Origin of the sequence: Phaeodactylibacter sp. (assembly GCF_022763345.1) — a bacterium.
GTDB lineage: Bacteria > Bacteroidota > Bacteroidia > Chitinophagales > Saprospiraceae > Phaeodactylibacter.
In genome coordinates, this window is the sequence record NZ_JALEGS010000004.1 from 1 (window position 1) to 57,671 (window position 57,671).

Genomic DNA, 57,671 nt, shown 5'->3' on the forward strand with positions numbered 1-57,671 from the left:
TCAGTCACTTAGCTTAGGCTATGCTCCTTCATCGTGCCTCGTTCAGAATAAAATTTGACTAAATTCGCTCCAAAAGCGAATTCCCAACATAGTCTTAGTTTTAAATGGATGCTACAGCGGGCGAACCTGGTGTGTCCAATATGGTTAAGGGTTTCACAATAAGACATAATCAAAGACAAAATACAAAATCTACCTGCCAAATTGTCATTCAGCCGGTGAATTTGTTTTATCTTTGCCGACTACTTTGAAAAAGGGACGATGATGTACGATGATAATCCAACCTTGGTCGGCTTGACCAAGACGATAGACGAGAAAAGACAAGGTGAGGCTTTCTTCCAGGACCAACCCGATAGGAGCAACCCGGAAGTAGCCCGGCATTTTTATATTGAGAGCTACGGCTGTCAGATGAATTTCAGCGACAGCGAGATTGTTGCTTCTATTCTTGGGCAGGCGGGGTATCAGGCTACCCGCAATATGGAGATCGCCGATCTTATCCTGATCAATACCTGCTCTATCCGTGAAAAAGCGGAAGACACGGTGCGCAAGCGCCTTCGGATCTTCGACAAGGTAAAGAAAAACCGTCCCGGCACCCTGGTCGGTGTACTGGGCTGCATGGCCGAGCGCCTGAAAACCAAGCTGCTGGAGGAAGAAAAGCTGGTGGACCTGGTCATCGGCCCGGATGCCTACCGCGACTTGCCTAAGCTTATCGCTACAGCGGAAGATGGCGACAAAGGTATTAACGTCTTCCTCTCCCGCGAGGAGACCTATGCTGATATTAATCCAATGCGCCTCGACTCCAATGGCGTATCGGCATTCATCTCTATCATGCGGGGTTGTGACAACATGTGCTCTTTCTGCGTGGTGCCTTTCACACGGGGGCGGGAACGAAGCCGCAACGCCTTCAGCATTGTAGCGGAAGCCACTGACCTGTACGAGAGGGGCTACCGGGAGGTTACCCTTCTGGGCCAAAACGTAGATTCCTATAAGTGGGAAAACCCGGAGACCGAAGCGACCGTTACCTTTGCCAGGCTGCTTGAAATGGTGGCTCTGGTGCACCCCGACCTGCGTATCCGGTTCAGCACTTCTCACCCCAAAGACATTACGGATGAGGTGCTGCACACCATGAAAAAATACGACAATATCTGCAAGTACATTCACCTGCCTGTGCAGTCTGGCAACAGCCGTGTCCTTGACCTGATGAACCGGACCTACGATCGGGAGTGGTACATGGACAAGGTGCGCCGCATCTACGAAATCATGCCCGACTGCGCGATTTCCTCCGATATTATCGCCGGCTTCTGCAGCGAAACGGAAGAAGAGCATCAGGAGACCCTGAGCATGATCGAGTTTGCAAATTACAGCATGTCGTATATGTTTTATTACTCGGAGCGCCCCGGCACAATGGCTGCCCGGAAGTACGAGGACGACATCCCACTTGAGGTAAAAAAACGCCGCCTACAGGAAATCATCCGTTTGCAAACGCAGGTATCCTTTGCCCACAACAAGCAAGACATTGGCAAGACCTTCAAGGTCTTGATTGAAGGCGATTCCAGGAAGTCCGATCAGCAGTTCAAGGGGCGAAATTCCCAAAACAAAATGCTGGTCTTCGACAAAGAGCCTGGTTACAAGCCCGGCGACTACTGCTACGTCAAAGTAAATGATGCCACAAGCGCCACCCTGATTGGCGAGATGGTACAGGCATAAGCCAGATTTTTATACCGAAAACCAACTACCCCAAATGGACGCCAACCTCCAATCCATCAAACAACGCTTTGGCATCATCGGGCGGTCTCCCCTACTCGACCGCGCGCTGAGCACTGCCGTCCGCGTATCGGGTACGGACTTGTCTGTGCTGATTACGGGCGAAAGCGGTGTGGGTAAGGAGGTGTTTTCCAAAATCATTCATGCGCTGAGTGCGCGCAAGCACAACAACTTCATTGCCATCAACTGCGGGGCCATTCCGGAAGGCACCATCAACTCAGAGCTGTTTGGGCATGAGAAAGGGGCCTTCACCGGAGCGACAAGCGAGCGCAAAGGGTACTTTGAGACCTACGATGGCGGTACGATTTTCCTGGATGAGATCGGCGAGATGCCCATGGATACGCAGTCCTTTCTGCTGCGTGTACTGGAAACCGGAGAATTCATCCGGGTGGGTGCCTCCAAGGTACATAAAACGGATGTGCGCATCATTGCAGCTACCAATGTCTCTCTCCTGGAAGCGGTAAAGAAAGGTAAGTTTCGGGAAGACCTTTACTACCGCCTGAATACCGTGCCCATTAGCGTGCCACCGCTTCGGGAACGGCGGGAAGACATATATATGCTTTTCCGCAAGTTTGCCACCGACTTTGCCGAAAAGTACCGTACGGGCTCCATTCAACTGGATGACAAGGCCCGACTAATGCTGGAAAATTACAGTTGGCCGGGTAACATCCGGGAACTGAAAAACGTGGCGGAGCAGGCGTCCGTAATGGCAGAGGAAAAACTCCTGGATGCCGAGCACTTGCTACAGTACGCCCCACAGCTCAGCCGCCGCAACCTGCCCATGATTGCCGAACGGAAAGGAGGCGACGGGGATGGAGTCAGCATGCAGGAGCGGGAAATCTTCTACAAGCTCATGCTTGACATGAAGAACGACCTGAATGACCTGAAGACGCTCGTTTTTGAGCTCATCCGCAATAACGACCTCCGCGTACCTGATGCCAGCGATATCCGCAGCCTACAGGCGCCTTCTTCCGACTATCCGGGTACGAATGCTGCCGACAAACGCGACGTTACCGACTTTCTCCACGACTACCACGATGAGGACTTTCCTGCGCAGGATTTGCCTGATAGCGTTAAGCCCATCATTCTCAACCACGATGACCCGGAACAACAGCAGCATTATGCTCAAACGGAAGAGCTGGAAGAGAACCTCTCCCTGGAAGACAACGAGAAGGAGCTAATCTACAAGGCCCTGCGCAAACACAATGGCCGGCGAAAGGAAGCAGCTTCAGATTTAGGTATCTCTGAGCGGACCCTCTACCGCAAAATCAAACAGTACGGGTTGTAAGCTGGCAACAACACCCGAGTTTAATTTTATGTAAAGTTTTGCGAAAAAAGCCGTTCATTTCCCTCAGACCTGCTATCTTTTCCATCTAAATTGGTATAGCCATGGACCTCAAGAAAGAACTGCTGCCTGCAATGGAACGCCGGCTACTCGGTTTCCTCAACCATATTAACGATGCCACTGCACTATCAGATGCCATCCGTGACCGCCACCAAAATGGAGGGACGGGCATTGGCGAAAAGGTAGCCGAACGCCTGCTCAAAGCACGAACCGAACTGCCCGGGCGCCGTTTTGAGGACCTCCACCAAGTGGAAGCAGTACCCGGAGTAGGCGAAGATAAAATACTAGACCTCATGCATGCTTTCAAACAGCCCGCAGCACAGGCTTTCCGCAGCAATATGTACAACGGCGTGATTCTCAGCAACTGGGAGCTGGAATACTTCACTTCCATTTTTGAAGATGACACGTCCTTTCAGGAGGTGATCGACTCCAAGTCCAGCCTCGCAGAATTCGTGGGCGAACAGGTGGAGCAGATTTCTCTGGAACGCTACAGCAACAGCAAAGCGGCGGAGCTGGCGGGTGAACTCGTGGAACGCTGCTACGATGAGTACTTTCCCGATTCGCACTTTGGTGCCTACGCCCTGGCGCTTTGGTTCTATCAGTTTGATGCCGACAACTGGTTTTCTTTTGAACGCGTCCTGAAAGAAACCGAGAAGTACCTGAACTTCTACCCGGAATGGGAGGACCGTTTAGAGCTTCATTTGTACAAAGGCTTCGATAATACGGGTGTGCTGGTTGATCCGGTCACGCAGGTGGATTTGCCGGTGGTCATTAACCGGGGCGAGCGGGCGGTGACGATTTGGACTTGTCAGTTGAATGATTAAGCGTAGCTTTGGTAAGTTACACTGATCTGCCCAACGAGACCCGCCCCGCTGGAAGGCCCTCCCGGATATCAGTGTAAATCTGCGCAATCAGTCCAATCTGTGTTCCCAACCCAATAAACTAAGGCCTGCTAACCACCACCCCAAGCTCCCGGTCCAGCACCTTCACCGCCCCTCCAGCGGTAGTCACCACCAGCTGCTGACCGTCAGGGCTCCAGTCCAAGCCCCAGAGGTATTGATCATTGAGGGCATGACCGAGCAATCTCCCTTCAACAGACCAAAGGCGGACCCCATCACTCGCAGTAGCCAGTGTCTTCCCATCAGATGACCAGCTCAGGTTCCGGTATTCTGCCCGGCTTTTTTTGATAGATTTTATCAACGCCCCGTTGGGTTTGCGAAACTGAAGCAATGGGGGCAGCTTTTGTTCATAGTCGCCGTAGTCACCTAATGCCAGAAAATCGCCGGAAGGGTGCCAGGCTACAGACAGCATTAATACCGGCATGTCACGGTGGTGAATCGTTCGTACCGCTTCTGTTTCCAGATTGTAAAAGCCCAGCTTAGAACCAACGGTAGCAATCTGCAACCCCTCCGGATGCCAGCTCAACCCGATAATGGCTTTAGGGTCTACCTTGACCTGACGTTCCAGTGCTCCCCCAGGTGCATAGAGGCTCAGGTAGCCTTCGTTATCTCCTATTGCCAACAACTTTCCGTCCGGGCTCCAGGCAGCAGCTCTTGCCCCCTCAGGTGACAATCCCGGCAGCGCTGTCTTTTTCTTGTTTTCCATATCAATGATTACGCTGGTTTCAGAAGTAAGGTGCAGGGTAACGGCAAGTTTGGGCTGGGTGGGATGCCAGGCGGTATTCGTGATGGTCTTCGGAAAGGAATGCTGTTCAGTGACTTGCCAGGTATCAGCAGACCAGATCGTAAGGGCTTCCGAATTCCCGCCCGAGGCTACATATCGACCGTCCGGGCTCCAGGCAGCGGCCCAGATGATGGTTTCAAAGTTGTACTCCTGCAAGGGCGTTTTGCAAGTAAAAAGGCTGGCGGATAAGATAGCCAGGGTAAGGCAGTTTTTCATGTCGGGTGGTTTAAGGTAAAAATAGCCTACTGCCCTCTATCAGGCGGATAAAAAATTACGATTACCATATCATTAACACTGCCGCGAAGCGCGCTTTTCCGTATACTAGTGGTTTCCAAAATCGGCTTTTCAAAACATGATCGACCGCAAAGACTTCCACCGCCACGCACCTGATATTACCAAATGGATACAGCAGTACTTCGACCAATTGGAACAATTGCCCGTAAAGTCGCAGGTAGCACCGGGTGATATCTATCAGCAAATCCCGGAACAGATGCCCGAATCCGGAGAACCGCTGGAAGCCATCCTTCAGGATATGGACCGCATCATCCTGCCCGGAATGACCCACTGGCAGCACCCCAATTTCCACGCCTACTTCCCCGCCAACAGCTCTGTAGAGTCGGTCTACGCCGAAATGATGACCGCTGCCATGGGCGCACAGTGTATGATTTGGGAAACCTCCCCGGCTGCCGCGGAACTGGAAGAGCGTATGATGGAATGGCTGCAGCGAGCGATGGGCATTCCAAAAGATTGGGAAGGGGTTATTCAGGATACGGCTTCTTCCGCGACCCTGGTGGCTATTCTGACCGCACGAGAGAAGGTGACCAACTTCGAAGCCAATGAAAATGGTGTGCCGCCCAACCTGCGCGTTTATTGCTCCTCACAAACCCACTCCTCCATTGAGAAAGCCGTAAAAATCGCCGGTATCGGCCGCAAAAACCTGATCAAAATCTCCGTGGACGAGCAAATGCGGATGCGGGCGGATGCGCTTGAGGCACAGATTCAGCAAGATATGGAATCGGGCTACCTTCCCTGTTGTGTGGTCACTGCTGTGGGCACTACCGGCACCGTTGCGGTAGACCCCATCCCGGAGATCGGCGCTATCTGCGCCCGGCATAACGTATGGCACCACATTGATGCGGCCTATGCTGGTTCTGCCCTCATTTTGCCAGAGTACCAATGGATGATTGAGGGGATGGAACAGGCCGACAGTTTTGTCTTCAATCCGCACAAATGGTTATTTACCAATTTCGACTGCACGGCTTACTATGTAAAAGATGCTGATATACTGGTACGTACTTTTGATATACTGCCGGAGTACCTCAAGACCCGCACCCGAGGGCAGGTCAACGACTACCGGGACTGGGGTATTCCACTTGGGCGGCGCTTCCGGGCACTCAAGCTATGGTTTGTCATGCGCAGTTTTGGGCTGAGGGGCATGCAGGAGCGCCTACGAAAACACATTGCACTCAACGCTCAGTTTGCAGAATGGGTCGAACAGTCAGAGAACTTTGAGCTGCTGCTTCCTCCGTTTCTCAACTTCACCTGCTTCCGCTACCGGCCGGATGACCGATCAGAAGAAGCCCTCAACGCCCTCAACCAGGCATTGGTGGAAAAGGTAAATCAGCGGGGCAAACTATTCCTCACGCACACCAAAATTGAGGACCGGTACGTTTTGCGCATGGTCATCGGGCAGACCTACGTTGAAGGCCGGCATGTGGAAGCAGCCTGGGCGGAATTACGCACCGTTGCAGCTGAATTAAACCTCCACGCTCAATAGTTCTCCCAAAGCCATGAAAGCCGCTTCCCACTCCTCATCCTGAAAAGTACGCCCTCCCGATTGATATTCCTGCAACAGGGAGAAGTACAGGTTTTGGCTTTGCCAGTACTCCATGGAGATATCCAGCTGACTGATGGTTTGCAAAACAGCCACTAGAGTCTGCAATTGATCCAAACCGGATTCTCCACTTTGCAGCTGCTGCAGCTCCCGGAAAACCCGTTCTTCCACCACTAGCTTAAAGGCCTGCTCATTGGCGAGCGGCACATTCCAGCGGCGGAACTCTGCATGAATGCGGCGCAGCTCCCGACGATTAAGATTGCCATTCTCAAATACCTCCAGAAGGTCATGGTTCAGTACAAAGGCGACCGCGCTACGGTAGTATTCCGGTACCGGGATATCGCTCACGGCCATCCCCATCATCAGTTGGTAGTTGTCTTCGTAGATGTCGCGCAGGGCTTTTTCCACCTGTTCCTGACTATCCTCGGTGATTTGACGGAGGATCTTCCGCTTTTCATCGGTGAAGAGCTCCCAAATGGAAAACTTCTCCTGCCCAAAGTAGGTCTGCATCTGACCGATCACCTCGCCGAGGTTGGTACTGCGAAAAGCTTGCCTGGCCACCTCCGCCATCTGATCAAAGTCCTCAAGGCTCATATCCAGCGAGATATTGCCAATGATGTTCTGCTGCCCCAGGTACAGTACGGCAAAACTGAAGTGCTTGCGGGACAGTGTGGTTTTGGACTGCACCATGGTCCGGCCTACCGCCAGCCGGTATTTTCCTGCAGAAAGCCGGTAAAAGCTTTCGCTATCCGCAATGTAGTTGAAGAATTCCAGGTGTTCCGGGTACTCTTCAAAAATGGAGGAAGCAGCGTAGTGCATGCCCACCCGCATAAGGTCGACCCGGGCAGGAGCAACGTACTTTTGGTAGCTTTCTGCTGCATTTTCATAAACATTGCTGGGTATTTGCTCCAGTCTCGACACAAATTCATCATGCAAATCGACCTCTGCCACCTGTATGGCGTAGTGGATGGCGCGATTGGCGTACTGCAGGATTTGATTGGTTTCAATGCCCGATACCTCATCGAAGAACCAACCGCAGCTGGTAAACATGAGCATGGCGTGGCGTTGCAGTTCCATCAGCCGGAGTAATTGCGTTAACGCTTCCTCATCCAGCCCCTTTTTAGCGTGCGCCTTTACAAAAGCATCCACGGAGTTGGCATTGCGGTCCAGAAGCACCTGAATGTAGTCATTACGTGCCGCCCAGGGGTCTTTCAGCAATTTTCCGGCTTTTGTTTCGTAGATGGGGATCAACTGGTCGCGCAGCCAGTTGAGGGTTTCCCGAAGGGGTGCCCGCCAGTCTTGTGTCCAGGTAGGCCGTCCGCCGGTATTGCAGCCACAATTAGACCGCCAGCGCTCCACCCCGTGCACACAACTCCAGGAACTGTTCTCATGAATCTGCACCTCATAAGTGGGCGGGTGGAGCTCCATGTACTGACCGTAATTGGTCACAGTCGCAATGCCCTGTTCCTCGATAGAACGCAGGCAGGCGGCAAGGGCCATCTCTCCATGCCGGTGGTGGTGGCCATAACTTTCGCCATCGGTGGCAATATGGGCCAGCAGTGGCTCCTCCGTATCTGTAAAGGCCTCCTGAAAGCGGTTCGCAAAGGCGGTACCGTTATTCAATAGCCCCTCAAATGCTACACCCTGCGCTATGCCGCCGTGATAGAAAAACAAGGTAATCGTTTTGCCGGAGGGCAGCTGACAAAGGTAAGGGCGGCGGGTATCCACCGCTGCATGCCCCTGTTCTTCCCACTCAGATGCCCCGATTTTACGGATGGCCTTTGCCTGCCGGGGCGCCAGTACAGTGAATTGAATCCCTTGTTCTGCCAAAACCTCCAAGGTCTCTGCATCAACGGCTGTTTCTGCCAGCCACATCCCCTCTGGCATCCGCTGAAAGCGGTGCTTAAAGTCTGCAATGCCCCAGGCGATTTGCGTCTCCTTATCTCGGCGATTGCACAACGGTAAGATGAGATGGCTGTGCGCCTGCGCCATGGCCGAACCGTGACCGCCGAAGAGGGCCTGGCTTTCGCGGTCCGCCATCAGGATACGGGCGTAGGTCTTGGGGTCGGCTTTTTCCATCCATGACAACAAGGTGGGTCCGAAGTTGAAGCTGATGCGGGCGTAGTTGTTGACAATATCAATGATGCGCTGCGCTCCATTAAGAACACGGGCCGCCGCATTGGGTGCATAGCACTCAAAATTGATGCGTTCGTTCCAGTCGTGAAAGGGGGCAGCCGAATCCTGTACTTCCACCGTTTCCAGCCAGGGGTTTTCACGGGGTGGCTGGTAAAAGTGGCCGTGAATACAAACGTATCTTTTGGATGTGGTCATCTTGATAACTTGAGTTGATCCAAACGAAGGTAAGAACTTAGTGTAATATCTACAATAAAGAAAGCGTTACACGATTGAAGACCAATTTCCTATCTTAGCTCAAAAATTACCTATGCGCTTTTTGATTGCTTGTCTGACCTTATTGATCTTGGGTGCCTGCTCAGGAGAAAAGCCTCCAAAAGAGGATGAGGTGACCCGGTTTTCATCGGATTGGGATAGCACGACCGCCCTGGTAACTGATCAGGTTACAGGGATTCTTAAAGCTCAGGAGAGCGCTCAGGAATTACTTATGGCACTTGATTCGCTGCCGGAGGCTCCCGCGACGAATATTAAAACGCGGCTTGAACAGGAATTACAAACACTTGGCGAAGCATCTGAAGCTTCATTTGCTTTTGTTAACCGGTGGCAGGAAGGCGCTGCCCGCCTAAATGCCATCAAAGAAAGCGGAAACAGAAACCTCTCCTCGTCCGACCTGCAGGAACTCCAGCAACTCAAACAGGAGGGGCAACAACAGGCTAAGGCCTGGGCTACCCAACTGGACTCAGCACGGGTCCTTTTTGAAGAGGCCAGGATGATCCTGGAATAATTCATGGCATCCCTGATCGCGTTGCCTACCTCATTTCTCATTGCCATAGATCGGCGCACAGCCAATATGGCGACAGCCGGTTTTCTGGGCGGTCAGTACCGCTTCGTACACCTCTCCGGGCTTAGATTTTCAGGTGCCTAGTCCAATGTTTGGCATTTTGTCCTTGTGGGAAAAGTTTAGTGTCTTCAAACTATCGCCAACTGCAAATGCCCGGGGTGTTTTGCCAAACACTTCCCGGGCATTTGATTTTATTGCCACACCTGACCGGCTTTAGTAGTCCGTCTTAATGGTTTTATCAAAAGGCACTCTGAACTGATAGCCCACATTCTCATCCAAATCATCGCTGAGCACGTCCACACCGTAGCGTACCTTGCGGGGGTCATCGTATACGAAGGTGCCAAACATGCGGTCCCAAAGCGAGAAAATATTGCCGTAGTTGGAGTCGGTCCAGGGCCGCTCAAAGTGATGATGGAACTTGTGCATATTCGGCGTAATGAACAGCAGGCTCAACGGCTTGTCCAACCAGGCCGGCACAGTAATATTGGCATGCGTAAGGTAGGTGAAGAGGATGGTAGCGATGCGGTAGAACAGGTAGAATGCCAATGGGATGCCAAAGACCACCACGCCAAACAGCGCAAAGACCTCCCGGATCACGTAATCGCCCGGATGATGACGGGTGCCGGTGGTGGCGTCCACTTTTGTATCGCTGTGGTGGACCAGGTGGAATTTCCACATCCACTTCACTTTGTGCAACAGATAGTGGGCCACGTACTGCGCGACCAGGTCCAGCAACATCACCGCCAGGATGAGCTCCGCCCAGACCGGTAAATCTATCCAGTACAACAGCCCGAATTCGTACTGTGCACCCCAGATAAACACCCCGGCGGTGGCAATGGTAAACAACAAATTGATCACCAGGGAAGTACTGAGGAAGATAAGGTTGACCCCGGCGTGTTTCCACTTTTTATAATTGAGGGTAACCAGCGGCACGGCACCTTCAAGTACCCAGCTGACAGACAAACAGGCGAAAACCCAGGCCAGCTTTTGCCAGGCGGGCATGGTTTCAAAAAATGCTAGAAAATTTTCCATAGTTTACCGGTGTTCATTTTGTACAAAATTAAGAAAACCGATAATTATATGGGCAATAAAAATGTCAAAGGCCCGGCACAAAAGGATTGTACCGGGCCATAGCTAATTCACAATAAAACAATCTTAAAAGCTTGCCTTACAGTTCTGTGATTTGCTCTTCAAATTCCGTCATTGGCAGATTGGTTTCCACCAGTGCCTTGTAGCCGCCCTTGATGTTGACTACGTCGTTGTAGCCACGAGACTTCAAGATGGAAGCTGTAATCATAGAGCGGTAGCCCCCTGCGCAGTGCAGGAAATAGCGCTTATCGCGGCTTACCTCGCTCATGTTGCTGTTGATGAAGTCGAGCGGGAAGTTTTGTGCACCGATGACATGCTGAGCGTTGTATTCACTGGCTTTGCGCACGTCCAGTACGTTCATACCTTCTTGCTCAAAGCGGTCAGCCAGGTCTGTCGCGGTAACTTCTTCTACAGTATCTACTTCTTCACCGGCCTCTGCCCAGGCTTCGAAGCCGCCTTCCAGATAACCGATTGGATTATCGTAACCTACACGGGCCAAACGGGTCACCACCTCTTTCTGACGGCCTTCATCAGCAACAATCAGAATAGGGATCTGCAAGTCCGTAATCAGCGCACCTACCCACATCGCGAAGTTGTCATCAATACCGATGAAGATAGAACCCGGGATAAAGCCATTGGCAAAGTCATCCTGATGACGGGTATCAATCACCAGTGCTTCTTCCTCTGCCCATGCGGCTTTAAAGGCGCGCACGCTAAGCGGGTTAAGGCCCTTGGCCAGGATGTCGTCGATGGAATCATAGCCCATTTTGTTCATCACCGCGTTCTTGGGGAAGTACTGTGGAGGCGCCACCAGGCCATCGGTCACTTCCTTCACGAATTCCTCACGGGTCATAGGTTGCAGGGCGTAGTTGGTTTTCTTCTGATCGCCCAGGTAGCCCCAGGTCTCGGAACTCATCTTTTTGCCGCAGGCAGAACCGGCACCGTGCCCAGGATACACAATCACCTCGTCAGAGAGTGGCATTATCTTATTGCGGAGGCTGTCAAACAGGTGCCCGGCGAGGTCCTCACGGGACAAGTCGGTTTTAACCGCCAAATCAGGTCGGCCTACATCACCCAGGAAGAGGGTGTCACCGGTGAAGATCGCATGCTCTTTGCCATTCTCATCAAACAACAAGAAGGTGGAAGACTCCATCGTATGCCCAGGTGTATGTAGCACCTTGATGGTTACATTACCCACTTTCAGTTCTTCGCCATCGGTAGCGATGTGCGCTTCGAAGTTTGGCTTGGCAGTAGGGCCAAACACAATAGTAGCGCCGGTTTTATTGGCCAGGTCCAGGTGGCCGGAAACAAAATCCGCATGGAAGTGCGTCTCCAAAACGTACTTGATGCGTGCACCATCAGCTTCTGCGCGCTCGATGTAAGGATCCGTTTCGCGCAAAGGGTCGATAATGACAGCTTCGCCATTGCTTTCAATGTAGTAAGCCGCTTCGGCCAGACATCCGGTATATATTTGTTCTACTTTCATTGGTTAAAAAAATTTACAAGGTTTGGACTGAAGTAAGAGATTATTGTCTTAAAATATGATCATTCATTCATGATTTAGGGCAAAAAAATGCCCGGGCTTTCTGCTCAGGGGCAACGGTTGTGGTGCTTACAAATCATTACTAAAGGTTGTTTTCTGATTACAAAGACAAAGTAAAGGGGTTTGGGAGGCGGGGTTTGTGATCTAGATCAAATAACAAGGTGACTTTCGTCAGGCAGGCGGTGACATTTGTCACCGTCTTCCCCGCAGGGCAAAAAAATCGCCGGGCAGCGGAGGTAAGGTGACAATAGAATGCTGCTGCCCGGCGTAGTAGGCAAAGGCGGGATTAACTGAGAAGCTCCGTGAACGGAACCGATGTACATAAAAGCCTCTGCCAAAGCGCTATTTCCAAAAGATGAAGGGGAATAGCGATCTGTAAACATTAGTAGTCTGTGCTCCCCGTTTTAGATCAATGATGGTTCGTAACTTGCTCTTTGTATTTCAACAGTTGCCGCTTCACTTTATCAGCAGCACCAGCTACAGCCTTTTCGAAAGCATCGCTGTGGTCCTCGGCAAAAAAAGTATGGCCGGGCACCGTCAGGCGCAGTTCCACAATCTGATCTTCCGGCTGGCGGTGGCGCTTTTCCCCAATCTTGAGGTAAACCTCCGCTTCCGTAATCCGATCTGAATAATTGGCTAATTTGCTGACTTTCTCTTCAATAACACCATTTAGGTATTCGTTTACCTCGAAGGTGGAATTCACTTGTACTTTCATAAGTTCAATTTTCTAGTTCGGTTAGGCTGGTTGATTTTGGCAGCGGTTAGGGCTGCGGTCTCGTCCTTTTTAAGTTTCTGGTGGATTCCGTTTTAGTGATTTAATACTTCCAAGGTATGCCCTCACAGCTGGGGGCGCATTGATAAAGATCAGTTGCAGTAGTTGATCCTTATCACTACCTTTATAGCGGTCTGATAATCAGGCTCCGCAGAATGGGAAAACTATGAGATGGCAATTGATAATCGGTTGGCTCCTGGCCTCGGGGGCACTTTTTGCACAAAATCTGGGCGGTCAATGGGAAGGATACCTTTCTCAGGATGGCAAAACCGACACCTTCGTTTACCGCATCCAATTACAGCAGTCCGGCACCTCTCTAAACGGCGAAGCCTTCTCTGCCACTGCTGACGGGCAGCACACCGCCCGGTTCCTCCTCACCGGTTTCTGGGATGGGCAAAAGCTGATCCTGCAGGAGGTGGAACAGCTAGAGCCCGCATCCCCTCAGTGGTGCCTCAAATACGCCACCCTCCGGGCGGGCGAAAAAAATGGGATCCCTACGCTTTCCGGCCCCTGGCGCGCCGATGGCTGCACACCAGGGCAACTTTTCCTCCAGCGACCGGTCAAAACCTTACAGGATACTGTCGTACAGGAAATAAAACCTACGATTGCCGGCAAGTGGACGGGCACGCTTTCTCAGTCCGACCGCGACTATGGTTTCTACTTCGAAGTCGACCTGGGCCCACGCGGGCTGGGCGGTTCCTATATCGTCTCCGAAGGCAACGGCGGCAGCGCTCATATGGATCTCGAGTATACCTACGACGTCAGCAGCAACGAACTGCACTTTCAGGAAGGCTCCGTTATTAAAAAGGAAGACCCGGCCTGGCCTTGGTGCATCAAGTCCGGCGACCTGGCCTATCGCCGGGAGGGCAGCCGCCTCGTCCTGGAGGGGACCTGGAAGGGGCATATCGAAGGTTATGATATGGAATCCGGCCCCTGCGCCAGCGGTGCCTTATACCTCGAAAAGCCTGTACTGACCAGGGAAATTGTACAAACCCGGCAGGCCATTGCCGAACCTTACCAACTGGAAAACCAGCGGCAGATCAAAGTGCAACGAGTACTCGAAGTGAGCAGCCCAAATATCCGGATTAAAATTTGGGACAATGGAACCGTGGACGGCGATGTCGCCACCCTCTTCCTCAACGGAGAGCGCATCCTCAATCAGCACCGCGTGTCTAAACGGCGCATTGGCATTCCCGTTACGCTTTCGCAAACCGACAACTTCCTCGTCCTCCACGCAGACGACCTTGGCGATATCCGGCCGAATACCGTAGCCGTCTCCGTGGATGACGGGGAGCGCGAACAAGTGATCATTGTAAGCTCCAACCTGGAAGAGAGCGGAGCCGTGATGATCAAACAGTTCCGGGTGGATTAATCCTTGGCCTGCTTATCCCCGCTAAACTGCCCGTTAGGCTGAATGAGGGTGACTTTATAAACTGCTCCTTCTGCATTTTGCTGGAATAGCGCGGTGTAGCCATCAAGCCCCCTGAGCGCAAACCGGTGGTCCTGCTCATGCACCAGCGTGTAGGTCGGCTGACCGGGCACCTCCATCTTCAGGGTCTCCCCATCTAATTTTACGGTTACCGGCTGTACGCCCATGATCAGGTAGGTACCGGTATAGGCCTTTAGTTCTTCAGCGGTGAACGCTTTAGGCTCCGGCTTCCGGTCGAGGGTCATCGCGGGCAGCGAAGGCTCCAGTTGCACTTTAAGCTGATCAACATTTCCTTCGAAATTGGTCAGGAACTGCACTTTCGTTTCGCCCCAATCGGGATCGTCATTGTAAAAGACATCGTAATGGTAATGCCCCAACGGCAGTGGCTCCGGCGCGGCGACCAATTTCGCGAACAAGCTATCCCCTTTGTGGGTTATGACAATCTCATCGTAGCCGGGGTGCGTAAAGGTGCCCGTGTAGGCTTCCAGATCATGCGAAGGCGTTGTGCCCTCCTGACGGACCACATCTTCTGTTTCAGCCAAGGCAGCTTCTTCCTGCTTTTCCCGCATTTTTAGTGCTTCCCCGTTCCAGTCCCGGATTTCGCTGCCGGTCAGCAGGTCCAGGACGTAATTGCGCAGAATATCCGGTACCGGGTTGCCATTCAGGTTGGTGAGCACGACGATGCCGATAGAATCGCCTGGCAGCAGCGCCACCTCAGCCGAAAAGCCGTCGATATTGCCACCGTGGGTGACGAGTTTCCGCCCTTTGTGGTTGCTGATAAACCAGCCTAGACCATAGGAAACCGGCGCGCCACCGTTATCATAGCGCAGGGCATTGCTCCATCCGCCCGGCACGGTCATCACGGGGGTCATGGCTTCCAGCACCGAGCCATTGGAGAAGACCTGCTCGCCCATGTAGCTGCCGCCATTGAGCAGAGCGATTAGCCATGCCGTCATCTCTTTGGGTGAGGCATTTATAGAACCTGCAGGCCCGATAGCATTGATATTCCGGTAGGGCATCTTAAGGATTTCGCCGGTTGCTGTCTTTTGGTAAGGCAAGGCGGCGTCTTCCGCTTTTTCCATTTGGCCAATATCAAAATTTGCCTGTTCCATACCCAATGGCTTAAAGAGGCGCTGCTGTACTTCCTGCTCCCAGGTAGAATTGGCCACCTGTCCAACCAGATAGCCCGCGGTCATAAACATCAGGTTTTGGTATTGGAAGGTTTCGCGGAAACCCGCACTGGGCTCCAGGTATTGCAGCCGCTCCAGCAGTTCTGCCCGGCTCGCTGCTGACCCGTACCAAGATAAATCATGCCGGGGCAGCCCGGAGCGGTGGCAAAGCAGGTCCCGGACCGAGAGGTGCTGCGTCACATAATCATCGTACATCCGGAATTTCGGTAGATAGTCAAGTACCGGTGCATCGAGGTCAATCACGCCTTCTTCGGCCTGCTGCAAAACTGAAATCGCTGTGAATGCTTTTGAGGAAGAGCCAATGGCAAAGAGGGTGTTTGGCGTCACCGGAGCCTTGCTTTCCAGGTTTCGCTGCCCGTAGCCCTTCACGTAGGCCACTTTGTTGTTGTGGACAATGCCGAGCCCAATGCCCGGCACCTTCCAGTCTTCGAGCAGCTGATTGGCAAAGGCATCGATCTGTTGAGCCTGCTGTTCAGGCAGCTGCCCCCACACACGGTGCCCGGCGATAAAGGCAAGGAGAAGTATAAATGCTTGTTTGATACGCATGGTTTTAGCTTTGATTCAGGGCACCAAAGTAATAGTAAACCATGCAGGAAAGGCTATTTAATAGAAGAGCACCCGCCAAATTTCGATAAAGCACCACTCATGGGCAGGCACAAAAAATCCGGTCAGCTTACCACCAAGGGGAAACTGACCGGATAGTATGCTATCAGCGAATTGCTGAATATTTTTACTTTACACGTGCACGCTCCTTGATGCGAGCCTTCTTGCCCACGAGGTCCCGCAGGTAGTACAGCTTGGCACGGCGTACTTTACCACGCTTCAGCACCTTAATGTCAACAATATTTGGTGAAACGATCGGGAAGATCCGTTCTACACCGATACCGCTGGAGGTCTTCCGAACGGTGAACATCAGGTTGCTGCCATGGCCTTTGATCTTAATTACATCGCCACGGAAGTCCTGGATACGTTCTTTATCGCCCTCTACAATTTTGTAGCTTACTACAATATTGTCACCGGGGCGGAAAGTTGGAAAGTTTTTCTTTGCCAACAGCTGATCTTCTACAAACTTAATAGCGTCCATCGTACTGATATTTGAAAATTGTCAGGGTCCTTCAATTAGACGTGCAAAGGTAAACCAATAATTTTTAAAAACCTAAACCAAAACTAAAAAATCAACAAAAACAGAACGGGGCCGGAGCCATGACCAAAACACAACCTTTAGGAATTAATACGCCCGGCAGTTGCCAACCCCGCCGGATGCACTATATTTGCGCTGCGAAAACAGCTACAAAGATTATGGACGTAAAAATAACCGTTGTTGACCGGCAGGGCGAAGCCCACGAACTCGAGGCGCCTACGGATATGAATATGAACCTCATGGAGGTCTGCAAGGCGTATGAACTGCCGGTGAAAGGCACCTGCGGCGGTATGGCGCTCTGCTCCACATGCCACGTTTATGTGGAAAGCGGCCACGAGCTGCCCGAAATGGGCGAAGACGAAGAGGACATGCTCGATCAGGCTTTCTTTGTGGAAGACAACTCCCGCCTGGGGTGTCAGCTACGCATAACGCCTGAACTGAACGGGCTGAAGGTGCAGTTGGCTCCTGAAGACGAGGAGGCCTAGCTTAAGTCCCGGGAATTGGCTATCTTGTCTTAAATGGCTCATACAATTCCCAAACCATGAAGACTTTAACCTCCCTGGCGCTTTCCCTATTTCTCCTATCAAATTTATTTGCACAAACCGACACCCTTAGCGGTGTCATTAACCACTACAGCCCGGTATCCGCTATTGACACTTGTACCGCCCGCCTGACCGTGGGCAATGCTCTTCATTTTCAGCAAGGCGACACTTTAATTATCGCCCAAATGCAGGGCGCGGCCCTCTCTGTACCCAACAATTCCCAGTTTGGGTCTCTGACAGAGCTGGGGACAGCAGGCCTCTGGGAGCAGGCCATCATTCAGGAGGTTCAGGGTAACGACCTGTTGCTTACCCAATCTTTGTTGCACACCTATAACATAGCAGGCAATGTACAGGTGGTGAGTATTCCCTATTACGAACAAGCGGTAGTCACCGATTCGGTAACCGCTCAGGCCTGGGACGGGCAAACCGGCGGCATCCTGGCCTTCCGGGCAGGTACGCTTACGCTAAATGGCTGGCTTACAGTAGCAGGAAAGGGGTTTAGGGGCGGAAGCGGAGCCTTGGACTACGATGGGAGCTGCACCTGGCTGGTCAACTATGAGGACTACCGCTTCGACGCCAACAGCATTCGCGGCGGGCTCAAAGGAGAAGGCATAGGCGGCGTGCCATTGGCCTGGCCCCGGGGCAGAGGCGCGGCAGCCAACGGCGGCGGGGGCGGCAACGACCATAATGCCGGTGGAGGCGGTGGGGCATTGCTCACGGCTGGTGGCCGGGGCGGTGAAAATGACAATCCCAACTTCCTGGGCTGCAAAGGGTTTGGGGAAGGTGCCGCAGGCTGGGCTTTACCCAACAATGAACGGCTTTTCCTGGGCGGGGGCGGTGGGGCCGGCCATGGCAACAACAACGTAGCCACGGACGGTGGCAATGGCGGTGGCATCATCTTGCTGGAAGCAGACCAAATCCTCACTGATTTCGGGTTTATCGTAGCAGACGGGATGCATGCCCAAAATGCCGGTGGCGATGGTGCAGGCGGGGGCGGTGCAGGCGGCATGATCTTGTTGAATACCAACGACATCACCGGCCCTATTACCTTTTCTGCGATGGGCGGCAACGGCGGCAGTGCCAACAACAACAATCAGGATCAGTGCTTCGGCCCGGGTGGTGGTGGCAGCGGCGGCTACATCAGCGCTCCCGAAGGTTTTGATACAGACATCCTGCTCCACGGTGGAGTGCCTGGCCTTTCCATCAATTCTTCGGCATGCCCGGAATCACCAAACGGGGCTACACCGGGGGCCGATGGCCTGATTGAAGGACCGATAACTTTCCCGTCTAGCACCCTGCCGATCCCACAGCCCCCTGTGATTGCGACCGATCAGGATACGCTGACAGCTTGTGCCGGAACGCTGACCCTAAGCGCACTGCCCGGCGGCAGTTTCAATGCCCTGTGCTGGGAATTCGATACCGGCAACGGATTTGTACCCGTGCCGGATAATGCGGATTACGATGGTGTCAACACCCCCAACCTGCTCCTCAACAACCCGGCTGTTGCCGTTGGCTTGAGCTTCCGCCTCTCGGCAATCTCCAGCTGCTTCCCCCCGGTTTACAGCAATGTGATTGAAGTGATAAGCGGGGCCCCACCTCTACCTGACTTTGCGGTGGACCTGAATGGCCTGGCCGCTACCTTTTCTCCGGCCACCATGGATGCAACAACCTACAACTGGGATTTTGGAGACGGCAATACTTCTGCCTCTGCCGGGCCCGGTCACACTTACACCACCCCAGGGATTTACACCGTTACCTTAACCATCACCAACGCCTGCGGGTCCGCTACTTCCGAACAAACCATTACAGTGGGCAGCGCGCCCGTGCCGGACTTTGGCGTGAGCGGCAGCAGCAGCGGGTGTGCCCCCCGGAGCATTGGCTTTGTTAATCAGTCTACCGGCAACTTTGACAGCCTGCTTTGGGCATTTCCCGGAGGTACGCCCGCCTCGTCCACGCAGCCCAATCCCACAATTGCCTATGAAACGCCGGGCACTTATGATGTCAGCCTTACCCTGTTCAGTGCCTTTGCGCCCCAACAGGTTACAGTGCAAGACCAGGTCACGATTTACACCCGACCAACCGCTGCCTTCACCTACGAAACGGATGGGCTGACCGTCACTTTCACCAATTTATCAACTGACGCCGATTTCTTTTCCTGGAATTTTGGAGATGGCGGAACGAGCATAGCAACCAACCCTGTGCACACCTTCCCCAGCCCAGGCACCTTCGAGGTCACGCTCAATGCCTCCAACCCCAACTGCTCCCGGGCGGTGACAGAGCCCCTCTTCTTACAGCCTTCTTCCCTTGCAGACCTGAACAAGGAACAGGAAATATGGCTGTCACCCAACCCTGCATCTACTCAAACCTGTCTGCAGGCGAGCCCGGAATTAGCGCTCCCCCTCCCCTGGCAGTGCTTCAATGCCACCGGTCAGGTACTAGCAGAGGGTGCCTTTCGGCAAATGCCCGGTTGCATAGAGCTAAAAGAATGGCCCGGAGGCACCTATTATATAAAGGTGTTGAGTAAGGAAAACGTGTACGTCCTGCCGCTCATCGTGCAGTGACCTTACCGCCGGTTGAGATTATACCGGGCTACGGCCTGATGCTTCTGTCCGTAGCCCATACCTTGCATGAGCACACTGGAGCCTAACAAAGCCCAGCTCCAGTTTGGATGATCGGTGCGCACGACGTAAAAACAGCTGGCAAAAACAGCCGCTGAGCCCCAGTGCCACCACTGTCCCTTCCGCCAGGACCGCCAGGCTTCCCGGTCTGACCGTAGCATAGCCTTGAGCTCCTGCTGCCTGAGGTAATCGCCTTTCAGCTGATAACGTTGACCGCCCCACCAGGTGTCTTTGATTTGAATGGTATCCGGAAAAAATGAGTGAGCATGCGCTACAGCAAGAGGCTGGGCACAGGCAAGCCCTGTTCCACAGAGCAAGATTAGTATCATCCAGATCTGCTTCATCTTTTTTGGAAGCAATTTCCGGGAAAAACCATAAAGGCAATTGTCTAATCCTGCTAAGTTATTCGGCCAACAACAACTGCCCGACGTGGAAGGCTGTTTCTTCCAGTCGGCTTGCCGTTTCCTCCAGTGCTGTTGCCAGGTCAACCGGACGGTTTTGGATGGAGAATGCTGCCCGTAACCCAATCGAGCGGACCGCCTCCGGGCTGGCCTGAAGGGCACCGCACAAAGCAATGACCGGCACAGCTTTTTGGCGTGCGCGTTGAGTGATGCCCTTGATGAGCTTGCCTCTTAGTGTTTGTTCGTCCAGGCGCCCTTCCCCGGTGATAACCAGGTCTGCCTGATCGAGAGCTGCTTCAAACCCCGCCACCTCCATGATGGTTTCAATGCCAGGTTTCAAGGAAGCGCCAAGGTAGGTGAGGCACCCGGCGCCCATGCCCCCAGCCGCGCCACTCCCCGGTACTTCGGCTATGGGTTTTCCGGCAAGCTTTTCCATTTGCGGAGCAATATGCCGCAGCCCGGCATCCAGCAACTCAACTGCTGCCGGATCTGCCCCTTTCTGAGGCGCGAACACCCGGGCGGCGCCCTGCTCGCCAAAAAGCGGATTATCCACATCGCAAAGGGTAATGATTTCAATCTGCCGGGGATCGAGGAATAGCATGCGGTCATCAATACGGTGCACCTTACCGAGGTTTTCCCCCACCGGCTCCAGTTCATGCCCGTGCTCATCCAGAAAGCGGTAGCCCAGAGCCGCGGCCATGCCCATGCCCGCATCGTTGGTGGCGCTGCCCCCAAGGCCCAGGATGATCTTTTCCGCCCCCCGGCTCATCGCAGCGATGATTAAAGCGCCCGTACCCATTGTGGACGTTTTTAGCGGATTTCTTTCCTTCGGCTTAAGCAACTGAAGCCCGGAAGCCGAAGCCATTTCTATAAAGGCGGTCTTGCCGTCCCCAGACATTCCGTATTGGGCCATTATGGGTTCGAAGCGTGGATTGCTGGCGCGGTCTTCCACCATCTGCCCACCGGTATGATGCGCCAGGATGGCCGCAGTGCCCTCTCCACCATCGGCCAGTGGCATAGCGGCCACTTCGAATTTGTCATTGGCAGTTTTCAACCCTTTTTCGATAGCCTGGCAAACTGCTTCGGCGGGCAATGCGTCTTTAAAAGTGTCGCTGGCAATGAGGATTCGCATGGTACAATATATTTTGAACGAAAGTAACCAAAAGTGGCTTACTGCAAAAGCAGTTGGCGCAGGTAAAGGTCCAGCCCATGGTCATTATCAAGTTCAAGCTTACTCTTTAGACGGTACCGCGCCATATTCACTGCCTTTTCGCTCACTCCCTGGGTAGAAGCAATTTCTACCGTGGAAGCCCCCAGGGCGATAAGAATGGCGTATCGCAGCTGTGTTTTTGTCAAATCCGGTGCCATATCAGCCAACGCCCTGAAAAAGTCGGGGTAGGATAAGAGGAAAAGCTCCACAAAATCATTCTTTTCGGTATAATCATGAATCAATATGCTCAGCTTTCGTTTGAGCAGAGGCAGATTGGATTCATAGCGCGCTATGACTTCCATTGCGTTATTTTTCAACTGTGCCGCTCCGATACCGGTTTGCAGTGCGTTTTGACGCTGCACCTTCAGCTGTCTATCCAATTGTTCGCTATGCTTTCTTGCCGCTTCCGCTTTTGCTCTCGCCTCTGTCACTCTTCTCTGATGACTGTGCAAAAGCAACCCCAAGATAATCAGCGCCACAACCGCAAATAGCAAAGCTGTGCCAAGATACAGACGGTTTCGTTCCAGCAGTGATGCCCGTTCCTCTGCTACCTTTGCGATGCGCTCTGCCCGATCTCGTTGGTTTTTAAAGGTTTCCAACTCATAGATAGCCGCCATTTCTTCCACGCGTAGCTTTTTGCTAAGTTGTTGAAAAGCTTTATGCCTGCGTTCCAACTCTCGCATTTCAACTGAGGCAAGAACGGCTTCCCCCTTCAGAAGAAGAGCCTTGACCCGGGATTCTGATAAAGCTACCCGGGACTGTGCATCCTCACGAGCCAGGCCTTCGGCCAGGTTAATAGCAGTGAGAGCCTGATCTGGCTGATTCAAAGCAAGATAGTACTCAATCTTCATGGAGTAAAAGTCGTACGAAAGTGAAGCTCCCTTATTTATTTCATAACGCCTTAGGCTGTCCAGCACATACTTAGCGCGGTCGTATTGCCGCTTACCTAAATATATTTTGAAAGCAGCCTCTGTATAAGCGGGCAACAGATAGTTGAATTCTCCCATATACGGGTCAAGTACTTCGAGTAATTCTTCACCTCTTCCCCAATCCTCCAGGTAACCGGCGACTTCTATCTGATTGATCAGACTCAATACCATGGGGTAGGCTCCGTCCTCAATGGCGGATGCCTTTTTCCGGACCTCTGCAAAAATAGAGTCAGCCACCTGATACATATCCCGACGCAAATAAGTAAGCCCTATATTATTTAGCACGACCGCTTTTTCCTGCTCAGAGATAAGCTTCTCTGTTTTTCCTGCTAATTGCTGACTGAGCAAAAGATATTGGTAAGCCGCTTCATACTTTTTACTATACAGATAAACCATGCTAAGGTTACTGTAAACCAAATATAGCCGACGTTGATCCTCTACCTGATCGAAGAACACAATTGCTTTGCGATATGCAGATTCGGCAAGGCTTTTCTCCCCATTTGCGAAGTAAGCATTGCCCCTCGACAGCCAGTAGCCTCCTTTGATCTGAACAGCATTCGTGTTGTCAGCCAGGGATTTGTACTCATCAAGTATTCCTTCTATCACTTCCGTTTTACCGCTGTATAACACCATTCTAAGCCGGGCTTTATGGTATTCGCACTGTAGTGAATCTGAAGAAAAAAACAAGCTTCTGTAAAGGCTGTCATAGCAATGAACCTCAGGACTGCCGGCTTTTTCTGCCTGTTCCATGAATTTAAGCAGTCCCTCAGGTGAGAGAGGCTGCTCCTCCTCGCTAAGGTCAATTTTACAGGGATCATTTATTCCCTTATACTCAAAGGCCTGCCCCTGAAGTGGCTGTATCAAAAAGCTAAGGATGAACAAGCCGGGTTTTAGACCCCGCCATATGAAACGGTAGAGATATAACAATAATCTCTGCCGTTGAGTACATTTGTTGTGCATATCTGTCTTTTCTGAGCCGGGAAAATTAGTTTTTTTTTCTTTGTTCTCAAAAGAAAACTGCGCCAGCTGACTGTAAAATAATACCGTACGGCTACTTAATAACAGCAGGAAAGCATGCTGAAAACAGCACAACTGAGCGTGCTTTGTCCAATCATTGCTAAGCGGAAAGAGCACATCTGATTAAAGAAAAAGCTGATGCCCACAGCAGGCCACCAGCTTTAACTCTAAATTACCCAAACAGAATGAGAAGTCCCTCTCTTTTGGAAGCTACCCTTGTTCGGTTAGCTCTCGTGCCAAGAGGTTCGGTAAAAGAGGAGCGCTTTTGTACTCACTGAGAAACCTGGAATAGTTAGTTGTTGTCCCTAAATTTGGAGTGTTCGTATCATTGACCCCATAGTTTCTTTCACAAATATATACGTTGGACACACGACAGACAATGAATGCTCTAAAAAACAAAAAACACGCAAAAAACTGAATATCAAAACTTTACAAAATCCTGTATATCACAAATTCTTCCCTGTAGACCGACTGTTTTGACTTTTAGCGTGCTGGAAGGCAAAAATTGGGATGAATAACCAGATCACTTCATACTGCGGGATACTTAAAGCTTCAGCATATTTTGCAGTTTTCTTTCATCTGCACCTTCAAATATCGGCTGATGAAACTGATGCAGCTTTTGCAGCAATGCCAGCAATTGCTGCTTCTCGGCTGTGGTCAAATCGCCCGTAACGACTTCTCCCATTGGCATAATGCGGGCATTTGCTTCTGCCACCACCTTCCGCCCCCTGTCGCTCAGCCGGACCAACTTGGCGCGGCGGTCCTCCGGGTTAGGGAGCTCTTCGATGTGGCCCTGCTTTTTCAGGCGCTTGAGTACTTCGGTGCCGGTGGATTTCTCCAGGATGTTTTTCTGAATCAGTGCAGATTTGGTGAGTGGTGCTTCCTGCTCAAGGGTAGCCAGAAAGGCCCAGTCCGTAAGGGAATACAAGTCAAGATGGCGGAAGACACGCCGGGCGTAGTAGGCCGCATAATTGGCCATAAAACCGAAGAACATGGAAATCAGGCCGTCTGTATTGGGCGGCAGGCTTGCCTCACCCCCACTGCTGTGCCCCTGCTGCTGCAGCCACTCCCCAAAAGCAACCGGAGAAAGGTGTTCGGCTTTGTGCTGCTCCTGAAACGCGCCCAGCCAGTCGATCACCTGTTTGGCGTCTTCGATCTTCATAAAGTTCTATTTTGTACTAAAAAAGTTTGATATCGTATAAACACTTTCAAAAACAGAATGTTCTGCTGGCATAAATAACAAATCCATCACCACGACAAAACGTTACGATGAAAGTTCAACACCTTTTCAGTTTATTGCTCGGATTGATGCTAAGCGCGGCCCTTTCGGCACAGTCGGGCATCATCAAGGGGCAGGTAACCGATGCTCTGAACAATGAACCTATACCTTTTGCTAATGTGCTCCTGCTGGGGACCGATATAGGGACGACAACTGATGTAGATGGCAATTACGAAATCACCGGGCTGGAGCCGAAATTGTATGATGTGCGTGCTTCTTACCTGGGCTACACCAATAAAGCTGAGTATGAAGTGCAAGTGACCAACTCCAAGCCTGCCATCGTCAACCTGGCCCTGAGCGAATCTGCCCAGGATTTGGAGGAAGTGGTCGTCAAAGCTTCACCATTCACCAAAACGGAAGAAAGCCCGCTCTCTCTGCGCACCATTGGCGTGGCCGAAATTCAGCGCAACCCGGGCGGCAACCGGGATATTTCGCGGGTGATACAGACCCTGCCGGGCGTTACAACTCCGGCAAGTTTCCGCAACGACCTCATCATCCGGGGCGGCGCACCGAATGAGAACCGCTTCTACCTGGATGACGTGGAAGTGCCGACCATCAACCACTTTGCCACGCAGGGGGCCTCTGGCGGGCCGGTGGGGCTGATCAATGTGAATTTCATCCGTGAGGTGGAGTTTTACAGCGGCGCTTTCCCTTCCAACCGGGGCAACACGCTGAGCTCGGTCTTGGAGTTCAAGCAGCGCGATGGCCGGGATGACCGCATTGGCGGCACCTTCCTGATGAGTGCCACGGATGTTGGCGTGACCCTGGAGGGCCCGATTGGGGACAAAACCACTTTTCTGGCCTCTGCCCGCCGTTCTTACCTGCAATTTCTCTTCGAGGTGATTGGGCTGCCGTTTTTGCCGACCTACAACGATTTTCAGGTAAAAGTGAAGCACAAGTTTAACAAAAAGAACGAGCTGACCTTCATCGGCCTGGGCGCTATTGATCAGTTCCAGCTCAATCTGGATGCCAACGAGACCGAAGAGCAGCAATTTCTGCTCAACCAGCTGCCAGTCTCCCCACAGTGGAACTACACCAACGGCCTTGTCTACAAACACTACGCCGACAATGGCTTCTGGACCTTTGTGGTCAGCCGTAATATGCTCAACAACGAGAGTGAAAAGTACCTGGATAACGACGACAGCAGCGAAGAGAACCTGACCCTGCGCTACAAATCCCAGGAAATTGAAAACAAGCTCCGGGTAGAGCACGATATCCGCTTTGGCGATTTTAAGCTCAACTATGGCCTGGGCTATCAGTATGTGAAGTACAACGTGAGCACTTTCAACCGCATCTTCACCAGCGCCGGGCCACAGACCATCGACTTTGCCTCCAACTTTGACCTCAACCGCTATGCGCTGTTTGCTCAGGGCAGCCAAAAGTTTGTGGATGAGCGCCTGACCCTCTCCCTGGGCTTCCGGATGGATGCCAATGATTACAGCACAGAGATGAGCAACCTTGGGCAGCAGTTCTCCCCCCGCTTTTCTGCCTCCTACGCCCTCTCCGAACGGCTGGCCGTCAACTTCAATACCGGTATTTATTACCAATTGCCGCCTTACACCATACTGGGCTATCAGGAGGATGGCGTGTTTGTGAACCGCGAGAATGGCATTAAGTACATCCGAAATGACCATGTGGTGGCTGGATTCGAATACAACACGGCTTCCAATTCCAAAATCTCCATTGAAGGCTACTACAAGTACTACTATGACTACCCTTTCCTGCTGCGCGACAGCCTGACACTGGCTAATTTGGGCGGTGACTTTGGCGTACTGGGCAACGAGCCGGTTGTCCCCCGTTCTGAGGGGCGCAGCTATGGGCTGGAGTTCCTCTTTCAGCAACGCCTCTACAAGGGGTTCTACGGTATTGCGTCCTACACCTTGGGCTGGAGCGAGTTTGAGGACAAGAATGGCAACTTCGTGCCTTCCTCCTGGGATGCCCGCCACATCGCCAACGTAGTCATCGGCAAGCGCTTTGAGAAGAACTGGGAAGTGGGCATCAACTGGCGGTTTCAGACCGGGCTGCCTTTCACGCCTTTCGACCGGCAGTCTTCCGCCCTTGTCCTCAACTGGCAGGCCAACGGGCGGGGCATCCGGGATTTCGACCTGCTCAATACCCGGCGTGCGGATTTGGTCAGCGCTATTGACATCCGGGTGGACAAAAAATGGTTCTTCGACAAATGGAGCCTGAATATCTTCCTCGATATCGAGAACGTTACCGGCAATGGCGTGGGCCAGGATCAGCTTATCCTTGACCGCCCGCTGGATGAAAACGGGCAGCCAATCGGTGGAGGTATCATCACCAATCCGGATGCGCCCATCAATCAGCAGCAGTTCCGGCTCAAGACCATTAATGATGCTACGGGTACGGTGGTGCCAAGTATCGGGCTGCAGATTGAAATATAAGGTAACCGGGAACCGGTTGTTGGGCGAGTTTAGTTAATTTGGGAGCCTGACAACCGGTTTTTTATGAAGGAACAGCCCTCCAAAGACTACCTACTACGCAAATTGCGCTTCCTGCCGCTGCCTCTGCAGGAGGTATTTATTCTTAATGGACAGCTGAAGCGTTTTCCGGCAGGCACTACGCTGCTCCGGGAAGGACAGTACGTAAGTGCTATTCCGCTGGTGCTGGAAGGCCGCCTCAAAGTTTACGCCGAGGTGGAAGCCAAAAGACTCCTGCTGTACTATATCCGACCTGAGGAGAGCTGCGTGATGTCATTCAGTGCCGTCCTGGAGGATCGCCCAAGCAGTATTGTGGCCGAAGTAGAGGAAGATGCGATGGTGCTGCTTTTGCCGAGCGGGCAAATCCATGAATGGTTGCGCCACTACCCTATGTTGAATCAACTATTTTTCCGGCAATACCAGCGCCGGTATACAGAACTGTTGCAAAATATTGAACAGGTACTTTTCCACCGTCTTCCCGACCGCCTGCTTGCCTACCTGAAAGACCGTAAGCGCCTCACCGGCCACGCGAAACTGGCCCTTACCCACCGCCAAATCGCAGAAGATCTTGGCTCTGCCAGAGAGGTCATTACCCGGACACTGAAAAAGCTGGAAGCCGAGGGCAGTGTGCGCCTGTTGGAGGAGGGCATTGAAATCCTATGATTTTTTCCCGGTGGTGACTGTGGTCACCTGCATCGCCCTCAATCCCCCCTTATCTTTGAATCAACAAAAACACAGCGGCCATGAGCCCCAAAAATATCGCAAAGCTAATCGCAGTCTGCCTGACTTGCCTGCTTTTAATCTGGGGCCTGGTCGCATTAATTCAACTCATTAAAACCTAATACGTCATGAAAAAGAACATGGGAAACACCGACAAGCTGGTCCGGGTCATCATTGCTGTGATTATCGCTGCTTTGTACTTTACGAATACCATTACGGGCACGCTGGGTATCGTTTTGCTTGTCCTGGCGGGCGTTTTTGTACTCACGAGCGTCATTAGCTTTTGCCCGCTCTATGCGCCCTTTGGACTGAGTACCTGCAAAAGGGCGTAATTTTTTGCCTCACAGTCACATAATAAAAAAGCCGCTTCCGGAAAACCCGGGGCGGCTTTTCAATTTCTTTACAGGAAATACCCTATTCAGCGTATTCCGTAGGTATTTCTGAGTGGTTTTGTTCGAAGTTCATGTCAATTACCCGAACGGCAATGTAGGACCCGATCAGGCTAACCGCAATCCCTTCCGTGAAGACAAAAAGGCTCGCTGTAAATGGGTTAAAGTACTTTCCAATTGGGATCGTATCCTGTATATAATTCATGAAAGTATTATCGCCAATGAGGTAAAACATAACAAAAGCGGTGAACGGCAATACCCCGATAATGGAGGCATACATACCAGTTACCACACCTGAAACATAATTATTGACCGTATCCGGATTTTCGCGCCGGTATCGGCGGATAGCCATATAAATTAATCCAATGTGCGCAAAACCATTGAGGATCCTCAGGTTGTAATTGCGGATTTGAATGACCTCGTGCATTAATAAAAATAGCCCGACAAAACTGGCTAATAATAACAGTCCGTACTTGATTGCAATCTTATTCATATCGTGATGCTTGATTTATTATAAAACTGGAAATCAAGCACCTATGTTTACAAACTATCGTTATAACTTCAAAACTGGTACCGGAATCCGATGCTGTTCCCGGTGAAGGAAAGCCCCTGCAGCAGGGGCTGCAGGTCGTCATTGCCACTCGCCTGCCAGAAGTAGGCGGCCAGGTCAAAAACAAATAGAAACCCGCCCTGAAGAATGATGGATTTCCCAAAACCCCGCAGGCGCTCCGGCTTGTCCTCGGTATTTTTGGCACGCTCTATCAGATAGGCACCGCCCAGCATGTACCCTACGTCCAGTCCGGCATTGAACAGGAAGATTTTCTGTACGCTGTGCTGCTCGTTGATACTTTCGGCCAGGCTTAAGGCAGAGGGGTCGCCTTTGGTCGCAGCGATGTAACCGGCGGTGGCCAGGCCCAGGTTGACCAGGTTCCAGCCGGCATTCATCCCATGGAAATAGCGGCGCTCGCCGGTCCGCTGACTGGCTAATGTGGCACCAAGGGCGATGTTGCCTACCGCCCAGCCTCCCAGTATCATCATGCTGGTTTTTTGTTTTTGCAGGCGGTTTTGATTGAATTCGGTCAGGGCATTGGTCTGCGCATAGCCCAGCATCAGAAAATTGAAGAAGGTGAAAGTGAGGAGGATCCGCTTGGTTGGCATAGCTTTGGTTTTGATGTAAGAAATCCCGTCTGGCATAGAATGTTCAAAAATTCTAAGGAAACCTGATCAGAGGCGTTGCCACGGATCAAACTTAGTGTACTTTTTACAAGAATACCTGTACTTTCCGGTGAATTCCGGTTATTTTTGCAGCCTCATTAAAAACCATTCTGTATGATTGGCCAATTAAAAGACAATAAAATACAACTCAAGCGCATCTTCATTGAGTCTACACTCCCGGATGCCCTGCAGCCCCTGAAGGTGCTCGCCAACAACCTCTGGTGGTCCTGGAACAAGGAAGCTATTGCGCTTTTCGAATACATCGATAAGGAGCAGTATATCGCGCTACGCTACAACCCCGTTGCCCTGCTGGAGCAGCTTTCGCCGAAGCGGGCCGAAGAACTGGTGAATGACAAGGATTTCCTGACGCGCCTGAAGCAGGTGGTCAAGGAGTTTGAAGCCTACATGGCAGCTACCCCTGAAGCGGGCAGCCCAAAGATTGCTTACTTCAGCATGGAATACGGGCTGCACATCTCCCTGCGCCTCTATTCCGGAGGGCTTGGCGTGCTGGCCGGCGACTACCTGAAGGAAGCTTCAGACGACAATTCCAATATGATCGCCGTAGGCTTGCTCTACCGTTATGGCTACTTCGAGCAGGCGATCTCTCTGCACGGCGATCAGATCAACAACTTCCCGCCACAGAAATTTACCAAACTTCCCATTCAGCCGGTGCGCGATGAGCAGGGCGAATGGGTAAAGATCAGCATTGGGCTTAAAGGCCGTATGGTCTACGCCAAAGTCTGGGAACTCAAAGTAGGCCGGATATCGCTCTACCTACTCGACACGGACATTGATGAGAATGAATGGCACGACCGCTCCCTGACCCACCAATTGTACGGAGGGGACAATGAGCACCGCCTGCGCCAGGAAATTCTCCTGGGCATCGGGGGCATCCGTGCGCTGCGGGCTTTAGGCTATGATGATGCCGATATCTACCACTGCAACGAAGGCCACGCGGCATTCCTCAACCTGGAGCGCCTGAAGAATTACATTCAGCACGAGGGCATGAGCTACGAAATGGCACTGGAAACGGTGCGTTCCTCTTCCCTCTTCACCACCCACACCCCGGTACCGGCCGGGCACGACTACTTCCACGAGGACCTGCTGCGGGAATATCTTTACAGCTATGCTGCGGAGCTTGGCATCGAGTGGTCGCGGTTCGTCGCCCTGGGCAAAATTGACCCGCACAACCACGATGAGCTGTTCTCCATGAGCCACCTGGCCATCCGCCTTTCACAGGAGGTCAACGGGGTAAGTGAATTGCACGGAGCTGTCTCTCAAAAGATGTTCAAAGTGCTTTACCCGGGCTACCACCCCGAGGAGCTCCACCTGGGATACGTGACCAACTCTGTCCACTACCCGACCTGGATTGCTAAAGAGTGGAATGACCTTTACCTGGAGACCTTTGGTAATGGCTTCCTCCGCGATCAGTCTAATAAAGAGTACTGGCGTAAAATCCACAATGTGCCTTCTGAGCAAATCATGGGTATCCGCCGCAAGCTTAAGGCCCGCCTGCTCGACTATGTTCGGGAGACTATGCAGGAAGACCTGACCCGCCGGGGCGAGAACCCACGTAGCATTTTTGAGCTGATCAATGCCATCAAGGACAACGCGCTGGTGATTGGCTTTGCGCGCCGGTTTGCCACTTACAAGCGGGCCCACCTGTTGTTCACCAACCTGGAGCGCCTGAGCAGCATCGTAAGCAACAGTGACCGTCCGATCATCTTCCTGTTTGCCGGTAAGGCACACCCGGCTGATGGCGGCGGACAAGGGCTGATCAAGCACATCATAGACGTATCCAAGCGCCCGGAATTCCGCGGCAAGGTGATCTTCCTCGAGAATTACAACATGGAGATGGCCAAGCTGCTGGTACAAGGTGTGGACATCTGGCTCAACACCCCTACCCGCCCGAAGGAAGCTTCCGGTACAAGCGGTATGAAAGCGGCCCTGAACGGCGTGATGAACTTCAGCGTACTCGATGGCTGGTGGGCAGAAGGCTACCGTCCGGATGCAGGCTGGGCCCTGCCGCTGGAGCGCACCTACGACAATCAGGACCTCCAAAATGAGCTGGACGCCGAGTCCATCTACAATATCCTGGAGTTTGATATCCTGCCCACCTACTACGAGCAGGATGAGAACGGCATTTCCGAAAAGTGGGTCAGCTACATCCGGCAGATCATCGCGGAAGTTGCCCCGGATTTCACCATGAAGCGGATGCTCGACCACTACTACGAGCGCTTCTACCACAAGCTGGCGCAGCGGGGCCGTGCGCTGCGTGCCGACAACTACGCCGGTGCCCGTCAGGTAGCGCAGTGGAAGCATACGATGGAGCAGCGCTGGGACCGCATCGAGCTGGCTCAAGCCGACACCTTCGACAGCGATAACCGCGCCCTGCAGGTCGGCGAGCACTTTTACGCTGACCTCAAGCTCTACCTCAATGGAGTGTCTGCCGAAGACATAGGCGTGGAAGTCGTTTTCTTTAATCGGATAGACGAAGAAGCCCTCAACCTGAAATTCAAGGAGGAACTTCAACTGAAGGAAGTCAAAGACGGCGTCGCCTCCTACCACTGCGAGCTGGATCCCAAGCTGGCGGGTGTGTACGAGTACGGTTTCCGGGCCTTCCCGAAATCCGGTCAGCTGGCGCACCGTCAGGATTTGCCGCTGGTGAAGTGGTTGTAGAATAGTATTTTGAAAATGCAGCGGCCGTGCCACTCTTGTAGTTGTGGCACGGCCGTTTTTTTTTGTATTGACTTCTACAGCCTGAGTTTTGATGCTGCCCCAACTCCTTTAAAAGCATTGTCCTTTTACCTTTAATTGAAGGTATTTATTACTTCTTGACCGGCACTAATTTATAACAGATCAAATTAGTAACTTGAAAATCAATTAAGATCAGGCTATATTGCCTTGAACAATAGCTATGAGATGGAAAATAATCAATGCTTGGGCGATGCCGTCTTCCGGGCCCGCAGCCTTTACCGCCTTGCAGACCCTACCTACCGTTTCGACAATGCTACACTCTGCCAACCCAATGCTGCCTTGCGGGCGCCAAAAGCAACCGAACCGCTTGACTTTACGCTCTTTCCCAACCCCACCTCCGGTCTTACGGTGCTACAATTTAACACGCCGATCACTGGCCGGAGCAGTGTCACCCTCTACAGCCTTCAGGGGCAGCCGGTACTACAACAAACAGCAGGAGAAGGCGCACAGCATATCCTGCTGGAAACAGCGGCTCTGCCCGGTGGGACTTACTTCTGCAGGGTGATGGGAGTTGACGGAATAACGGGCGTGAAGAAGTTGGTGAAATTATAAGATCATAACCAAGGGCTATCCAGTAATGTCTTGGATAGCCCTTGTTGAATAAAGCGTAAAACATGAAACACTGGCTTCAACAAATACTTCTACCTTTATTTTTGCTTGCCCTGATCACTGCAAATGCTCAAAAGCATGATTTTGCGTGGCTTATGGGCTACAATAGTGAAAACCCAATAGGCTATGAAGGCATGGTTCTTAACTTCAATGAAATGCCCCCCGAAGTAGCCCCCTTCCCTATAACTGCAAATCTCTATATCAGCAGTGCATCCATTTCGGACAAAAATGGCAGCCCTGCTTTTTATACCGATGGCTGTCATATTTACAATATGGCAGAAAACATCATGGAAAACGGCGACAGTATCAATCCAGGGGCTGTCCACCAGATTCAATGTGGCCTAATTGGCTACACCGCCGGCCGCCAAAGCAGCTTAATCCTGCCCATGCCAGGCAGCGACAGCCTCTACTACCTCTTCCACAAGCGGATCATTTATCAGGAAGAGCCGGTCTTTGATGTTATCACCGACCGTATCCTTTATTCTGTGGTGGACATGAGCGCCAATCAGAGGCTGGGCCGGGTGGTGGAGAAAAATGTTGCCCTTTTTGAGGAACCTACGGTATACGGGCAATTAACCGCTGTGAAGCACGCCAATGGTGAAGACTGGTGGATTGTCAATGCCCTGGACCAATCAGATGAGTATGTTTTTTTCCTGTTCGATAGTAGTGGGCCCTCTTTTTCGCACACCCAGGTTATAGGTAATATAAGCAGTAGCAGTGGCTCTTCAGGCGGTCAGGCCAACTTCTCCCCCGATGGGCGCTACTACGCCCGCTATAGTGCCGACGGACTCTTCCTCATGGAGTTCGACCGGCAGGCCGGAGCGCTGAGTGGGTTTCAACATATCCCCATACCGGACGTGCATGCACGGGGCGGGGTTGCCTTTTCCCCCAATTCTGAGCTGTGCTACGTCAGCGCCTTTGATACCATTATGCAGTATGATCTCATGGCACCGGATATTGAAGCTTCCGGCACCGTTGTCGCAGTTTACGATGGCAATCAAGAGTTATTTGCTACTACATTTGGAAATGCACTGTTAGCGCCAGACTGTAAAATTTATATCAACACTTTTGCCAATGTGAAAACCCTCCATATCATCCACCAGCCTAATGAGAGAGGCACAGCTTGTTTTGTTGAACAACATGCCTTAGATTTACCTTTTTGGCACGATACTGCTCTGCCCAATTTCCCCAACTATCGCCTCGGATCCCTAATCCCCGGCGAGGCACCGCCTCCGCCCTGCGAAACGGTGGTGAGCACGCCTACGGTGCCTCCACAGGCTGGGGCGGGCTTTAGCCTCTACCCCAACCCCACCTCCGGGCTTACGACGGTGGAGTTCAGTACCCCGCTTTCCGGCAGGGCAAATGTCACCCTCTACAGCCTTCAGGGGCAGCCGGTACTACAACAAACAGCAGGAGAAGGCGCACAGCATATCCTGCTGGAAACAGCGACTCTGCCCAGCGGGACTTACTTTTGCAGGGTGATGGGAGCTAATGGAGTGATGGGCATGAAGAAGTTGGTGAAGTTATAATGGTAAGCGTTTCCTGACTTTGAGGTCAGTCGCTTCATTGATACCTGTACAGAACGGTCAGCTAAATGGCGCTCGATCTGTCAGAAGAGTACAATGATAGCGAGGCAAAAAAAGGTAGCCGGACTTGAAAATTTACCTTTGCTTTTTGGGATAAGCAGGCATTAAGTCAAACGAAGAAATTGGGAAAATTGCCGGCTACCATTGTATGTTGCTACCGTTCTGCCCCTGCGAAATTTGGGAAACGCAAAAGCAGAAACCATATTTAGGGTAAACCGTGGTAATCTGTTGAGAACAAGGTGGGAAGGCCAAATCCTCAGGCACCAACGGCATGACCACTCTGCCATCAGCCGTAGCTGATGGGCAGATTAGGTCGTCTTGTAGTTAGTTGCTCTTCCGGACTTGGGGGGAAGTCGGCTACTGATCCCGGAAATAGATCAGCAGTTTAGACTATCTTGGGATTTCACCCTTTGGGCTGCATTTGCCAAATTTTATCCTGTACTTCGTTGCTCTTCAGTCGCTTAGCTCAGACTAGGCTCCTTCATCGCGTCCCCGACGATGAATGTCGGGATCAAAGACTTGTTCAGAATAAAATTTGACTGCATTCGCTCCAAAAGCGAATTCCCAACATAGTCTCAGGTTTAAGACTCCCCTGGATTTTGATTTGCTGCCCAAAGAAACGAAAAAAATCAAATATTCTTTTTATTGATTCGAAATAATGACCGGCAGAGGAGGCTCTTACCCCTCCCCACCGGTCAAGGGCGTCATGGGATTATACAGGTTTTAGGTATCGTTCATTGCTTTATCCGCTGAGGTTTTTAAACGTTACGGATTGGGGGGAAAATTTTGGAAAAAGTTTTTTGTGGTTCACGCAGAGGCCGCGGAGGGGGGCACACGGAGAACGCAAAGCAAAATCACCCCCCCTTTGCGCCCTCTGCGTGAAACCCTTCCCCCACTTTTAAAACCGGTAAATCCCATCCCGGGCAGGGACTTCCGGGAAAAACCAGTAAATTTCGGTTGCAGACGTAACATGCTTTCAAAAAACACGATCAATGAGTGAAAGCTACTCAGAAGACAATGCGCTGCTGGAGCAACTGCGCAGCGGTGACCAAAAGGCCTGGCGGAACCTGTACGAAGAGGTCCGCTCCCCCTTCCGGCTGTACTTTATCCGGTACGGGACAGCACCGGAGGTCGCCACAGAGATGTTCCAGGAAGCCATGGTCATTCTCAACCGGAATATCCGGACCGGGAAGCTTCAGGCGCCGCTGAAAAGCGCCCTTCGTACCTATATCATAGGGATCGGCCGAGTGCTGCTGATGCGCAAAGGGACAGACACGCAGCAATGGGAAGGAGAGATTCCGGAAATCCCCATCCTTCCCGAGGTGGAAGACCAACAGGAACGCAAGGCCAAAGCTCAGCTTGCCCGGCAATTGCTGGACCGCCTGGGCTCGCCCTGCCGCGAACTGCTGGAGCTGTTTTACCTCAAAAACTATGTCATGGAAGCCATCGCCAGGGAGCTGGACTTGCCGTCTCCCGGAGCTGCCAGACGCCGCAAACACGATTGCCTCCGCAAAATGCGGGAGCTGATGACTGCTTGATGCCACTTTAATTCATTGATCATGGACGCAGAAAATTGGACTACAGAACAGATTGAAGCTTACCTCCGGCAGGCGCTGCCCGCCCCGGAACAGGCGAAGCTCAAAGCCGACCTGGAGCAGGACGAACAGCTGCGTGGTGAAGTGGCTGCTTACCAACGGGTGCTGGAAGGGCTGGACGCCTTGCAGGAAGAAAACTTCCGGGCCCAACTGGACAGCTGGTCGGCCGAAACGGCTGCCAATGACCAAACAGAACTTATTACCTGGTACCTGGAGGGACAGTTGAAGCCTGAGGGGCAACAAGTGGTGGAAGCCCGAATGGCGGCAGACCCGGCTTTCCAGAAAGAGGTAATGGCTTATCAGCAGCTCATCGGCGGCATGGAGGCGGCGCAGGATGAAGATTTCCGCAGCAAATTGGAGGATTGGGAGGCCGGAATGGCTCAGCAGGCAGATTCCGGGAACACACTGAAGGTCGTCAGCCGCCGGCCCCTGTGGCAGTATGCAGCGGCGGCGGTCGGAGCATTGCTCATCGCGCTCTCCACCTTCAGCCTTTACCTTAAGGTCAACTACAGCGGGCCCGCACTAAGCCGTGCTTACTATGAGTCGCCCATTTCCGAGCGCACGATGGGCGGAGAAAATGCCGAAAGCACACCCCTGCAGGAAAGAATGGACTTTGCGCACCGCCAACTGATTGGGAAAGAATACAATGCCGCATTTATGGCATTTGACAGTCTGATGCGGGAAATCCCCCGCTCTAACCTGGATGATTTCAACAAAACCCTGCTGCTGGAACAGGCAGGCTGGAACCGCCTGCTGGCTGCCACGGCTATGGATAACCCGCCCATTGATGTCATTGCGGAGGCACGTCGGATTCGTACAACACCCGGCCATGAGTACGCCGGTAAAGCGGAACAGTTGCTGAATGATTTGGAGTCGCGCTGGTACCGGTGGACGAATTAGTGGTTACAGCTGAAAACGCCAATACACCACCCCCAGCAACAAGCCACTGACCAGCATACCCCACAACAGCAGGCGGGATCCCCCACCAGATGCAGGCAACTTCCCTGGTTTGCCCACCGCATGAAAAGCGGCCCAATAAACCGGGTGCGCCCCTAATTTACCACCGGAAGCCACCTGCTCCAACTTTGCTGAGCGTAGTGCTGCAGAGCGGGCCTGACCGGCACTCAAACCGGTGTAAAAGGTTTCCATCACATGGGAGCTTTCATCGTCATTAATGGACCACAGAGAAGAGATCACACTGTTGGCACCAGCAGCGAGGAAACTCCGCGCCAGATTGATAACGCCTTCCCCATCGTACCATTGGCCCACAAAGGTCTCGCACCCATTCAGCACCACCATTTCAGCCTGAAGGGGCAGCAGGTAAATGTCTTTCACGAAAAGGGAATCATAGCCGCCCTTCCCATCTGCAAAAACGATGAAGGAAAAATTGCCCGTTTCCGTATTGGCTTGTGCATGGGTGGAAAAGTGCAGCACACCGGCCTCTCCTGCCACCGCCTGCAATTGCGCCCGCGTCGCATCCGGACCTAAGAATGCCTGCCCCCTGAACAGACTGGCTATAGCTGCCGCCTGTGGCTGATTATGAGCCAATGCCCCAAACCCGCCCCTGCCGTCAAAATCCGGCGCGAAGGCCGCAAGCCCCTTTCCCTTCACCGCACGCTGCTGCACCGTACGCTGGAAAGTCGCAGCGTAAGCATAACTGATTTCGTAACGGTTGATCAGGTATGGCATCTCAGAGAAATTGCAATGACCGGCCGGCTCCGTCAAAAGCGCATCAAAGGGCAAAAGCCCCAGCACCCCGCCCGGCACAATGATCAACTGCTCCGGCAGCTCCAACTGCGCTTCAAGAGGCGACAGCAATACCTCATACAATTCATGCCCCACCTGCCGGTATGTTTCGCAGAGCGCCTGCCGGTCAGCGCTGCTGAACTGAAACCCCTCGATTGCAGAACGCCAAGTGCTTACTTGCTCCGTCAGCGGATAAGAGGCATCCAGAGGAATGACCTCCAACTGATCTTGGGTAACCACAAAAGCACAGCTCAGGCTGCTGCCGGTAAAGTACTCCACCAGCGCCTGCCCCGGCCGTAGCAAATCCTGCTGTATCTCTGCCAGGGTAGCCACCTCCAGGTCGTACTTGCGCTGGTAATAATCCGGGTAATGCTGTTCCAGGCTATCGATCCAGGCGGCGTAAGCCTGCCGGTGCTCGAACAACGCTGCTTCAGCTTCCTCCAGTGAGCCGGCATTGCCTTCTTCCAATTGCAGGCGGAACCACTTTTCTTCAACATCAGCCAGGGCTTGCTGAAGCGCCCGCTCTCTTTGCAGGACCGCAGCCGGCAGGTCAGCCTGTCTTTCGGCATTGGCCTTTTGCATGGCTTCCCGCAACAACAAGCTTTTGCTCTGCTCCGCCAGCTCAAACGCTGCTTCCTTGTAGCCCGGCTGACGGGTCTGTGCCCAAAGTTCCAAAGCGGCACGGACACCAAGCTCGGTCCGCGCCCGGATACCCTGCACACTCGACAGCTTAGCCGATTCGCCCTGATAGCGGCGGCGCAGCATTTGTTCGACTTCAAAAATCAGCTTGCAGGCTTGCAGCACAGGCTCCAGTTTCTCCTGCCCGCCCTCCTGTTCGTACCATGCCCACAGGCTATTGGCCCAGCCGGTCAGGGCTTCTGAGAAGGTATTTTCGGCATAGAGCAACTCCAGTGCAGGCAATTCCTGCCAGTGATTAAATCGGTAGCCGGGCAGCAAGGCTTCCATAGCCGATTGGTGGCACGCTGCGGCTGTCTGATAAGCCCCTTTTTGCCGCAGCATCTCGCCTTTGTCTACCAGCAGTTTCCCCAGGGAGCGTCGGTAGCTGACCTCGCCGGAGGTGCGCAGGATGGCTTCGCCTTCGGCAAAATCCTGCGCGGAGGCTGCCCACCGTTGGAGTGCTGCATTAATGCTGCCCCGGACATTCCAGAGGGAACCCTCCCACTCGCGAAGGTAAGCAGGTGGCACCTGTTCCACTTTCGGCAGATGGGCAAACGCAGCGTCAATAGCGTGCAGTGCCGCTTCGTGCCGGCCCAATACCCCAAGCACCCTCGCCCGTGCGCTATGCAGCAGCACCAGGTCTTTGGCCGAAAGGTTTTCCAGATTCAGGGCTGCTTCAATATGCCCCAAGGCAGCATCCGGCTCCCCGGCCAGTTCCTCCGCGATAGCCAGGTCATTCAGGACTTTGGCCTGAGCAGCAGTACGGCCGGTATCTTTAAAGAAACGGTAAGCCGTACGGAGCAGCCCGATGGCCGTCTGAAAATCACCGAAGCGGCTGTACAGGTTAGCTAAGGGCCGATAGATGTAGTTGACCGTGTAGTAGTCTTCTTCTTCAAAATGACGCTGGAAGAGCCGGCTGGCCGTTTCGTATTGCACGAGGGCGTTTTGATAATCGTCCCGATAGTGCAGATGCATATACCCCAGGTTGACATGCAGCCAGATTAAGGCATCCCACTCCTCCGGGGTATCCGGTGAGCGGCCGAAATCCTTTTTTAGCCCTTGTTGCATCACCTGTACCGACTGTTGCACAGCATCTGCCCAGTCACTTTGCCGCAGAGCCTTGCCTGCTTCCTTGTACAATTTCAGCCAGCCTTCCAAATCGTCAGTACTTTGGAAAGCCGCTCCGGCATTCTCCAACATTGCGAAAAAACAATCCCGGTCTTGCTCATCGATAGCGGCGATAGCCTGTGCCTGGTAAACTTGTCCAAGGGAATCCAGGCCAACGGATGCATGGGCTGATAGAAAAGGAAGTAGGGCGAAACAAAGCAGCAGCCCCTGAATCGTAGTTTTCATAAGGAGGAGGGTTTTGTGTGAAAGAACCTTTTGAAAAGGGCTTACCCCAGCCAGTCATCGTTGTAGAATGCCAGCAAAATGGCGCCCATTACAACTACCAGGAGCAGCAAAAACAGCCACAGTGGCATTCCCAGCACCGTGGTACCTCCTGCCATTTTCACCTCACAGACGGTACAGCTAAGCGCCAGGTCATTGGCAACGATACTTGCCTCGTCAATCAGGGTAACGGTGCCCCGTGGAGTGCACACTTCACTATTGTAGGTGTCGGGGGGCGCATTTTCATCCCTGAAGGCTATGCAAGCCTGTGTAGGAGGCAGCGTGCCAATATCAGTGCCCGAACGGGTATATGCCAGAAAGGAAAAGTAGCCGGAACGTGCAGCCAGGCTTTTGTGCTCACTCGTGCCTGCAAGCCTTAGCTTGGGAAAAGTGACTGTCAGCGTATTGGCAGCAGTGTCTTTCTCAATATCAAAAGTTTGAATACCCGGTGCTACAGCAAACAGTTCCTGATCGGAAATGCTGGCCACATCCACAGCAGCAGGCAGCGGTATGCGCACTTTTACAGCACCGGTTGCCCCGGCCCCTTCATTCTCAAAGGCGACCTTGATCAACAGTTTTTGCCCGGCAAGGCTCGTATCCGGGCAGGCGCACGCCCAAAGTTCAATGAGGTTCGGATCATAGGACCTGCGGACGCTCTGCATGGCGCTCGTGTAAGCTGCCGGCTGCAACTCCCCAAGTGTCAACGTACCCGATGGGTCTCCTGAAGTGGCAAGTGGTATGCCTTGCTCCAACAGGGCAGACAGGTTAAGCTTGCTTACCCCTTCCGCTTCTTCAGCACTCAGCTGAGGAAAGCTGAAGTTACCGGGTTCCAGCAACAGCACTGCAGCGTAGCTGGCCGCACCGGAACCACCTTCCGGAATAGAGTCATAATGTACATTCCGGTTGAAGACAGGCAGGAAGAAGTGTTGCTCCTGACCGGGCTGAAGGCCGGATACCCGAAAGACCTGAAGGGCCCGATAGGTATTCCCGGAACTGGTACCTGACAGGTCTACGGCATCATAAGTATCTAATCTGAGTGCACTGGGCAAGTCAGGCATTTCAGAACTTTGCTCAATGAAGGCATCAGTTTCTGATATGGAGAACTCCAGCTTCTCAATGACACCTACTCCTTTCTTCTTCAGGCGCCTGGCGGTTTCAACGGTGAGTTTGCTTTCGTGAAAAAGCAGTAAATACCCATCATATGGCGCTGCCGCGGACACAACACCATTGCTGTCGTTTTTCACAGAGACGGTCAGCACGGTTCGGCCATTGGGTATCAGCGCCGGATGATCAGGGGTGATCGCGATAAGCGCCGTATCGGGAACAGCTTTGGTTTTGTCCGGGGTTTCTGCTGCAACAGTCGGGCCTGTTCCGGACACAATTTTTGGGGGCGGGTCACCATCTTCATCACTGTAAATAGCTTTGGAGAAGACCACCGCTTCCGCCGTAGCACCGCCAAGGGTAGCGCCATCAAAGCCATGAGACTGCTGGAATACCGTATTAGCTTCATCAGCAGTGTAAAACTGGCCATCGTTAAAAATCAGGAAAAGCTGCCGGTATGGCTGGGGCACATCGGTCCCTTCAAGTGGGGACAGAGGGGCAAGGTTGAGGGTAAGAACGGCCGGATCATCGGCATCCTTAAGATTACCGGTAATTTGGGCAATCGCTGTTCCTTCAAATAAGCACAGGAAGGAACCTACCCAACCCAGGGTAAGGAGGAAAGATTTCAAGTTCATAGTTGCTCGTGGTTTTTAGGTGTCGGCAATTGCCGCGGTATACATGTTTGGCAGGAGGCCTTTGCACGGTAACGCTTTTGGGCCTGCACCAAAGCCTCCTGCCTCTAAAATACAACTTTTTCAGGACCACCGGGCAGGCACACCGTTTGTCCCTCCGATATAACGACGGCCTTTGTCCCGATGGTTTTTCATTTGGTTTTTTAGTTGCTGCAAAAAAAAAGAACTGGGCAGTGGTTTAACCCCTACCCAGCCCGGAATAATAGCAACTATCTACTTATCTCCAATTAGGTTGTGCCCACCGTTGTGGACGCGCCCTTCTGAAAATAAAACACCCTAAATTCTTCAGCTGCCGGATTCGGCAGTTATATCTTGTTCATAGCTTTTTCAGGCTCTAACCCGAACTCCGGAGAGCGGAGCCGACTGCCCCGGAGGACAATACGGCTGCACATTTGCTCTACGAAAATTTTCTCATAGTAAGTTTCTAACCTTAGTAGTGCCCGGTGTTTCAAATAACGTTGTTGACTAATTACAGTTACAAATGTAGGGGGATTGGCACCGCCGCTCAAACCACCAATCCCACCCACTTTAAACTTCTAACAACTCAAAAAACGTTTATATTTGCACCACAAGAGGCTTTAAGCCTTCTCAAAACACTGATTTCCATAGTTTTAAAACTCCATAACACCCTAAGTCAGATTAAATTCCTAAGCTCCTTAAAAAAAATTAAATTATTTCAAAAAAGCGCAAAATCAACCATAGAACGGTGGCTTAAATCCTATAAACGGCACAAACAACCTATTATCCGGTAACATGAAGCATCAAAATGATCTGTTCGACCTCATACAATCCATGTCGAAATCCGAAAAGCGCTACTTTTCACTGGACGCAAAGAAAAGCGGGCGCAGCAGCAGCCGCTATCTTGACCTTTTTAAGGCCATTAACCAGATGGAAGCCTATGAAGAAGAAAAGCTACAGCAAAAGTTTGGCAACAGCCTGCCCACCGATAAACACTACCTGTATAACGCGATCCTGAAAAGCATGCGGGACTACAACAGCTCTAAATCCAAAGCGGCCCGTATTAAAGAAATGCTGCTTGATGCTAAATACCTTTATAAAAGGGGGCTCTACCATCAGAGTGAAGAGCGCCTCAGTCAGGCTAAAGCCCTGGCACGGGACCTCGACGATCAGCTGGCGCTTCTGGAGATCAGCCGGGAGCAGCTGAATTATGTCTGGACAATGAAGCAGGGCGACTACGGTTCGCAGATCGAAGACCTGCTGGCAGACAAAGATGAGTACATACACCATATTAATGAAGAATTGCGCTACCTATCCCTGGCTTATAAGATACAGGTAGCCAAAGAGCAGCGTCAGGCAGCCGACCGCAAGGCCAGCAGCGCTGCTTATGCCGAACAGCTGCAGGCCCAATCTGCGCCCCTGCCCTCTACCGCTCATGCACAGCGCCGGTTTTTGCAAAGCCATGCCTTGCTCAATGACCTGATTGGTGATGTGGAACAAGCCAATACCTACTACGCTAAGATGGTGGAATGGTGGGATGAGTACCCTCACATCAAAGATGAAGAATACAACCGCTATCTGGCCGATGCCTTCAACCTGCTGCATGCCTCCTACAGCCAAAAAAAGTATGATCAGTTTGAGCAATTGCTAAACAAAATTCAACAGGAGGAAGCAGGCAGCTACCACGATCAGGTACTGGTTTTCAAACAACTGACCAACTACCAACTGCTTTACCACATCAACCTGGGCATTGAAGAGGGGTACGAGCGCTTACTGCAACGGGTAGAGGAAGGCATCGCCACTTACAAATTGAATCCGGTGAGCCAACTGATCATTGCCTTCAACGTGACAGTGCTTTTGCTCATCCTTGAGCAGCAACAGGAATGCCGATTATGGGCAGACAAAGTATTGCAAAACTATAACCGGAAGGTGGAAAGCGAGCAGTTCCGCCTGGCCACCCTCCTCATCCGCCTCATGGCCACTTATTCTTTGGATGACATCGATGAGTTCGACTCCGGACTGCGGGCCCTTCAGCGCAGCATACGGCAGCAGAAAACCGAAACCCCGACCCGCTTCTTCAGAGCATGCTCCAAGTATTTAAGGAAACTTTACGATCAGCCTTCCGGTAGCCGGAGGAGCACTATGGAAGAGTTTTCTCACCTGCTCGGGCAATACAAAATTGACCCGCCGGAGCGAATACCCCTCGGACTGGATGACCTGATGCTGAACTGGCTCGAAAGCAAACAAACACTCAAACCACTTAGACTGGTATTTAGAGATCAAGCTAAAAGAACCGATTAGCGATCCGGTGATTCCGTATCTGCAAGAACCATACTTTTAACCACAATCGAATTGCCTTTGCGCTGAATATTTAGCACCCGGCCGTCCAATTCGAAAAACACCAGTTCCGGCTTGTAGTCATACTCCGCATCATTGCTGCGCACCTCAACCTCTGTAGCCCCCACAAAAGAAAGCACCCGCCGCTGCCGGTGGTAAGCCGCTGACCATACTGTTTTTTCCGTTGAAAGCTTCGCTTCATTCCTGGAGCGGCTGAAGCCAACCTGCCGGCCGTCTTCCAATTCGATGCGCTCGGGTGAAGCCGGGGTCTCAAAATCAGTAGCTACGGTAAGCTGCCCCTTGAGCACGCCGATGAGGATGCCCTTCTTATTGTCTAACGGGAAGGGAATGGCCCGGTCGTTATCGATTAGATAAAGGGTGTCCATCTCTGTAGAGAAGGTGATGTTGTTGATCATGGTGTAGACGTTTTGCTTGAAGATCTTTAAGGTTCCCGGCCCGTTAGATGGTCCAAAAAGCAGCTGATACAGCCAATTAAAAAGACGACGGAGGGGTTCCATAGTATGTAAAGTAAGTCTTTGCCAAAATTAACAAAAAAAGCCCTTCGCGGGAAGGCAAAGGGCTATAGAGTTCTGTTCGTATTATCGGGTTACGACGTTTTCTTCCGCTTACGGCGGGTCTTAAACATCTCCACAACTTCTTTCTCCTTGAGGAACCCAAGATCCTGGAAGGTCGTTGTCACGAATTTCTTGATGTCCTGATAGTCTTTTCCGCGCTTGTCCGTATACTTTTTCAGCAACTTGCCCACGTATTCCAGGCTCAGCTCCTTGAGCTGCTGATTGAACTGCTGATTGGCGAAAATATTCATGTAGACCGGGTAAAGCTTGGAAATCTCAAACAGTTCGGGGTAGTCGGTTTCCTCCAGGTTGCTGATTAGGCGGTGGAAATAGCCGTAAATGGTTTGCCGCAAACATTCGTTGATATTGCTAAGACCCTGATACTGAGTATAGAACGCCTTTACGGCTTCCTGGGCTTCGTCTGTAGTATAGCCTTTGCTGTGCACTTCGTCCAGCAGGTCATAATATTTGGAGAGGTCGTCTTTGATTTTATGGTCCATTACCGATGAGATCCGCTTATCAGCATCCGGATCGATGATCACTTCCTCTTTCAAATGCAGCTCCAGGAGGTATTCCAGATATTGCTCCTGAAAGTCGTCCATACTTTTACGCACCTCGTTGAAGTGTTTCCGTAGATGGTCGAGATCGTCTCCTTCCAGTTCAAAGAAAGAAGCATAAAGCACCAATACCTCCAGATGCTCACGGTGGCCTTTGAACGCCTTATTCTCCACAAAACTGCGCAGATGTGGTATGATGCTGCTGTTATCGTAGTTGCCGTCCACGCGGTAGAGCAGGAATCTCTTGAGTGGAGAGTAGAGGGTTTTCAGGTCGGACAGCGCTTGCGGGAACTCGGCAGACATAAAATTCTCACTCTGGAACTGCCGCTGATAGCGCTGATAGCCTTTGACACGCTCCTCCAGTACCCGGTAGCGATCCAATTTTTGCCCCTGCAGGAAGTACCGGACCCGCTTGTTGTCCACCTCGTTAATCAGGTTGGTCACCCAGATGTCGCTGCTCAGCGCGAAGCCCATTTGAATCGACTGCCCGATCCGCTTACGCAACAGGTCAAAGTTAGCGGAATTGCAGATCGCCATCAGCACCTCCTTGAAGTGCTCCTGCGTGCGGGTGTACTTCATCCGGGCATCATCCACTTCTCCACGCAGAACCGTGAAGCCAAGTATCTTAGGCAGGTAAAGCCCTTCAAACTCCGGTTGCAACAAGAGGGTTTCGAGGGCGATCAGCTGCAAAGGGTGTGCTCCCGCCACTTCATCATAAACCATTCCAATGCGGGGCTCGAACATTTCCTTGAGCTGCATATACTGCTCTTCCTCTTCTTCTTCGAGATAGGCTTGCAGTTCATCGGACTCCTGAATCTCAGTGCCCAGTGCTTCCAGTTTGGTTTTATACGCTTCGGCTAACGCTTGCATGAATGTATATTTTAAAAACAAACCTGATAGTGCAAATTAATGCACTACCAGGTCAGATATTATAGAATTAAAGTATTGCCTTGGTTTTGAATTGCAAATATAGCTTAATGTGAGATAAAGCGCAAAGCTTTCTTATGAATATTATCCACATCAGTTCACAAAATGGCAAGAGGGTTTGCCTATACCCGGCAAACCCTCTTGTTTCATCCATGAGGAAAAACTAAGACTAATCTTCTTTTTTCTCTTCTTCTGTAGTTGCTTCGGTTGCAGGCTCTTCAGCAGCAGGCTCTTCAGCAGGTGTCTCCTCCGCAGCAGCCTCGGTCTCCCCTTCGGCGGATGCTTCAGCAGCTTCTGCTTCCTCAGCCGGTGCTTCCTCTTCTTCAGGCTCAGGTGCCGGAGGAGGAGGTGGAGGCGTACCAGAAAGCTTAGCCAGCAAATCTGCACGCTCAGCAGCAGTCTGCTCAAAGCGGGCAGCAATTTTAGACTCCTTCGCATCGATCCATTCCTGATACTTCGCTTCAGCCTGCTCCTCGGTGAGGGCACCTTTAGCAACTCCGCGCATCAGGTGGCGCTTGTAGTACACGCCTTTGAAGCGCAGGATGGCACGTACGGTGTCCGTAGGCTGTGCACCCTTTTGCAACCAATCAAAAGCTTTGTCCCGGTCGATCTCAATCGTCGCAGGCTTTGTCATCGGGTTGTAAGAACCCAGTCTTTCGATGAAGCGACCATCGCGCGGTGCGCGTCCGTCTGCGACAACGATGTGGTAGAAAGGACGCTTGCGGCGGCCCTTCCTTTGTAAACGCATCTTAACTGCCATTGGCTTGTTAAAATTATTGTGGTGAAAACATACCCGCGTAACTTGAAAATCAAGCGGCGGGTTTTTAACGGGTGCAAATGTAAGGCATTTAGTTGGATTGTTCAAGCTTAGGCCGGCAACAAAATCAAAGGCAAAGTTTAGCCTGTCACAAATTAACAGGCAAATGCATGTCAATTTTTCCTAAATTAAGCCTACCTTTAAGTCTGCTTATCCTTGAAACCCACCCCCCTTTTACCTGTCGGATTAATCAGTTTATTTTGCGTATTTTTCCGTTGTTAAATTTGCATCAGGTCTCGTTTCAGAGACCACCGGTGCAGATTCAAATATCCAAGACCTAATTAACATGTGCAGGTTGGCGAATATTAGCCTTTGGACGATTTTGGTACTGCTTACACTCGCTGGAAGCCACCGGTCTGAGCGCTATAGCTATGCCCTGCCCACAGGTAGTATTGTCACCGACAACACCTACACCGTTGAGGAATTGGTGCAGGACATCTTCGTGGATGGCGCCTGCAATACCATTACCAATATACAGGCGATAGGCCACGCAGAAGGCATTGGGTACTTTGAACAAGGCAGCAGCAGTATCGGGATGGAGCGGGGCGTCATCCTCGCCACCGGCCCCATTGAGAATGCCCACGGCCCCAACAATTATACTGATTTGTCCGGCTACTTTGAAGATGCCTCCGGTGACCCGGACCTCAACAGCCTGGCAACTGGAGAAGTCAAAGATGCGGTGGGCATCGAATTTGATTTTATGCCGCTCGACTCCGTAGTAGCCTTCCGCTATGTTTTTGCTTCCGAAGAATACTGTGAATTTGTGGGGAGTATCTACAATGATGTCTTCGGGTTCTTCATCTCAGGGCCTGGCATCAATGGTGCCTTCTCTAATAATGCCAAAAACGTTGCTATCCTCCCGGGCACTACTGATTTCGTTTCCATCAATAATGTTAATTATGCGGATAACCCCCACCTTTATGTCCATAATGAGCTGGCTACGGATGCCAATGTCTGCGATCTCCCGACACCTTCCGGCACTTACCACCCGTTTATTGAGTACGATGGGTTTACCACAAAACTTACCGCCATTTTGAACCTCATCCCCTGCGAGACCTATCATATCCGGCTGGTTGTTTCGGATGTGGGGGACTATTATTTTGATTCGGCGGTTTTCCTGGAGGCAGAAAGCTTTAACCTCGGGGGTGAAGTGCAGGTAAGAGCAGGCACGGGAATCACAGCAGAGGAACCGGCTCCGGAAGGGTGCCCCGGCAATTACTTTGTTTTTGAAAGAGCCCCGGGCTCCGATAATACCGCTCCGCTTTCTGTCAATTATCTCATCAGCAGCAATAGTACAGCTGAGGAAGGCATCGACTTCCCGGTTTTGCCTGGCAGTATTACCATTCCTGCTTTTCAGAATTATGCTACCCTGCCCGTTGACCTGGTCAATGACGGGCTTGAAGAGCCACTGGAGCACATTGACCTCAAGCTTGACATTCCCTGCGCCTGCTACTCAGACTCTACCACGATGTACATCACCGACAGCCCTGGTTTTGAGCTGTCTGTAGCGGATGTAGCCGTATGTGAAGGGTGGACCAATACGATGTCCGCAGAAATAAGCGGCGGCACAGTCCCCTTCACCTACGCCTGGAGTACCGGCGCCAACAACAGCACAATCACGGTATCCGGGGAGCACCCCACACCTTATCACCTTACCGTAACCGATGCCTGTGGTAATGTAGGAACGGATTCCGCCAGTACTTACACCGCACCTCCACCCACTGCATTCCTAAGTGGAGAGGAGCGCATTTGCGAAGGCGACACGGCCTGGCTGACCGTCAGCCTTGAAGGCAGCCCGCCCTGGTCCATTGGTTACGAAGTGGAAGGCGAACCGTTTCAGGTAAACAACATCCAACAGTCTCCTTACCTGCTCCCAGCTACTTTGCAAGGCTCCCATCAGCTGACCCGTGTAGCGGATTCAGGCTGTGCGGGCGAAGTGGGCGGCAGTGCGTGGGTAGAAGTAAACGCCATTTCGATAACGGCCGAGGTCATCAACGCTTCCTGCTCTGCCGAGACAGATGGGCGGGTCCAGGTGAGCCTGGGTGGAGGAACTCCGCCTTATGACTGGTTCTGGCTGGATACGGCAGTGCCTGATTTGGAAAGGGAGCAGCTAAGCCCGGGCGCCTACACTATCGTAGTGATGGATGACAGCGGCTGCGAAAAGGAGGCGACCTTTGAAGTCAACGCTCCGCCGCCGCTGCAGCCTTTGGAGTTTGATTGTGAATCTATCAGCTCCGGTTCAATTAAAGCCACTGCTACCGGTGGTACGCCGCCCTATCAATATGCCATCAATGGAGGCCCTTTCGGTGACGCTGAACTTTTGGATCAACTTACGCCGGGCGAACACTACACCATCACTATTCGGGATGCCATGGGCTGTGAAGTGGAGCAGTCCACCCTTTGGCCGGCTGCTTACGACCGTATTGCGGACCTACCGGCTATGATGGAACTGAAATTAGGCCTGGCAGATACGCTACGCCCACAGTACAATATACCGTTCAACCTTATTTCAAGTATTCGATGGTCACCGGCTAACGGCTTGAGCTGTATAGACTGCCCCTTCCCTGCCGTCCAAATTACTCAACCCGAAACTTACACCCTGCGAATAGTTGACCTCTATGGCTGTTCCACAGCGCTAACGATTACCATCACGATTGATGAGTCGGTGGATATCTACGTCCCCACCGCTTTTTCTCCAAACGGTGACCAGATCAATGACCGGCTGAATATCTATGCCAACACCTTTCAGGTAGAGAAAGTCCTGGTTTTCCGGATTTTCGACCGCTGGGGAGGCTTGATGTTCGAAAACGAAAACTTCCCGCCCAACCGGGAACAGCTCGGATGGGACGGCACCTTCCGCGGACAGCTGATGGACCCTGGCGTTTACACTTATATGGCTATTTTGGAGCTAACCTCCGGCGGTCGGCAAACAATCGGCGGGCACGTCTTGCTAATGCAGTAGGCTACGCCCTACCCTTCCTCTTGTTCGTCAGGAAATGGCTCGTCCGTAATGTGAATGGGCCGGTTGATGCTTTCCTGAAGGGAGATGAAGGTTTCGGTACGTTGTATACCGTTGATCTTTTGCACCTTATCATGCAAAACATCCCGCAGGTGTTTGGTATCCCGGCAAACGATAGTCGCAAAAATGGAATACAAACCGGTGGTGTAGTGAGCCGCTACCACCTCAGGAATTTTGGCAAGTTCCCTGGCTACATCCTCGTAGAGCGAGCTTTTATCCAGGTAAATCCCCAGGAAAGCAGAAATATCGTAACCAAGCTTACTTGGGTCGACTGCCAGGTGGTACCCTTTAACAATGCCGGCATCCTCCAGTTTTTTCATGCGTACATGAATGGTGCCACCGGATACAAAGAGTTGCTTGGCGATGTCGGTATACGGTTTCTTGGCGTTCCGCATCAGTATAGACAGGATCTTTCTGTCCAGGTCGTCAATTTCAGTTCCTTTAGCCATGTATTATCATTTCTTCAGCGACTGGGAGAATTATTTGAACAGCGCTCAAAATAAACGAATATTCCTGAATTAAATTAACATTCTCCAAATAACTGTTCGTTTACGAACTAATTCGTCATGCATAAAACATCTGGCCGTTTTTTAGCTTCTAACATTTGTATGCTGTACACAAAAAGTAGGGCTGCTGATTTTGCCTTATGAATCTCAAGGTCAGCTCAAAATAATTGGTACTTTTGCGAATAAACCATTGGATGACTATGAACTCTATGCGAATTTCCAACTCCTTTATGCGCTGTATCGGCCTGATGCTGCTGATGGTCTCTTGTGCCGAGGAGCCGCAAAATATTCAGGAACTTTTACCCGGCAGGTGGGAATTACAGCAGGCGACCCGCAATGGCGAACCTACCCGGTCTCTGGCAGATCTCTACTACGAGTTTGACGCCGATGGCACCATGCGGACTAACCTGCCCGTTGCTAAAGGCGAGAGCGCCTATCAAATCTCCGGGCAAAGCATTGAGCAAAACCAGGATGGCAACATCATCGCGTATTCCGTTACTTCCATCACTGACAGCACGCTTGTTCTGCAAACTGAACTTCGGAACACGCCCTTCCAATTCAACCTGCAGCGGGCTATCCCTAACCAAGAATAGAAGACCGCTATGGCCTCATTAAAGGTGATTGTTGCCTCTCTGAATCCCGTAAAGCAGGCAGCTGCCCGGGAAGCTTTCGAGCAAGCTTTTCCGCATCTGGCTATTTCCATCACCGGAGTGGATGTCCCCTCGGGTGTACGGGATCAGCCTATGACAGACGCGGAGACCCTCCTGGGTGCCCGGCAAAGAGCGCAGCGGGCACAGCAGGAACAACCACATGCCGACTTTTGGGTGGGCCTGGAGGGCGGCGTGGCCGATGCACAGGGATTAGGGCTTCAGGCTTTTGGCTGGATGTGTGTGCGCACGGATAGCCGGGAATACAGTGCCCGAAGTGCCAGCTTTCCGCTTCCAAGAGCAGCAGTAGCAGCAATTGAAGGCGGCGAGGAGCTGGGGCCGGTCATGGACGGTCTTTTTAAGGAACACAACACCAAACATAAAGGTGGTGCCGTAGGCCTGCTCACCAACGGGCTTGTCAGCCGGGAGGCTTTATATATCCAACCGCTGATTTTTGCCCTTATCCCCTTTATGCACGAGCCCTTGTTCTGATAGCGGCTATCCGCTGCAGCCGCATCCGGTGGTGCCGCTGTAGCAAAACCGGATAGAAATTACCCATAAGATTGATGCCCAGGCATAAAACACCCAATACAGGCTGTACGAAAAAAATGATATAGATACTAACCACGGTCAGGATCAGAAAAGGGAGGAGGTGCCCAAACTCTGCCTTTTGGGACTGCTCTTCAAGATGCTTCAACCCGTCGGGCCGGCCGTTAAAATACCTTTGCTGCTGAGCTTTATTGCGCCACAGCGTGACCAGCAGCAACTTCCGGAAACGCTCCACCCCGAAGACCTGATAAAACCATTTCAATTGATCGGGGTTAGCAACCTGGTAGTAACGAGTGGGCAATAGCCGGTGTGTAGGCAGCGCAAAACCAGCAAATGCAAATATGCCGGTTACAAACATGTTGATCACCCACGCCAGCAAGATTGCCGCCCAAAAGCCGATATCTGTATAATAGTCCACCCCAGATAACAGCCCGAATGACTGAAAGACTAAGAATATCGAGGCCATGATCAGCAGGACCTGCTTCGGCAACTGCTGTAAGGTGGATTTGGAGGGCATAAACGGCTTATTTTCAAGGCAACGCAATTCGCGGTTGCCAAAGTACAACTTTTCCTTTTTTACTGCTTTTTAATTTAGAGCCAATGCTTCGTTTGAGCGTTCAAAAGCCGCAATTACGAACGCCGGGCTGACATTCACCCGTATTTCCCGCCCATGCACTGGCGGAACTGCTATCTTTATTGTAAGTTGTAGGACTCAAATGCTATACCATGAAAAAGTTTATCCTTACCATGATCATCAGCCTGTGCTTTTCGCTCGGGCTCTTCGCGATAGACGCAAGCATCTCCTTCGCGACCTTCAAAACGCCGGATAACCCTTACATCGAAGTTTACCTGCATATTGCCGGGCAGACGGTAGCCTTCAAAGAGATGCCCGACAGCATGTACCAGGCGAATGTGGAAGTGGTGATCCTCTTCAAGCAGGGCGAGGAGATTATCAAGTTTGACAAGTACGCCCTCAACAGCCCGCTGACCAAAAACCGCCTTGATTTTATTGACCTCAAGCGTTTTGCCCTTGAGCCGGGAGACTATAACCTCGTGGTCGCCGTTTCTGACCTCAACGAGGAAGGCAATGCTAAAGAATACAATACCGACTTCACCATTGGCTTCCCAGAAACAGAAATATGCCAGTCTGGTCTGACTTTGCTTTCCAGCTATACGAAAGCTGAGCCCGGACAAAACAACATGTTCGTCAAGAACGGCATCAAAATGGAGCCCCTGCCCTTTAACTTTTATAGCCGGCACGCCTCCCGCCTTATTTTTTACAATGAGGTCTACAATTCTGACCAAGCGCTGGGTGAGGACTACCTGGTCAGTTACGCTGTGGAACCCGCCAACAAAGAAAACGCCAAGCCGATCATGATTGGGCATAAACGGCAGAAACCGGCCCCAATCGTCCCTGTGCTCATTGGCATGGACATCACCGAGCTGCCTTCCGGCAATTACAACCTGACTATGGAAGTACGCGACCGCACCAAAGGGCTTCTGAGCAGCAAGACGGTCTTTTTCCAGCGCAGCAACCCATTCCTGAAGGAGGCGCCAATCGAAATGGTGGACTTCGATGTCAAGGAGGAGTTCGTTCAGCTGCTGGATGCGGAAGAATTAGAATATAGCCTGCGCGCCCTGACTCCGAAGATCCCGCAAAATGATGTGGAGGGCGTCAACAACATGATCAAAAATGAAAACCTTGAAGGACAACGGCTGTACCTGTTCAGCTACTGGGCAGGACAGGCGCCCAACAATCCAAAGGCCGCTTATGATAAATATATGGAGATTGCCGCAGCCGTGGATAAAATGTACGATAGCGGCTTCCGCCACGGCTTTGAAACCGACCGCGGCTACTACTACCTCAAATACGGCCAGCCTGATGATATGGAAATGCGGGATCAGGAACCCTCTGCCCCACCCTACGAGATTTGGACCTACTACGAGTTTCCGTACACTAATCAGAACAACGTGAAGTTCGTTTTCTACAACCCTTCTCTTTCACCGGGTGACTATGTACTGCTCCACTCCACTGCCATTGGTGAACGCAGCAATCCGGGCTGGCTCAGAGAGCTATACCGCGATGCGCCTGCCAACGAGCTCAACGGGAATGACCCCTTCGGCGGCACCGATGTAATGGACAACTTCAACCGTAATGCCAGCCGGGTTTTCCGGGACTATTGATTACAGAATGTAGGATGCGGTCTGGAAACCTGTGCGGAGCAAAAACGGCACAGGTTTTCTTTTTATCCCCGGGAAAAGGTAACGATCATGGGCGTTGAACCTCCAAAACCATCCGCTACATAAAAGGTGAGCTGCATTTCCGAAGACCGGATGTAATTGATCACCCCCGGGCTCCCGCCCCATACGCTGGAATACAGGTAGATATTTTGCCCTTCAATCGAGTACGTCTGCTGCTCTGTGCCAGCCGGGCTATAGACGGAGACCTGCCCATTAGAGTGAAAGGAATACACATACTCCGAAAGGTCGGTCCCGTACTGCCCAGCCAAATCCGACAAGGACTGCCCATTCATCACGATATCTTCTACCGCCCAGTCACCGAGGATGAGCTCTTGTAAAGTGGGTGCAGGCTTGGTCTTTGCAGGCTTGCCCTGACCGGAAGACGCTGTTTCCGCGGGAGGCATCTGCTGCCCACTTCCCGGTGACTGGTAAGCCGGTTCATCGGTGTAGGGCTCGTCTTCCGGTAGCAGGTTTCCAATAATGCCCAACAGGATAAAAAACAGTGCAAAACCTCCGATCCATTTCAACAGCGTTCCGCCCCAATTGCGTTTTTGTTTTTGGGGTGGTGCGGCTGTATTGGCCCCACGGGTGGGGGTGTTTTGGGCGTAGGCCGTCTCCCTTTGGGTAATAGGTGCAGGGCTTTTAAGCCGTTGCCGGCAAACCCTCATCAAGTCTTCCAGCTTAGGATCGTCGCCATGTTGGGCCGCTTCATTGAAGTACTGCAGGGCAAGGCGGTAGTTGTCGCGCGCCATAGCAGCTTTGCCGTTATTGAGGCTGCGTACAAATGCAATCCCGTTGGTACAAAGGTTGATCTGCTCCTCTACATAGGTGTAGTCCGGTGCAAAGCCCGCCATGAAGTACTGTAGGCTTTCCCGGTATTTTTCCCGGGCGCCCTCCATTTCCTCCTTCTGGAAAAGGCTTTCCGCTTCATCAACCAGGGACTGATACTGCTCTTGAATGCCTTCGCGCTCTGCATCTTTTTGCGCAAGCTGCTCCAGCACCTTACGGCGGTCTTCCTGCTGTGCCTCCAGGGCATCCAGGCGTTTTTGGGCGGCTTCCAGGTATTTGCCCTTGCCAGCGTACTGTTTGAGGTAATTGCGGTAAGCCAGCTCATTGTCTTTTTGCCGGGCACTTTCCCATATGGCGTCCTCTCTTAAAACCAGGAGCTGCTGACTGGCGCGTTGGGCAAATTTCCCACCCGGATAGTCGTTGAGGTAGGTTTCATAGGCAGCGGCTGTCCCTTCCTGCTCTACTTTTTCCCATAGCTCCTCCTCGCTCACTTTGAGGTGGAAGATAAACTCTCCGCCCCGGTCGCTGGAATTCTGCAACCGCCCGTCAATGGGTGCTTGTTGGGACAATTTCGGAATATGTTCCTTGACGTACTGCACCAGCGCAGTCGTATTCAGGGCAGGTACGGTATTGTCGCGCAACCGGCTGATCAGCAGGTCGGCGAATGGGCTGTGCTGACCAGGGGCACCATCCGAAACCACCTCCAAACGGCCGGAGCAAATGACCCGGCGCGAAGGGAAGTGCTCATCCACAGAGGCGTTGCGCGTACTGGTTAGCAAAGAGCCTGAAAAGCAGGAGTCCACAATCAGCAGGATGTGCTGCCCCTCCAACGCATTGACCCGCTTCAGGATGTTGGCATTGGAAATGTAAGTTTCTTCAGCACCCTTGCGGGCATCTTGGGGCACCCAGTAACCTTCGTCAAAATCCTGATCGAAGTAGCCGTGCCCGGAGTAGTAAATAATCAGGCTGTCGTGAGGGCCCATCCCGCGCTTCAGCTCCCGAAGGACGTTGTAGATGCCACCTTCGGAGGCGTCCTCGTTGAAGAGCTTGCGGACATCGCCGGCTTCGAACTGGTACTGCTGGCAAAGTACATTGGCGAAAGTGCGGGCATCACGCACGGCATTGTGCAGCGCTGGCCAGTGCGCATAGTTATCAATGCCAACTACTAAAAGGTGATTTTTCCCTTTGGCAGGATCAAATGCAGGTATGGCGGATTCCAGGTCTAGCCCTCGGTTGCCCATGGTTTTTGGGTTTTAGCGTTGTGCCCTGAAAGATAAGGATTTCCGGTGACAAATGTGCTGCAAGGGTTCGGGTAGGGGGAGTGGGGTCCATACAGAGGGCGTACAAGTTTTCGCAAAGTAAGCAAAGCCAGAGCAGAACACCCCCGCTTACCGAACTTTGCGCTCGTTGCGTGAAACCTGCCTATTTCCCCAGAGCCGATTCCCGCAACCGCTGTAGGAAAGGAGAGGCAAAAATAAAGTCCTGCAGCGTCTCATTATCGCTTTCCAGAACCTCGCCCCGGTGCCCGCGCCAGGCAATTTCACCCTGATAGAGCAAAATGATGTTCTCGCCGATCTCCATCACCGAGTTCATGTCGTGGGTGTTGATTACGGTGGTAATATTCTTTTCTTTGGTAATGTCCAGGATCAGCTCGTCAATAACAATAGAGGTCTTCGGGTCAAGCCCGGAGTTTGGCTCATCGCAAAACAGGTAGCGTGGATTGAGCACGATGGCCCGGGCAATACCCACCCGCTTTTGCATGCCACCGCTGATTTCAGAAGGGAAGCTGTCGTTGACCCCGGAGAGGCTGACCCGCTCCAGGCAGGAGTCCACCTGTTTGCGTTTCTCCTTGTAGGTCATATTGGTGAACATATCGAGCGGGAAACGAATGTTCTCCTCCACCGTCATAGAGTCAAAGAGGGCCGAAGCCTGAAAAAGCATGCCCACCTGCATACGGATGGCACGCACCTCTTTTTTATTCAAGCTGAAAAAATTGGTATCTCCGTACCAAACCTCACCGGAAGTAGGTTGCAACAAGCCGACCAATAGCTTGAGCAATACCGTTTTGCCCGCACCACTGCGCCCAATAATCAGATTGGTCTTACCCTGGTAAAATTCAGTGGTAATCCCTTTCAGTACTTCCTTTTCGTCAAAGGACTTAAAGATATCTTTTGTCCGGATCATAAGCCTTGCTTAACTCGTCAGAATTACGGCCAGCAGGTAGTCGGCCACCAAAATCAAAATGTCGCTAAAAACCACAGCATTGGTACTCGCCTGCCCCAGCTCAATACTGCCGCCCCGCACGTGGTACCCCTGATAGCAGGACACCGTGGTGAGGATAAAAGCGAACACGACCGCCTTGATGAACATCATTGTCACATTGAAGGGGTCAAAAAAGGAGCGCAGCCCCTTGATGTAGTCGGCATCTGCCATAACGCCTGTAGGCACAGAAGCCAGATACCCCCCAATAATGCTGATGAATGCCCCCACCGCCACCAGCATGGGAATCACCACCAGCGCCGCAATCACTTTAGGCATGATGAGGTAGGCTGCGGTATTCACGCCCATGATTTCCATCGCATCGATGTGCTCCTTTTGGCGCATCCCACCAATCTCAGAAGCGATATTGGACCCCACCTTGCCTGCCAGTACCAGGCAGGTAAAAGTTGGTGCCAGCTCAATAATCGTCATATCCCGCACCACATAGCCGATGTAATAGACCGGCACAAGCGTCCCATCCAGCTGATAGGAAAACTGCACTGCCGTCACCGCACCGATAAAAATGGCGATCAGCCCTACGATAAACAAAGAACCAATGCCAATGTCATTCATCTGCCGCATCGTCTCCCTGTAATACATCGAGACTTTCTCAGGTCGTGAGATTGCCGTGCCGAGCATCATCACATAGCGGCCAAAATGGTAGAGTATATTCTTTAAAAACATGAGCCTTATTATAAAAAGACGGAAACAAAATAAGTTGGACCGTTTGCGGTTTTGCGAAATTTTATAAGCAACTGAAAACTTGGAAGTTGCGTTAAAATTTCGCAAAACCTAAAGAGAAAACGGTCTGGCTT

Annotated in this window: 45 protein-coding genes; 22 read left to right on the top strand and 23 right to left on the bottom strand. The window is 52.0% G+C overall.

Features of this window, described 5'->3' with window-relative positions; translation table 11 throughout:
* The first annotated feature begins 261 nt into the window (after nt 1-261).
* The 3 genes from miaB to MRY86_RS00320 all read left to right on the top strand — a co-directional run bounded on the left by miaB (nt 262) and on the right by MRY86_RS00320 (nt 3,930).
* On the top strand, nt 262-1,704 hold the full coding sequence (miaB, locus tag MRY86_RS00310; protein ID WP_363325452.1) for a tRNA (N6-isopentenyl adenosine(37)-C2)-methylthiotransferase MiaB: 1,443 nt from the start codon (nt 262-264) through the stop codon (nt 1,702-1,704).
* 34 nt (nt 1,705-1,738) lie between these two features.
* Nucleotides 1,739-3,049 carry a sigma-54 dependent transcriptional regulator gene (locus MRY86_RS00315; RefSeq protein ID WP_293569395.1) on the top strand — a complete coding sequence of 437 codons (1,311 nt, stop codon included), beginning with the start codon at nt 1,739-1,741 and terminating at the stop codon, nt 3,047-3,049.
* Between the two features lie 101 nt (nt 3,050-3,150).
* Complete coding sequence (locus MRY86_RS00320; protein ID WP_293569393.1) at nt 3,151-3,930, top strand: hypothetical protein; 780 nt, start codon at nt 3,151-3,153, stop codon at nt 3,928-3,930.
* 118 nt (nt 3,931-4,048) lie between these two features.
* On the opposite strand, the gene MRY86_RS00325 is transcribed toward MRY86_RS00320, so the two are convergent.
* The gene (locus MRY86_RS00325; RefSeq protein ID WP_293569391.1) at nt 4,049-5,005 is read right to left on the bottom strand and encodes a WD40 repeat domain-containing protein; all 957 of its coding nucleotides are present in this window, start codon (nt 5,003-5,005) and stop codon (nt 4,049-4,051) included.
* 136 nt (nt 5,006-5,141) lie between these two features.
* Here MRY86_RS00325 and MRY86_RS00330 point away from each other — a divergent pair, with 136 nt between their 5' ends.
* Nucleotides 5,142-6,566 carry an aminotransferase class I/II-fold pyridoxal phosphate-dependent enzyme gene (locus MRY86_RS00330; RefSeq protein ID WP_293569389.1) on the top strand — a complete coding sequence of 475 codons (1,425 nt, stop codon included), beginning with the start codon at nt 5,142-5,144 and terminating at the stop codon, nt 6,564-6,566.
* Here the strand turns inward: MRY86_RS00330 and MRY86_RS00335 are convergent.
* The gene (locus MRY86_RS00335) at nt 6,546-8,954 is read right to left on the bottom strand and encodes a DUF3536 domain-containing protein (protein ID WP_293569387.1); all 2,409 of its coding nucleotides are present in this window, start codon (nt 8,952-8,954) and stop codon (nt 6,546-6,548) included. The two genes, MRY86_RS00330 and MRY86_RS00335, sit on opposite strands and share 21 nt — an antisense overlap.
* Before the next feature lie 112 nt (nt 8,955-9,066).
* Between MRY86_RS00335 and MRY86_RS00340 the strand changes: the two genes are divergently transcribed.
* The gene (locus MRY86_RS00340; protein ID WP_293569385.1) at nt 9,067-9,540 is read left to right on the top strand and encodes a hypothetical protein; all 474 of its coding nucleotides are present in this window, start codon (nt 9,067-9,069) and stop codon (nt 9,538-9,540) included.
* Nucleotides 9,541-9,543: 3 nt separating this feature from the next.
* Nucleotides 9,544-9,681, top strand: coding sequence for a hypothetical protein (locus MRY86_RS00345; protein WP_293569383.1), 138 nt, complete (start codon nt 9,544-9,546; stop codon nt 9,679-9,681).
* Nucleotides 9,682-9,810: 129 nt separating this feature from the next.
* On the opposite strand, the gene MRY86_RS00350 is transcribed toward MRY86_RS00345, so the two are convergent.
* The 3 genes from MRY86_RS00350 to raiA form a co-directional block, all read right to left on the bottom strand.
* Entirely contained in the window at nt 9,811-10,629 is an 819-nt protein-coding gene (locus tag MRY86_RS00350) for a sterol desaturase family protein (RefSeq protein WP_293569381.1), read from the bottom strand.
* A 136-nt stretch (nt 10,630-10,765) separates the two neighbouring features.
* Nucleotides 10,766-12,172 (bottom strand): MBL fold metallo-hydrolase, encoded by a 1,407-nt coding sequence (locus tag MRY86_RS00355; RefSeq protein WP_293569379.1) that lies wholly within the window; start codon nt 12,170-12,172, stop codon nt 10,766-10,768.
* Nucleotides 12,173-12,638: 466 nt separating this feature from the next.
* Nucleotides 12,639-12,944: a ribosome-associated translation inhibitor RaiA gene (gene raiA, locus MRY86_RS00360; protein ID WP_044145907.1), complete on the bottom strand. Its 306-nt coding sequence runs from the start codon at nt 12,942-12,944 to the stop codon at nt 12,639-12,641.
* Nucleotides 12,945-13,167: 223 nt separating this feature from the next.
* On the opposite strand from raiA, the gene MRY86_RS00365 reads away from it, so the two are divergent.
* Nucleotides 13,168-14,373, top strand: a complete 1,206-nt coding sequence (locus MRY86_RS00365; RefSeq protein ID WP_293569375.1) for a hypothetical protein — start codon at nt 13,168-13,170, stop codon at nt 14,371-14,373.
* Here MRY86_RS00365 and MRY86_RS00370 read toward each other — a convergent pair.
* Nucleotides 14,370-16,166, bottom strand: coding sequence for a serine hydrolase (locus MRY86_RS00370; RefSeq protein WP_293569373.1), 1,797 nt, complete (start codon nt 16,164-16,166; stop codon nt 14,370-14,372). The two genes, MRY86_RS00365 and MRY86_RS00370, sit on opposite strands and share 4 nt — an antisense overlap.
* 184 nt (nt 16,167-16,350) lie before the next feature.
* On the bottom strand, nt 16,351-16,704 hold the full coding sequence (gene rplS, locus MRY86_RS00375; protein ID WP_039723144.1) for a 50S ribosomal protein L19: 354 nt from the start codon (nt 16,702-16,704) through the stop codon (nt 16,351-16,353).
* A 215-nt stretch (nt 16,705-16,919) separates the two neighbouring features.
* Between rplS and MRY86_RS00380 the strand changes: the two genes are divergently transcribed.
* Nucleotides 16,920-17,246, top strand: a complete 327-nt coding sequence (locus MRY86_RS00380) for a 2Fe-2S iron-sulfur cluster-binding protein (RefSeq protein ID WP_293569369.1) — start codon at nt 16,920-16,922, stop codon at nt 17,244-17,246.
* Between the two features lie 56 nt (nt 17,247-17,302).
* Entirely contained in the window at nt 17,303-19,864 is a 2,562-nt protein-coding gene (locus MRY86_RS00385) for a PKD domain-containing protein (protein ID WP_293569367.1), read from the top strand.
* A gap of 2 nt (nt 19,865-19,866) precedes the next feature.
* Here MRY86_RS00385 and MRY86_RS00390 read toward each other — a convergent pair whose 3' ends face one another.
* The 4 genes from MRY86_RS00390 to MRY86_RS00405 form a co-directional block, all read right to left on the bottom strand.
* Nucleotides 19,867-20,265 (bottom strand): hypothetical protein, encoded by a 399-nt coding sequence (locus MRY86_RS00390; RefSeq protein WP_293569365.1) that lies wholly within the window; start codon nt 20,263-20,265, stop codon nt 19,867-19,869.
* A gap of 58 nt (nt 20,266-20,323) precedes the next feature.
* Complete coding sequence (locus MRY86_RS00395; protein ID WP_293569363.1) at nt 20,324-21,454, bottom strand: glycerate kinase; 1,131 nt, start codon at nt 21,452-21,454, stop codon at nt 20,324-20,326.
* Nucleotides 21,455-21,492: 38 nt separating this feature from the next.
* Entirely contained in the window at nt 21,493-23,325 is a 1,833-nt protein-coding gene (locus MRY86_RS00400) for a helix-turn-helix transcriptional regulator (protein ID WP_293570936.1), read from the bottom strand.
* Between the two features lie 697 nt (nt 23,326-24,022).
* Nucleotides 24,023-24,640: a MarR family transcriptional regulator gene (locus MRY86_RS00405; protein WP_293569359.1), complete on the bottom strand. Its 618-nt coding sequence runs from the start codon at nt 24,638-24,640 to the stop codon at nt 24,023-24,025.
* A 107-nt stretch (nt 24,641-24,747) separates the two neighbouring features.
* On the opposite strand from MRY86_RS00405, the gene MRY86_RS00410 reads away from it, so the two are divergent.
* From MRY86_RS00410 to MRY86_RS00420, 3 genes are all read left to right on the top strand, one after another.
* Nucleotides 24,748-27,162 (top strand): TonB-dependent receptor, encoded by a 2,415-nt coding sequence (locus MRY86_RS00410; protein WP_293569357.1) that lies wholly within the window; start codon nt 24,748-24,750, stop codon nt 27,160-27,162.
* Nucleotides 27,163-27,225: 63 nt separating this feature from the next.
* On the top strand, nt 27,226-27,861 hold the full coding sequence (locus MRY86_RS00415; protein ID WP_293569355.1) for a Crp/Fnr family transcriptional regulator: 636 nt from the start codon (nt 27,226-27,228) through the stop codon (nt 27,859-27,861).
* 185 nt (nt 27,862-28,046) lie between these two features.
* Nucleotides 28,047-28,250, top strand: a complete 204-nt coding sequence (locus tag MRY86_RS00420; protein ID WP_044228683.1) for a DUF2892 domain-containing protein — start codon at nt 28,047-28,049, stop codon at nt 28,248-28,250.
* Nucleotides 28,251-28,332: 82 nt separating this feature from the next.
* On the opposite strand, the gene MRY86_RS00425 is transcribed toward MRY86_RS00420, so the two are convergent.
* The gene (locus MRY86_RS00425; RefSeq protein WP_293569353.1) at nt 28,333-28,800 is read right to left on the bottom strand and encodes a DUF4199 domain-containing protein; all 468 of its coding nucleotides are present in this window, start codon (nt 28,798-28,800) and stop codon (nt 28,333-28,335) included.
* 68 nt (nt 28,801-28,868) lie between these two features.
* Nucleotides 28,869-29,465, bottom strand: a complete 597-nt coding sequence (locus MRY86_RS00430; RefSeq protein WP_293570938.1) for a hypothetical protein — start codon at nt 29,463-29,465, stop codon at nt 28,869-28,871.
* 171 nt (nt 29,466-29,636) lie between these two features.
* Between MRY86_RS00430 and glgP the strand changes: the two genes are divergently transcribed.
* The 5 genes from glgP to MRY86_RS00455 all read left to right on the top strand — a co-directional run bounded on the left by glgP (nt 29,637) and on the right by MRY86_RS00455 (nt 36,969).
* Entirely contained in the window at nt 29,637-32,201 is a 2,565-nt protein-coding gene (glgP, locus tag MRY86_RS00435) for an alpha-glucan family phosphorylase (protein WP_293566980.1), read from the top strand.
* Nucleotides 32,202-32,444: 243 nt separating this feature from the next.
* Nucleotides 32,445-32,831, top strand: a complete 387-nt coding sequence (locus tag MRY86_RS00440; RefSeq protein ID WP_293566981.1) for a T9SS type A sorting domain-containing protein — start codon at nt 32,445-32,447, stop codon at nt 32,829-32,831.
* A gap of 62 nt (nt 32,832-32,893) precedes the next feature.
* Nucleotides 32,894-34,417 carry a T9SS type A sorting domain-containing protein gene (locus MRY86_RS00445; protein WP_293566982.1) on the top strand — a complete coding sequence of 508 codons (1,524 nt, stop codon included), beginning with the start codon at nt 32,894-32,896 and terminating at the stop codon, nt 34,415-34,417.
* A 1,049-nt stretch (nt 34,418-35,466) separates the two neighbouring features.
* On the top strand, nt 35,467-36,012 hold the full coding sequence (locus MRY86_RS00450; RefSeq protein ID WP_293566983.1) for a sigma-70 family RNA polymerase sigma factor: 546 nt from the start codon (nt 35,467-35,469) through the stop codon (nt 36,010-36,012).
* 21 nt (nt 36,013-36,033) lie between these two features.
* On the top strand, nt 36,034-36,969 hold the full coding sequence (locus MRY86_RS00455; RefSeq protein ID WP_293566984.1) for a hypothetical protein: 936 nt from the start codon (nt 36,034-36,036) through the stop codon (nt 36,967-36,969).
* A 3-nt stretch (nt 36,970-36,972) separates the two neighbouring features.
* Here the strand turns inward: MRY86_RS00455 and MRY86_RS00460 are convergent, their stop codons facing one another.
* Together MRY86_RS00460 and MRY86_RS00465 are read right to left on the bottom strand one after the other, a co-directional pair.
* A complete protein-coding gene (locus MRY86_RS00460) occupies nt 36,973-39,846 on the bottom strand; it encodes a CHAT domain-containing tetratricopeptide repeat protein (RefSeq protein WP_293566985.1) in 2,874 nt (957 codons plus the stop codon).
* A gap of 41 nt (nt 39,847-39,887) precedes the next feature.
* Nucleotides 39,888-41,618, bottom strand: a complete 1,731-nt coding sequence (locus MRY86_RS00465) for a hypothetical protein (RefSeq protein ID WP_293570940.1) — start codon at nt 41,616-41,618, stop codon at nt 39,888-39,890.
* Nucleotides 41,619-42,428: 810 nt separating this feature from the next.
* Between MRY86_RS00465 and MRY86_RS00470 the strand changes: the two genes are divergently transcribed.
* Complete coding sequence (locus tag MRY86_RS00470) at nt 42,429-43,934, top strand: hypothetical protein (protein ID WP_293570942.1); 1,506 nt, start codon at nt 42,429-42,431, stop codon at nt 43,932-43,934.
* Here the strand turns inward: MRY86_RS00470 and MRY86_RS00475 are convergent.
* From MRY86_RS00475 to rpsP, 3 genes are all read right to left on the bottom strand, one after another.
* A complete protein-coding gene (locus MRY86_RS00475) occupies nt 43,931-44,386 on the bottom strand; it encodes a hypothetical protein (RefSeq protein ID WP_293563496.1) in 456 nt (151 codons plus the stop codon). The genes MRY86_RS00470 and MRY86_RS00475 overlap by 4 nt on opposite strands.
* Nucleotides 44,387-44,577: 191 nt before the next feature.
* Nucleotides 44,578-45,972: a hypothetical protein gene (locus MRY86_RS00480; protein WP_293563497.1), complete on the bottom strand. Its 1,395-nt coding sequence runs from the start codon at nt 45,970-45,972 to the stop codon at nt 44,578-44,580.
* A gap of 226 nt (nt 45,973-46,198) precedes the next feature.
* Complete coding sequence (gene rpsP / locus MRY86_RS00485; RefSeq protein WP_293563498.1) at nt 46,199-46,777, bottom strand: 30S ribosomal protein S16; 579 nt, start codon at nt 46,775-46,777, stop codon at nt 46,199-46,201.
* Between the two features lie 355 nt (nt 46,778-47,132).
* On the opposite strand from rpsP, the gene MRY86_RS00490 reads away from it, so the two are divergent.
* Entirely contained in the window at nt 47,133-49,808 is a 2,676-nt protein-coding gene (locus MRY86_RS00490) for a choice-of-anchor L domain-containing protein (RefSeq protein WP_293563499.1), read from the top strand.
* An 8-nt stretch (nt 49,809-49,816) separates the two neighbouring features.
* Here MRY86_RS00490 and MRY86_RS00495 read toward each other — a convergent pair whose 3' ends face one another.
* Nucleotides 49,817-50,314, bottom strand: a complete 498-nt coding sequence (locus MRY86_RS00495) for an Lrp/AsnC ligand binding domain-containing protein (RefSeq protein WP_293563500.1) — start codon at nt 50,312-50,314, stop codon at nt 49,817-49,819.
* 257 nt (nt 50,315-50,571) lie between these two features.
* Between MRY86_RS00495 and MRY86_RS00500 the strand changes: the two genes are divergently transcribed.
* Nucleotides 50,572-50,964, top strand: coding sequence for a lipocalin family protein (locus MRY86_RS00500; protein WP_293563501.1), 393 nt, complete (start codon nt 50,572-50,574; stop codon nt 50,962-50,964).
* 9 nt (nt 50,965-50,973) lie between these two features.
* Nucleotides 50,974-51,510 carry an inosine/xanthosine triphosphatase gene (gene yjjX, locus MRY86_RS00505; protein ID WP_293563502.1) on the top strand — a complete coding sequence of 179 codons (537 nt, stop codon included), beginning with the start codon at nt 50,974-50,976 and terminating at the stop codon, nt 51,508-51,510.
* Here yjjX and MRY86_RS00510 read toward each other — a convergent pair.
* On the bottom strand, nt 51,488-52,084 hold the full coding sequence (locus MRY86_RS00510; RefSeq protein ID WP_293563503.1) for a hypothetical protein: 597 nt from the start codon (nt 52,082-52,084) through the stop codon (nt 51,488-51,490). The genes yjjX and MRY86_RS00510 overlap by 23 nt on opposite strands.
* 209 nt (nt 52,085-52,293) lie before the next feature.
* Between MRY86_RS00510 and MRY86_RS00515 the strand changes: the two genes are divergently transcribed.
* Nucleotides 52,294-53,751, top strand: coding sequence for a GWxTD domain-containing protein (locus MRY86_RS00515; RefSeq protein ID WP_293563504.1), 1,458 nt, complete (start codon nt 52,294-52,296; stop codon nt 53,749-53,751).
* Nucleotides 53,752-53,813: 62 nt separating this feature from the next.
* Here the strand turns inward: MRY86_RS00515 and MRY86_RS00520 are convergent, their stop codons facing one another.
* The 3 genes from MRY86_RS00520 to MRY86_RS00530 form a co-directional block, all read right to left on the bottom strand.
* Entirely contained in the window at nt 53,814-55,838 is a 2,025-nt protein-coding gene (locus MRY86_RS00520) for a caspase family protein (protein WP_293563505.1), read from the bottom strand.
* 181 nt (nt 55,839-56,019) lie between these two features.
* Complete coding sequence (locus MRY86_RS00525; protein ID WP_293563506.1) at nt 56,020-56,781, bottom strand: ATP-binding cassette domain-containing protein; 762 nt, start codon at nt 56,779-56,781, stop codon at nt 56,020-56,022.
* 9 nt (nt 56,782-56,790) lie between these two features.
* Complete coding sequence (locus MRY86_RS00530; RefSeq protein WP_293563507.1) at nt 56,791-57,540, bottom strand: ABC transporter permease; 750 nt, start codon at nt 57,538-57,540, stop codon at nt 56,791-56,793.
* Between the last annotated feature and the right edge of the window lie 131 nt (nt 57,541-57,671).

Bases quoted from the DNA above. Each gene is read 5' to 3' on its own strand.
- MRY86_RS00410 (WP_293569357.1), top strand. From the start codon at position 24,748: ATGAAAGTTCAACACCTTTTCAGTTTATTGCTCGGATTGATGCTAAGC.
- rplS (WP_039723144.1), bottom strand. From the start codon at position 16,704: ATGGACGCTATTAAGTTTGTAGAAGATCAGCTGTTGGCAAAGAAAAAC.
- raiA (WP_044145907.1), bottom strand. From the start codon at position 12,944: ATGAAAGTACAAGTGAATTCCACCTTCGAGGTAAACGAATACCTAAAT.
- MRY86_RS00470 (WP_293570942.1), top strand. From the start codon at position 42,429: ATGAAGCATCAAAATGATCTGTTCGACCTCATACAATCCATGTCGAAA.
- MRY86_RS00330 (WP_293569389.1), top strand. From the start codon at position 5,142: ATGATCGACCGCAAAGACTTCCACCGCCACGCACCTGATATTACCAAA.
- MRY86_RS00500 (WP_293563501.1), top strand. From the start codon at position 50,572: ATGAACTCTATGCGAATTTCCAACTCCTTTATGCGCTGTATCGGCCTG.
- MRY86_RS00390 (WP_293569365.1), bottom strand. From the start codon at position 20,265: ATGAAGCAGATCTGGATGATACTAATCTTGCTCTGTGGAACAGGGCTT.
- MRY86_RS00415 (WP_293569355.1), top strand. From the start codon at position 27,226: ATGAAGGAACAGCCCTCCAAAGACTACCTACTACGCAAATTGCGCTTC.
- MRY86_RS00365 (WP_293569375.1), top strand. From the start codon at position 13,168: ATGAGATGGCAATTGATAATCGGTTGGCTCCTGGCCTCGGGGGCACTT.
- MRY86_RS00515 (WP_293563504.1), top strand. From the start codon at position 52,294: ATGAAAAAGTTTATCCTTACCATGATCATCAGCCTGTGCTTTTCGCTC.
- MRY86_RS00355 (WP_293569379.1), bottom strand. From the start codon at position 12,172: ATGAAAGTAGAACAAATATATACCGGATGTCTGGCCGAAGCGGCTTAC.
- MRY86_RS00465 (WP_293570940.1), bottom strand. From the start codon at position 41,618: ATGAACTTGAAATCTTTCCTCCTTACCCTGGGTTGGGTAGGTTCCTTC.
- MRY86_RS00395 (WP_293569363.1), bottom strand. From the start codon at position 21,454: ATGCGAATCCTCATTGCCAGCGACACTTTTAAAGACGCATTGCCCGCC.
- glgP (WP_293566980.1), top strand. From the start codon at position 29,637: ATGATTGGCCAATTAAAAGACAATAAAATACAACTCAAGCGCATCTTC.
- MRY86_RS00495 (WP_293563500.1), bottom strand. From the start codon at position 50,314: ATGGCTAAAGGAACTGAAATTGACGACCTGGACAGAAAGATCCTGTCT.
- MRY86_RS00380 (WP_293569369.1), top strand. From the start codon at position 16,920: ATGGACGTAAAAATAACCGTTGTTGACCGGCAGGGCGAAGCCCACGAA.
- MRY86_RS00325 (WP_293569391.1), bottom strand. From the start codon at position 5,005: ATGAAAAACTGCCTTACCCTGGCTATCTTATCCGCCAGCCTTTTTACT.
- MRY86_RS00520 (WP_293563505.1), bottom strand. From the start codon at position 55,838: ATGGGCAACCGAGGGCTAGACCTGGAATCCGCCATACCTGCATTTGAT.
- MRY86_RS00350 (WP_293569381.1), bottom strand. From the start codon at position 10,629: ATGGAAAATTTTCTAGCATTTTTTGAAACCATGCCCGCCTGGCAAAAG.
- MRY86_RS00525 (WP_293563506.1), bottom strand. From the start codon at position 56,781: ATGATCCGGACAAAAGATATCTTTAAGTCCTTTGACGAAAAGGAAGTA.
- MRY86_RS00320 (WP_293569393.1), top strand. From the start codon at position 3,151: ATGGACCTCAAGAAAGAACTGCTGCCTGCAATGGAACGCCGGCTACTC.
- MRY86_RS00385 (WP_293569367.1), top strand. From the start codon at position 17,303: ATGAAGACTTTAACCTCCCTGGCGCTTTCCCTATTTCTCCTATCAAAT.
- rpsP (WP_293563498.1), bottom strand. From the start codon at position 46,777: ATGCGTTTACAAAGGAAGGGCCGCCGCAAGCGTCCTTTCTACCACATC.
- MRY86_RS00405 (WP_293569359.1), bottom strand. From the start codon at position 24,640: ATGAAGATCGAAGACGCCAAACAGGTGATCGACTGGCTGGGCGCGTTT.
- MRY86_RS00445 (WP_293566982.1), top strand. From the start codon at position 32,894: ATGAAACACTGGCTTCAACAAATACTTCTACCTTTATTTTTGCTTGCC.
- MRY86_RS00370 (WP_293569373.1), bottom strand. From the start codon at position 16,166: ATGCGTATCAAACAAGCATTTATACTTCTCCTTGCCTTTATCGCCGGG.
- miaB (WP_363325452.1), top strand. From the start codon at position 262: ATGTACGATGATAATCCAACCTTGGTCGGCTTGACCAAGACGATAGAC.
- MRY86_RS00440 (WP_293566981.1), top strand. From the start codon at position 32,445: ATGGAAAATAATCAATGCTTGGGCGATGCCGTCTTCCGGGCCCGCAGC.
- MRY86_RS00450 (WP_293566983.1), top strand. From the start codon at position 35,467: ATGAGTGAAAGCTACTCAGAAGACAATGCGCTGCTGGAGCAACTGCGC.
- MRY86_RS00490 (WP_293563499.1), top strand. From the start codon at position 47,133: ATGTGCAGGTTGGCGAATATTAGCCTTTGGACGATTTTGGTACTGCTT.
- MRY86_RS00455 (WP_293566984.1), top strand. From the start codon at position 36,034: ATGGACGCAGAAAATTGGACTACAGAACAGATTGAAGCTTACCTCCGG.
- MRY86_RS00530 (WP_293563507.1), bottom strand. From the start codon at position 57,540: ATGTTTTTAAAGAATATACTCTACCATTTTGGCCGCTATGTGATGATG.
- MRY86_RS00340 (WP_293569385.1), top strand. From the start codon at position 9,067: ATGCGCTTTTTGATTGCTTGTCTGACCTTATTGATCTTGGGTGCCTGC.
- MRY86_RS00335 (WP_293569387.1), bottom strand. From the start codon at position 8,954: ATGACCACATCCAAAAGATACGTTTGTATTCACGGCCACTTTTACCAG.
- MRY86_RS00420 (WP_044228683.1), top strand. From the start codon at position 28,047: ATGAAAAAGAACATGGGAAACACCGACAAGCTGGTCCGGGTCATCATT.
- MRY86_RS00345 (WP_293569383.1), top strand. From the start codon at position 9,544: ATGGCATCCCTGATCGCGTTGCCTACCTCATTTCTCATTGCCATAGAT.
- MRY86_RS00460 (WP_293566985.1), bottom strand. From the start codon at position 39,846: ATGAAAACTACGATTCAGGGGCTGCTGCTTTGTTTCGCCCTACTTCCT.
- MRY86_RS00425 (WP_293569353.1), bottom strand. From the start codon at position 28,800: ATGAATAAGATTGCAATCAAGTACGGACTGTTATTATTAGCCAGTTTT.
- MRY86_RS00315 (WP_293569395.1), top strand. From the start codon at position 1,739: ATGGACGCCAACCTCCAATCCATCAAACAACGCTTTGGCATCATCGGG.
- MRY86_RS00480 (WP_293563497.1), bottom strand. From the start codon at position 45,972: ATGCAAGCGTTAGCCGAAGCGTATAAAACCAAACTGGAAGCACTGGGC.
- yjjX (WP_293563502.1), top strand. From the start codon at position 50,974: ATGGCCTCATTAAAGGTGATTGTTGCCTCTCTGAATCCCGTAAAGCAG.
- MRY86_RS00475 (WP_293563496.1), bottom strand. From the start codon at position 44,386: ATGATCAACAACATCACCTTCTCTACAGAGATGGACACCCTTTATCTA.
- MRY86_RS00430 (WP_293570938.1), bottom strand. From the start codon at position 29,465: ATGCCAACCAAGCGGATCCTCCTCACTTTCACCTTCTTCAATTTTCTG.
- MRY86_RS00510 (WP_293563503.1), bottom strand. From the start codon at position 52,084: ATGCCCTCCAAATCCACCTTACAGCAGTTGCCGAAGCAGGTCCTGCTG.